The following is a 57671-nucleotide window of genomic DNA, read 5'->3' as shown; positions in this document are numbered from 1 at the left end:
GCCCGGCAGCTGCCAGCCGCTCGCGGCCGCGCGCACGGCCCACTCGGGCTCGGGCTGAGCGGCGAGCACGGGGCCGAGCAGCAGCGTGCAGGAGGCGTCGGCCCCGGCGATCGCGGTCACAGCGGCACCCGAGGCGAGCAGGTCGTCGCCGTCGACCACGGTGACGGGCACGCCGGCCGCTCGGGCGGTCGCCAGTGCGGCGACGTCGGCGTCCTGCGCGCGGGCCAGACCGTGCAGGCCGGTCAGCGCGTCGGCCCGGGGCGGGAGGGCGCCGAAGGGGGCGTCGGAGGCGGTGGACGGCGCGGCGGCGGCGAGGTCGGCGAGCGCCAGGTCGGCCACGGTCACGCCGGACGCCGTGCTGAGGGCGGCAGCGTCGGAGGCGGAGGCGACGACGTCGACGCCGGCGGGCGCAGTGACGTCGCCGATCGCGAGCACCCGGGTCACGCCGAGGCGGGCGAACTCGGCGGCGAGGGCATCGGTGGTCGGAGCGGAGGAGGACGCGGTCGCGGATCCGGACGGGCCCGCCGAGTCGGACGGCGTCGCGGAGTCGGACGGCGTCCCGGAGGCCGTGGATCCCGCGGCCGCGGCGTCCGCGGTCGGGTCGGCCGTCGCTCCGGATCCCGCCGAGCCGACCAGCAGCGGCACGCCCCAGGCGATGCTCACCTGGGCGGCGCGCAGGCGGGACTCGGCGACGTCCTCGACCAGGACGACCAGCGGAGCCGCGGCGAACAGGGCCGCACTCGCGGCGAGCGCGTCCGGGGCGAGCGCCACCGGCCCGCTCGGAGCCGCGGTGCGGGTGCGGGGCGCCTCCTGCTGGGCGTCGTCCGGAGCGGAGGAGTCGGGCGTGCAGGCGCTGAGCAGCGGGAGCACCGCGAGACCGCCGATCACGACGCTGCGGCGCGAGAGCCCGGAGCGGGAGGGGACGGAACGGGGTGTCGAGGGCATGGCAGACCTCTCCTCTCGGAGCCCGATGGGGACTCTCTGGTGCGTGGCTGGTCCTCTCGACTATCGCAGGCCCGGCGGCTGCGAGCGCCGAGGGAGCCGTCCCGGGCGCGCCTCCGACGCCGTCCGGACATGCCGAAGGGGAGCGGCGCCGGAGCACCGCTCCCCTTCGAGAGGCTGGATCAGACCGTGCGGGGGGCCTTGGCGAGGTTGGCCTCGAGCTCCTCGCGGTTCTGCCGCACCACGTAGGCGGGGCGGTCGCGCTCGACGCGCCACGACTCGCTCAGCGGGGTGACCGCGACGGTGTCGAAGCCGATCCGGTCGTAGAGGTCGGTCACGAAGTGGATCGCCTCCGGGTAGTCGCTCGACGTCGCGAGGGCGCGGCGGTCGGGCGTTCCGGCCGGGGTGCCGTCCGTGGTGATGTCGGCCGCCATGATGTGGTTGAACGCCTTGACGACCTTCGACTCCGGGAGGTGCTGCTGCAGCATCTCGCTGGTCGTGGTCTCGCCCTTGTCGAGCGCCTCGATGCGGCCGTCGCGCTCGAAGTAGTAGTTGTTCGTGTCGAGGACGATCTTGCCGGCGAGCGGGGCGACCGGCACCTCCTCGAGGTTCTTCAGCGGCACCGTCACCACGGCGATCTCCGCGGCCTCGGCCGCTTCCTGTGCCGTGGCGGCGCGGGCCTTCGGGCCGAGCTCCGCGATGAGGTCGGCGAGGGTCTCGGGGCCGCGCGAGTTCGCGATGACCACCTCGTCCCCGAGGGCGATGACCGCCCGTGCGACCTGGCTGCCGATGTTGCCTGCTCCGATGATTCCGTACGTCGTCATGCTGAGGAGAACGCGGAGGGCGCCCCGGCATTCCGTCCTGCGGCGTTCTCCCACGCCGCACCCAGGTCGGCCCGTCCCTCCAGTAGCCTCGATCCTCGGGCGCCGCTGCCCGAGAAGGAGTCCGTGATGCCGCAGTTCGACCTCCCGCTCGACCTCCTCGAGCAGTACGCCCCCGAGATCCCCGAGCCCGCCGGGTTCGCCGAGTTCTGGCGCGACACGATCGCCGAGGCGCGCGCGGCCGCGACGGAGCCGCTGTTCGAGCCGGTCGACGCCGGATTCGGGCTGCTCGACACCGTCGACGTCACCTACTCCGGCTTCGGCGGCCACCCGATCCGCGCGTGGCTGATCCTCCCCCGCGGCGTCGAGGGCCCCCTCCCCGGGCTCGTGACCTTCATCGGCTACGGAGGCGGCCGCGGCCAGCTCGCGGAGTGGACCGCGATGTCGGCTGCCGGCTACGCGCACCTGGTCATGGACACCCGCGGTCAGGGGTCCGGGCACCGCTCGGGAGCGACGCCCGACCCGGTCGGCAGCGGGCCGCACGTCTCCGGCTTCATGACGCAGGGCATCGAGTCGCCCGCCGAGCACTTCTACCGCCGCGTCTTCACCGACGCCGTCCGCGCGCTCGACGTGCTGCGCGCGCACCCCGCGGTCGACGCCTCCCGCGTGGCCGTCTCGGGCGGCAGCCAGGGAGGCGGGATCGCCCTGGCCGTCACCGGGATCCTGGGCCTGCTCGGCGAATCGGAGTCTGCGCGCGCCGCGATCGTCGACGTGCCGTTCCTCTCCCACATCCCGCACGCCGTGCGGCTGGTCGACACGATGCCGTACGGCGAGATCGTGCAGTACCTGCACACCCACCGCGGCGCCGAGGCGCGCGTGTTCGACACCCTCTCGTACTTCGACGGCACCTCCTTCGCCCCCTACGCGCAGTCCCCCGCCCTGTTCTCGGTGGCGCTCCGCGACGACATCTGCCCGCCGTCCACCGTCTACGCCTCCTACAACCGCTACGCCGGACCCCGCGAGATCCGCGTCTACCCCTTCAACGGCCACGAGGGAGGCGAGGCGTTCCAGATCGGCGAGCACGTGCGCTTCCTGGGGCGCGAGCTGGCGTAGGAGGAGGAGCCGGCCGGTCGGCGGACGGGGGCGGTGCGAGGGGGCGGAGGAGTCGTTCCACGGGAACCGGCCTGCGTCGACGTCGTTCCGGGCGGCTCCCACTCCGAAGACGTCCGACACCTCCCGATGACCCGGATCGGCGGCGTCGCCGGATCGAGGGCGTACCCGAAACAACGCCGTCGCCGTCCCCTGGCCACGGCCGCGACCCGGATCAGACCGCCGGGCGCCTCCGGCCCGCCGGACGCCTCGACGGGCGTCGCTTTGTGACGCCGTGCGTCGCGCTCGGTACCCGTTCGCGGCTCCGCTGGGCACTATCGACTCCATGACCCGCCAGATCCGCTTCAACGCCTTCGACATGAACTGCGTCGCCCACCAGTCCTCGGGGATGTGGCGCCACCCCCAGGACCAGTCCTGGCGGTACAAGGACCTCTCGTACTGGACCGACCTGGCCAAGCTGCTCGAGCGCGGCACGTTCGACGGGATCTTCATCGCCGACGTGCTCGGCACCTACGACGTCTACGGCGGCTCGAACGAGGCGGCGATCCGCCACGGCGCGCAGGTCCCCGTCAACGACCCGATCCTCCTCGTCTCGGCGATGGCCGCCGCGACCGAGCACCTCGGCTTCGGCATCACCGCGGGCACCGCCTACGAGCACCCCTATCCGTTCGCGCGGCGGATGTCGACGCTCGACCACCTGACGAAGGGCCGCGTCGGCTGGAACGTCGTCACCGGCTACCTCCCCAGCGCCGCCCGCAACATGGGCCACGAGGACCAGCTCGAGCACGACGACCGCTACGACGTCGCCGACGAGTACCTCGAGGTGCTCTACAAGCTGTGGGAGGGGTCGTGGGAGGACGACGCGGTCGTCCGCGACCGCGAGTCCGGCGTCTTCACCGACCCGGCGAAGGTGCACGAGATCGGGCACCGCGGCAAGAACTTCACCGTCCCCGGCATCCACCTCTCGGAGCCGTCGGTGCAGCGGACCCCCGTCATCTACCAGGCGGGAGCGTCGCCGCGCGGCATCCGCTTCGCGGCGGGCAACGCGGAGGCGATCTTCGTCGCGTCCTCGACGAAGGCGGGCCTGAAGGCGACCGTCTCGCGCATCCGCGACGCGCTCGAGGCGGCCGGCCGCGACCGCTACTCCGCGAAGATCTACACCCTGCTGACGATCATCACCGCCGAGACCAGCGAGGCCGCGCACGAGAAGCACCGCGACTACCTCTCCTACGGGAGCGAGGAGGGGGCGCTGGTCTTCATGTCGGGCTGGATGGGCATCGACCTGTCGCAGTACGACCTCGACGAGCCGATCGGCAACGTGAAGAGCAACGCGATCCAGTCGGCCGTCGCCAACTTCCAGGAGGCGAACGAGGACGGCTCGGAGTGGAAGGTCCGCGACATCGCCAGGCTCAGCGTGATCGGCGGGCTCGGCCCCTTCGTCGTCGGCTCGCCCACGGAGGTGGCCGACCACCTGCAGGAGTGGGTCGAGGAGACCGACGTGGACGGCTTCAACCTCGCCTACGCGATCACGCCCGGCACCTTCGAGGACGTGGTGGAGTTCATCGTTCCGGAGCTGCGCCGCCGCGGCGCGTACCCGGAGGAGTACGTCGAGGGGAGCCTCCGCCAGAAGCTGCACGGCCGCGGCGACCGGCTGCCGGAGGAGCACCTCGGCGCCGGCTTCCGCTACGCGCCGGCGGCGGTCTGACGCCGGCGGGGGGCCGGTGGGGGGGCTCGAGACGCCGCTGAGCGGCTGCTCGACCAGCACAGGGGTCTGAGGGCGGCGTCCCGTTCCGGGGCGTCCCTCTCCTGCTGATCGAGGAGCGCGCGTAGCGAGATCCGCCCGCGGTCGCGCCGGACGCACGAGCACCCCGCCGCGATGCGCGACGGGGTGCTCGGGACGTGCGGAGGGGCTCAGCCCTCGAAGGTGGCGTCGAGCGTGATGTCGACTCCGGTGAGCGCCTTGCTGACGGGGCAGGTCTCCTTGGCCTCGTCGGCGGCCTTGAGGAAGGCGGCCTCGTCGATGCCGGAGACCTCGCCGCTCACTGTGAGCTTGATGCCGGTGAGCTTGAATCCGCCGGCCGAGTCCGGGCCGAGCGAGACGTCGGCGCGGACGTCGAGCGCCTCGACGGTGCCGCCGGCCTGGCCGAGGACGGCCGAGAACTGCATCGCGTAGCAGGCGGAGTGGGCGGCCGCGAGGAGCTCCTCGGGGCTGGTCGAGCCGTTGGCGTCGTCGGCGGCGCGCTTGGGGAACGAGACGTCGTAGGTGCCGATCTTCGAGCTCGAGAGCTCGACCTGGCCCTCGCCGGTCTCGAGCGAGCCGTTCCAGGCGGTGCGTGCGGTACGAGTGGGCATGAGTCCTCCTTGGGGGGCGGGGAGAACCGTAGAACGATCGTTCTCCCCTGATGCGCCGAGCCTAGGTGGAACGCGCGGCGTCGTGCAACCACCGGCCTCGGACCCTCGGCGAGATGCCAGTCCGGTACGCCTCCGTCGGCGTGTCGCGTCCTGAAGTGGCATCTCGCGGAGGGGAGGACGGACCGGCGGTCAGTGCACGAGCTTCAGGCCGACCACGCAGCCGACGATCCCGAGGACCAGCAGCGTGCGCACCAACGAGAATCCCTCGCCGCCGAAGAACATGCCGTAGAGCACGGTCAGCGAGGCGCCGATCCCGACCCAGACCGCGTAGGCCGTGCCGGTGGGCAGCTCGCGCATCGCGTAGGCGAGGCCGGCCATGCTCGCGACGACGCCGACTCCGAAGACGACCGACGGGCCGAGCCGGGTGAACCCCTCCGACTTGCCGAGGGCGGTGGCCCACACGGCCTCGAGGACACCGGAGAGGATGAGGACGATCCAGGACATGACAGCTCCTACGAGTCAGTCTTGTCGCGTTCCGGGTACTGCTCCCTCGTCCGGTCGCCGTCATCGGCTCCGGACAGTCTGCCCGCGCGCGCTGGGCAGGCCCTGGGCAGCGGGCGGCAGGGGCGGAGCCGCCGCGACCGCGACTCCGCCCTCGGGCGGGACGGTCCGGCGGAGCGGCGGCCCCGCCGGAACCGTCAGCGGCTCAGGCGGTGCGGCGGGAGGAGCGGCGGGTCGCCAGGTGCACGAGGACCCCGACCACGAGGAGGATGCCGGCGTAGAGCCAGACGATCGGGTCCTGCTGGCTGAGGAGCAGCACGCACGAGGCGATGCCGAGCACGGGGATCACCGTCCACACTCGGAAGTGGTCGTGCTCGACCGTGTCGCGCCGCAGCACGAGCACCGAGACGTTCGTGCTGATGAACACCAGCAGGAGGAGCAGCACCACGGTCTCGGCGAGCGTCGCCAGGTCGCCGACCAGGGTCAGGAGGCACGCCGCCACCGTCGTGACCGCGATGGCCACCCACGGCGTGCGGCGCTTCGGCAGCACGCGGCCGAGCACGTCCGGGAGGAGCCCGTCCTTCGCCATGCCGTAGGTGACGCGGCTCGCCATGATCATCGTCAGCAGCGCGCCGTTCGCGACCGCGACGAGCGCGATCAGGCTGAACAGCCACGCCGGCACTCCGGCTCCGCTCGCCGACACGACGTCGAGCAGCGGGGCGGAGGATCCGGACAGCTCGTCGGCGGGCAGCGCGATCGAGCTCGCGAGGCCGACCAGGACGTACACCGCACCGGCCGTCAGCAGCGAGCCGAACAGCGCGCGCGGGCAGACGCGGCTGGGATCGCGGATCTCCTCGGCGATGTTGGCCGAGGTCTCGAAGCCGACGAAGGAGTAGTACGCGATGATCGCCGCGCCGAGCACCGCCAGCGCCGGCGCCTGCTCGGAGCTGAGCTCGACCGTGCGGGCGAGGTCGCCGCCTCCGCCCGCCACGAGCAGCGCGACGCATCCGATCACGATCAGCAGGCCGCCGACCTCGATCACGGTCATCACCGTGTTGCTGAGCAGCGACTCCGCCACGCCCCGCGCGTTGAGGCACGCGACGAGGACGAGGAAGACGATCGCGGTCGGCACGGTCGGCACGTCGAGGAAGGTGCCGAGGTAGTCACCGGCGAACGCGAGCGACAGACCGGCCGCGCTGGTCACTCCGGCCGCGAGCATGGCGAAGCCGACCAGGAACGAGACGATCGGACGCTTGAAGGCCCGCTGCGCGAACACCGCCGCGCCTCCCGCCTTCGGGTACTTGGTCACCAGCTCGGCGTAGGAGCCGGCCGTCAGCAGCGCGAGGCCGAGCGCGAGCAGGAGCGGCATCCAGACGGCTCCGCCGACCTCCGCCGAGAGCGTGCCCATGAGGGCGTAGATGCCCGCGCCGAGGACGTCGCCGAGGATGAAGAAGTAGAGCAGCGGGCCGGTGACGCGGCGGCGCAGGGAGGTGCCGCCGGCCTCTCCGGTCGCGGGGGCGTCGCTCGTGGTGGCCATGTCGTCCTCTCGTCGCGCGCTCAGGGGCGAGCACGACGGGCCACGCTAGGGAGGAGGGGGCCGGGAGGTCGAGAAGGTTGACCGGGCAGGGTCGGGGACGCTACACGCGAGAGGCGGGGCGAGCGGGCGCGTCTGCGGGCCGGGCGCGTCTGCGGGCCGGGCGCCTTCCGTGAGCCGGGCGCCCTCCGAGAGCCGGGCGCCCTCCGAGAGCCGGGCGCCCTCCGAGAGCCGGGCGCCTTCCGAGGCGGGGCACGGTATGCCGCGCCCCGCTCCAGGACTCAGCCGAGGACGACGTGCCTGCCTCCGCGCTGCTGGGCGATCTCCTCGCCGACCTCCTCCGCCTCCTGGCGGGAGTCGTGGCTGCTCAGCGGGACGCGGGCGTGGGCGATGCGGTTGTGCCAGCCCTGCTCGTCGGAGTAGGTCTCGATGGGGAGGACGGTCGTGGTTCTCATGTCCTCCATGCCACCCCGCGCCCCCCGCCGCCCGGGAGAGGGTTGACGCGGGACCTCGCCCAGTGCTGGGCGCCGCCGAGGCCGCCCTCTGCTGCCCGAGACGCCGCGGTACCGGCGGTGTCTCACGCAGGAGCGGTCCGTCCCGGCAGCGATGCGCGCGTCGGCGGCGCGTCAGGGCGAGACCATGCCCCCGTTCACGTTGAGGGTCTCGCCGGCGACGAAGCTCGACTCGGCGGACGCCAGGAACACGTAGGCCGGGGCCTGCTCGGCGGGCTGGGCGGCGCGGCCCATCGGCGACTCGCTGGAGCCGAAGTCGGGCAGGCTCTCGGGGTCGACGCCGCCGCTGACCTGCAGGGCGGTCCACGTCGGGCCGGGTGCCACGACGTTCACGCGGATGCCCTTCGCGGCGAGCTGCTGCGCGAGGCCCTTCGAGAGGTTGTTGATCGCACCCTTCGTCATCGCGTAGTCCAGGCGGTCGGGGGCGGGCTTGTGCGCCTCCGCCGACGCCGTGTTGATGATCGTGGCGCCCGCGGGCAGGTGCGGGAGGGCCGCGCGGATGATCCGGAACGGAGCGAAGACGTTGATCGCGAAGGTCGCCTCGAACTGCTCGTCGGTGATGTCGAGCAGGTCCTCTTTCCAGATCTGCTTGCCGGCCACGTTGACCACCGCGTCGAGCCCGCCGAGACCCTCGACCGCCTCCGCCACGAGCCGCGTGCAGTACTCGGCACTCGTGAGATCGCCGGGGATCGGCACGGCGGTGCGCCCCTCCGCGCGGATCAGCCCGATCACGTGCTGCGCGTCCTCCTCCTCGCTCGGGAGGTACGCGAGGGCGACGTCGGCCCCCTCACGGGCGAAGGCGATGGCGACGGCGGCGCCGATCCCGGAGTCGGCTCCCGTGATGAGCGCGCGGCGGCCCGCGAGCCGGCCGGTGCCGCGGTAGCTCTCCTCGCCGAGGTCCGGCACCGGGGTCATCCGCGACTGCAGCCCGGGCTCGGGCTGCTGCTGCACCGGCGGGGTGACGTCCGGGTACTGGGTGGCGGGGTTCGTGAACGTGTACTGGTCGGGCATGGCTCCTCCGTCCGCGGCACCCGGATCGGGCCGCTCCCCTCCATCCCAGGCGACCGGCGCCTCCGGGACCACCCCGTACACGGGCAGGCGGCGCTGTGGTAGTCGGCGCGGCGGCTACGCGGAGGACCGGCGCGGCGACCCGGACGTACCGGTGCTCCGCTCCGCGGATGAACACCGGACGACAGGGGGCGCCCGCGCGCGCCGACGCCGCGCGGGCGTGCGAGGCTTGATGGTCGTCCCCCGCCCGCCCGCCCCCCGACCTCAGGACACCGTGAACCCTCAGGACACCGCGAAAGCCCCCGCCTTCCCCTGGATCGGCCTGCTCACGCTCGCCGGCGCCGTCTTCGTCTCGGTGACGAGCGAGTTCCTCCCGACCGGGCTCATCCCCGACATGTCGCGCGACCTCGGCGTGAGCATCTCGCTGACCGGCCAGCTCGTCACGATCTTCGCCGCGACCGTCGTCGTCGCGACGACCCCGCTGACCCTCGTCACCCAGCGCTTCTCGCGCAAGAGCCTCCTCCTCGTGGCGCTGTGCACCATCGCGGTCGCCAACGTCCTCGCCGCGCTCGCCCCCACCTTCGGGCTGCTCATCGGCGCGCGCATCCTCGGCGGCCTCGCCCACGGCCTCTTCTGGGCGATCGTCGCCGCCTACTCCGCGCACCTCGTCGCTCCGGAGCAGCTCGGCCGCGCGACCGCGATCACGGCGGGCGGCGGATCCGCGGCCTTCGTCCTCGGCGTCCCCCTGGGCACGGCGCTCGGGCACGCGTTCGGCTGGCGGCCCACCTTCGCGATCCTCGGCGGCGTGGTCCTCGTGCTCGCGCTGATCGTGGTGAAGTTCCTGCCCGCGGTCGACCACCACATCCCCTTGCGGACCGGCGAGATCCGCCTGCCGGCGCGGAAGGACCGCACCCTCCCCCGCATCATCGGGGTCTGCGTCGTCATCCTCCTCGTGCTGATCGGCCAGAACACCCTCTCGACCTACATCACGCCCTGGCTCGAGAACGCCTCCTTCGCCCCCGACACGGTGCCGCTCGTGCTCTTCGCGTTCGGCGGCGCGGGCGCGGTCGGACTCGTCCTGGCCGGCTTCGCGACCGACCGGTTCCCCCGCTCCGGCTTCGTGGTCGCCGCGATCGCGGTCGTGCTGGCGCTCGCGGGCCTGGCCGTCGCCGCGGGCACCGGCGCCGCCACGGCCGTGGTCGTCGCTGCGGTGGTCTGGAACATCGCCTTCGGCGGGATCCCGGCGATGCTGCAGACCCGGATGCTGCGCACCTCCTCCTTCCAGCTGCGGAGCCTCGCCGCGGCGCTCCAGACGACGGCGTTCAACATCGGCATCGGCGGCGGCGCAGTCGTCGGCGGACTGGCGATCGACGCGAGCGGGCTCGACGTGCTGCCGTGGGTCGCGATCGTCATCGTCGCGGTGGGGCTCGTGGTCAGCCTGGTCGTCGACGCGCGGGCGACGGCGGCGGTGCGCGCGGAGGCGGTCCCCAACCGCTGATCGTGTTCACAACGGAGGAAGAACGTGCTCCGGCGCGCGCCGATCCGCCTGTTCGCGCTCGACCTGGAACGTTCTTCCTCCGTTGTGAACACGGCGGCCTCCAGCGTCGTGGACACAGCGGCGATCGTCCGGTGCGAACACGGGGATGTCGTCCGCACGGACGACGCGGCGCCCCGGGGAGCAGGGGATACGGTCGAGGGATGAGAGACAGAACCCGATGAGCCCGAGCACCCTCGAGCCACCGCTGACCCTCCCCTACTACGGTGCTCCGCCGATGGCGGCGCTCCGCCGCTTCTTCGGCAACTACCTCCGCTTCCGCGGGAGGGCGAGCCGGGCCGAGTACTGGTGGATCATCCTCCTCGGCAGCGTCCTCACGGGGCTGCTGCAGCTGGCCGACGGCGGTCCGTGGCGTCTCGACTTCACGCTGACGCCGTACCCGAGCGGCGCGCCGTTCCAGACCTTCTGGGTGTCGCTCGCCGCGGGCGCGATCGCTCTGGCGACGTTCCTCCCGTCCCTCTCGCTGATCTGGCGGCGACTGCACGACGTGAACCGCAGCGGGCTCTGGATCCTCCTGATCCTCGTGCCGATCGCCGGCTACGTGTTCCTGCTGATCCTGTTCGTGCTGCCGCCGCGGCCGGAGGGCGCGCGATTCGACTGAGCGGCGGGCGCGTCGGCGGTGGAGGGCCGGACGCGGTCGACGAGTCGGCTGCCGGTCGTCAGGACGGCACCTCCGCAGTCAGGTGGACGAGCCGGTCCTCAAGCGTGCAGCTCTGCAGTCAGGCCGATGGATCGGTCGTCGGGCCGAACCTCGGCAGTAGGGCCGACACCGTGACGGCGGGTCGACGCCGTCACGGGCCCGGACGCCGCTCGTGCACGAGCCCGACGCCGCGAGGCGCGACAGCCGTCCCCCTATGCGCACCAGTCGCGTGAGCGCCCGTTGACGCTGCGCGCGGTGTCGCCGGTGCCGAGGTCGACGAGCACGGTCGAGGTCGCGCTGAAGCCCGGCTCGCCCGGGTAGTCGTCCGGCCTGCCCTCGACCGAGACGGTCTCGACGGCGAGGTACTGCCCGTTCGGCGAGAGGCAGACGCCGCGGATGCGCCCCGTCGGCGAGGTGCGGAACACCTCCGACGTGCCGGACCCGTTGACGCGGACGACGGAGTACTGGGTCGCCCCCGTCTCCGGCGCGTACTCGGCCTCGAGCTCGACGTAGCTCCCGGAGTCGAGGAGCAGGACCTGCACGGGCGACGCGGTCGCGCTCACGTCCGCCGGCGGGAGCGCGAGCGTCTCGACCGAGCCGTCGGCCAGGTCGATCAGCGAGCCCGACTCGGGGTCGGCGACCACGAGCCGGTTCGCCCCGGGCACGAACCCGCGCAGCTCCGCGTGCTGCCCGAGCGGGCTGATCGAGCCGGGCGTCAGCAGGTCGAGCAGGAGCACCATGTCGTCGAGCGAGTGGGTGACGACCGAGGTGGTGCCGGGCACGAACATCCAGTCGCGCGCCCGCAGCGGCCCGCCGTCGATCCCGAGCACGGGGACCGCCTCGGCCTTCTGATCGGTGAGGTCGTAGGAGTAGAGGGCGCGGTCGAGCGGGCCCGACGGCGCCTGGCCGGTGAAGGTCCAGCCGAGCACGCCCTTCTCCGGCGAGGAGTGCAGCTCGCGCACGGTCCCGGGGCCGGGGAGCGGGATGACGCCCTCGGAGCCGGTGTCCAGCGTGACCGTGCGGAGGAGGTTCGTGTCGTCCGGCTCGATGGTCACGACGACCAGCACCGGGCCGACGACGGCGTAGTCCTGGATCCGGTCGGCCGTCACGAGGACCCGGGCGTCGCCTCCGGAGAGCGGGCGGACGCGGACGGCGTCGGGCTGCGAAGGATCATCGGCGGTGCGGTCGAGGGTGAAGAGGTCGGGGTCCTTCGTGGTGAAGGAGGCGGAGACGTCGGCGGCCGAGCCGGTCGCGGCGCTGCGGGCGTCGTCGATCCCGATCTCGTAGCGGGTGGCGTAGCGGAGGGTGTCGGTGAAGGTGACGGTGAGGACGCCGCCGTCGAGCTCGGCGGTGTGGGGAGCCTCCGGAGCCACTCTCACCCGGTCCAGCGCGTCGGGCTCGAGAGCCTGGTCGAGGTGCAGCCGGGCGCGGGAGCCGTCGCGCTCGACCACGGCGCCGGTGCCGACCTCGAGGGACGCGACCCTCGGTCCTTTCGCCACGGTCGCTGCGGTCAGCCCGCCGACCGCGAGCACGAGCACGGCGACGACGATCCGGAAGCCGCGGCGGAAGCCGCGGGCCGGTGACGAACCGAGGTCGGGAGCTCGACGCGCGCCCCTTCGGCCCGTTCCTCCACTCTCGACCTCGGTTGCGAACGGATCAGTAGACATACGGCATCGCCGGCTCGTCGATCGGAGTGAGTGCCTCCGGCTCCAGCACGACCGCCTCGGCGCTCGTGACGCTCGGGTTCGCGCCGAAGCCGCCGCTCGCCTCCAGCCACTGCCCCTCGGCGTAGGTGTCGGCCCAGCCGGCCAGGTGGACCGGCACGCCCACCGGCTGCGCGTCCACCGCGCAGCAGGTGACCACGAAGCGGGCGATGTAGAAGACGTTCTCGGGGTCGGAGGCGTCGGGGGTCACGAATCCGCTCACCGTGGCCGTGCGGCCGGCGAGGAACTGCTCGCTCGCGCCCTGGCGCAGCAGGGTCGCCCAGTCGCGCACGCTGAAGGAGGCGGTGTCTCCGGTGGGCGCCGCGGCGGTCACGGAGGCGTCGACGGCGCTGGTGTTGACCTCGCGCTGCGTCGCGGTCGAGGCGGTGAGGGCGGCCGGCGGGAGCACGAGCAGGGCGACGGCGGCGGAGGCGATCACCGCGACTCCGGCCGCGACCGCGACCACACGGCGCCAGGGGCGGGCGGGCGCCGGGGCGTGGAGGTGCTCGACGTCGTCCTCGTGCTCGTGGGCGTCCTCCTCGGCGCCCGGCACCACCGCGAACGCCGCGATCAGCAGCACTCCGGCGATCACCGCGAGCACCACCGAGAACTCGAAGTAGCGGGGGTGGATGTAGAGGCCGAGCCGGCCGGTCGCCGCGAGCCACAGGGTCGAGACGACGCCGATCAGGCTGAGGACGACGCCCTTCCAGCGGGCGAGGAGGCGCTCAGAGCGCATAGTTCACCGCCAGTCCCAGCACGGCCGCGGCGAGGGCGACCAGCACGGTGACGCGCACCAGCGTCGCGGCCGAGAACGTGGTGCGCAGCAGCGCGAGCATCTTGACGTCGATCATCGGGCCGAAGACGAGGAACGCGATGATGCCTCCCGGCAGGAACGTGGAGCCGAACGAGAGGACGAAGAACGCGTCGACGTTCGAGCAGATCGAGATGACGAAGGCGAGCACCATCAGCGCCAGCACCGACCAGAGCGGGTCGCCGCCGAGCGTGGTCAGCACGTCGCGCGAGACGCCGACCTGGATCAGCCCTGCGATGGCGGCGCCGACGAACAGCGCCGGCATCATCGCCCCGGTCTCCTCGGCGAACAGCAGCACGCTGCGCCGGGAGCGGTCGCGGAGGGAGCGGGACGGCCGCTCGCCCGCCTCGCACGCCGCGCGGAAGCGGTCGGTGAGCAGGCTCATCGGCTCGGAGTGGCGGCTGAAGATCCAGCCGACGAGGTTCGCGATCGCGAAGCCGCCGACGATGCGCCAGACGAGGATCCCGTCGGCCCAGCCGAAGGCCTGGTACGTCGTGACGATGGTGATCGGGTTCACGATCGGCGCGGCCAGCAGGAACGTCATCGACTCCGACACCGAGAGGCCCTTGACGATCAGTCCGCGGGCGAGCGGCACGTTGCCGCACTCGCAGACCGGGAGGAGCACGCCGAGCAGCGAGATCACGAGCCGCCGCGGAAGCGCCCGCTTCGGCAGGATCCTTAGCAGCACGGCCTCGGGCACCCACAGCTGCACGGCGATCGAGAGGACGATGCCGAGGAACACGAACGGCAGCGACTCGATGACGACGCTGATCGAGAGGGTGAGGAAGTCGCGCACCGCGTCCGAGAGCGAGTCGCCCGCCGCGTCCGGGGCGAGCAGGCGCGTCGCCACGAGGACGGCGACCAGGGCGAGCCCGAGGAGCGGCCCGCGCCGCGACCGCCGGGCGCCCGGGGACGCGCGGGTCGGGGCGGCGAGCGCGGATTCGGGGGACATCCCGACCCATCGTAGGCGGGGCCCTCGGGGGCCGGCGCGGGACGCGGCCGGTCGGCGCCGGGCCGCGAGTTCGCAGAAGTCGCCGTACTCGAGCGCGAGTACTGCGACTTCTGCGTACTCGCGACGTCGACTGCGCCCGGGCCCCGCGAGTGTCCGGTGCGAGGGAGGGCGCCGAGGTCGCGGGAGGCGGTCGACGCACTCGCGCAGAAGCCCGGCGGGTGCAGGATGAGCGCATGCCCGCCTCCCCCGCGCACCCCCTCCGCGTGCGGATGCAGCCGCGCGCGATCGACGAGGCGCACCGCGTCTCGAGTCCGCTCGAGCTGCTCGTCGATCTGACCTTCGTCGTCGCGATCGCCCAGATCGCCCAGCAGCTCGCCCACGCCACCGAGGAGGGGCACCTCGCCGAGGGGCTCCTCCCCTTCGGCATGGTGTTCTTCGCGATCTGGTGGGCGTGGATGAACTTCACCTGGTTCGCCTCCGGGTACGACACCGACGACGTGCCCTACCGGCTGCTGACCCTCGCCCAGATGGGAGGAGTCCTCGTGCTCGCGGCCGGAGTGCCGGCCGGCTTCGAGGAGGGCGACTACCGGGCGATCACCATCGGCTACGCGATCATGCGGTTCGCGCTGGTGAGCCAGTGGATCCGCGTCGCCGTGTCCACTCCGCAGCACCGCACCTCCGCCGTGCGCAACGCCGTCGGCTTCTCGATCGTGCAGGCCGGCTGGCTGCTGCGGCTGCTCCTGCCCGAGGAGGTGGGGGTGGTGAGCTTCCTCCTCCTGGTCGCCTGCGAGCTGGCCGTGCCCCTCTGGGCGCAGCGGGCGGGGGACGCGAACTGGCATCCGCACCACGTCGCCGAGCGGTACGGGCTGTTCACGATCATCCTGCTCGGCGAGGGCGTCCTCGCGGCGGTGATGGGCGTGCAGCGGGCGGTGACGGAGGCGGGCGTCAGCACCTCGCTCGTGCTGGTCGCGGCGTGCGGGCTGGTGATCGTGTTCGCGCTGTGGTGGCTGTCGTTCTCGCATCCCTCCGGCGAGCTGCTGGAGCGGCGGCGCGGACTCTCCTACCGCTGGGGCTACGCGCACTTCGCGGCGTTCGCGGCCCTCGCGGCGCTGGGATCCGGGCTGGAGGCGGCGGTCGCCGCGACCGCGGGCCACCTCGAGGCGTCCGACACGGTGATCGGCGCGGCCGTCGCGGTGCCGGTCGCGGTCTTCGTGCTGACCCTGTGGGCGGTGCACGCGCCGCTCGGCGAGCACCAGCCGATGCCTGCGCGACTGGCGCTCCCCGGCGTGGTGCTGGCGCTCGCGACTCCGCTGGTCGCTGGAGAGGTCGGAGTGGGCGGGGTGCTCGTCGCGCTGGCCGCGGTGTCGGCGGGGCTGGTCGCCGCGGTGGTGGGGCGCGGGCGCACCGCGGAGTGACGGGGTCGGCGGGCGAGGCGCGTCGCGGTCGCGGGAGGCGCCGGCGCCTCGAGACACCGCCCTCGTCGGCGAGACACCGGGCTGGGGGCGGTGTCTCGGCGGTAGCGGGACGCCTCGGCGACCGCATCGCGCCGACGGCCTCGCGGCAGCGGCTACCGCGGCAGCGGCTCCGGCCGGCGGGGCACCCAGCAGCGGACGCGCGAGCGGTAGCGCTCGAAGTCGGCGCCGAAGCGGGCGGCGAGGTCCGCCTCCTCCAGGGGGCGCACGGCCTGGTTCCAGACGACGGCGCCGAGGAGCGCGTACAGGACGACCAGCCACGACGAGAGCAGCAGCCCGACCGCCGCTCCCTGCGCGATGCCGGCGACCGCCATCGGGTTGCGGACCCAGCGGTAGGGGCCGGCGATCACCAGGCGGTTGGTCATCGCGATAGGCAGCGGCGTGCCGTCGCCGAGGAGCGACATCGTCAGCGCCGACCAGATCCCGAGCGCGCTCGCCGCGACCAGCAGCAGGACGCCGAGGCCGACGACCACCGGCGGTGCCGCTCCGAGGCCCACGCCCCAGCGCTCCTCCAGCGCGGCGATGACCAGCGGGATCACGACCAGCGCGCCTCCCCAGAACACCGCGATCTGAGCGAGGGTCGCCGCGAGGTGCGAGCCGGGGCGGCGGCCGGCGGTCGCGACGCGGAAGGAGAAGGGGCCGGAGGCGATCCAGCGCGTGGGCACCCGGCCGAGCAGGAGCAGGCACGCCGCGACCAGGGAGCCGCCCGCCGCGGCGAGCATCGCGACGACGCCCCAGCCCGCCTCCCCCGTCAGGGTGGCCCAGGCGGTCAGCGCGACCGCGACGAGGAGCGTCCAGGCCGTCGCGGTGACGGCCACCCAGCGCACCCCGGCGGCGGCGAGAGCGGAGGCTCCCACGAACAGCGGGAGGTCGAGTGCCGCGACAGGGAGGGGATCGAGGCTGCCGAGCGTAGCGATCCGCACGGCCGGGACGAGCGCCACCGCGATCCACCACGCCGCTCCGCCGAGGGCCTGCGCGGCGAAGTAGAGGCGTCCCCAGGGCATGGCTGCACGGTACTTCATAGGGGAACCCTAGGAACGACCCAGGGCGTTGACGGGCTGGGCGCCCTAGGCTCGGAACCAGTTCCCGCCGCCTCCACGAGAAGCGGCCCACCACGACGCCAAGGACGACGCCGATGAACCGCACGACCGTGATCACCGCACTCGCCTGCGGGCTCCTCCTCTCCGCCGCCGCAGCGACTCCCGCTGTCGCCGCGACCTCCGACACCGCCGGCGACTCCGCCCGCTCCGTCGACGAGTTCGGCGTGCTCGCCGCGACCGACGGCGACACCCTGCTGATCAACGGGCGCGCCTTCCTCCTCGAGTAGTTCCTCCCCGCCGCGCACGGCCGCGAGGACACCACTCGCGACCCGGGCCTCCTGATCCGCTACCGCGTCGACGTCGACGCCACCCTGGGAGCGCTCCGGTCGGCCGTCACCGAGACCGCCGACGCCGACCACCGACCCCGCCGAGACCCTCCCTGCGGCCGTCACGGAGACCGCCGACGCCGACCACCGACACCCCGGCCCGCATGGCCCGTGGGCGAAGCCTCGCGGCGGGCGACCCCGGATCGTCATCCACCCCCACTAGGGTGACGCTACTCATGCCGGGTCCTCCGGCCGTGGACCGGATCCGACAGGGATCCCGCGAGGGGTGCCGCCCGGCAGTCGTCTCGCCCGTTCGCGGACCGCCCTCCCCGGGAAGGCTCCGCCTCCCCGCGGCTGGAGTCAGCATGGAGTCCCCCTTCCCCCTCGCGCACCGGAGATCCGGCACCACCGTCGGACTGCTGTCGACCTTCCCGCCCACGCGCTGCGGGCTCGCGACCTTCACCGAGGCCCTCGGCGGTGCACTGGCCGACGACCACGGCGCCGGCATCCGCACCGTCCGCGTGATGGACGAGCTCGCCGTGCCCGGATCGACGCCCGGCACGAGCGTCGTCGCCGAGCTCGTCGCGGGCGACCCGGTGAGCACCGCGCGCGCTGCGGCCGAGCTCGACTCCTGCGACGTCGCGATCATCCAGCACGAGTACGGCATCTACGGCGGACCCGACGGCGACGAGGTGATCGCCCTGATGGAGCGGCTCGCCGTGCCCGCGATCGTGGTCCTGCACACGGTGCTGGAGACGCCGACCCCCTCGCAGCGCCTCGTGCTGGAGCGGGTCGCCGCTCTCGCCGACGCGGTCGTGGTGATGACAGCCGTCGCGGCCGAGATCCTCGAGCGCCGCTACGACGTGGACGCCTCGCGCGTCGTCGTCATCGCGCACGGCGTCCCCGTCTGGAACGCGGCAGCCCGGTCCGCCGCCGCCGCGGATCCGCAGATCATCACCTGGGGCCTGATCGGCCCGGGCAAGGGCATCGAGTGGGGGATCCGCGCGATGGCCGACCTGCGCGACGCCGGCGTCTCCGCCCACTACACCGTCTACGGGCAGACGCACCCCAAGGTCGTCGCGCACGCCGGCGAGGCCTACCGGGAGTCGCTGGCGGAGCTGATCGCCGAGCTGCGGCTCGAGGACCGGGTCGTGCTCGACGGCCGCTACCTCGATCCCTCCCAGCTCGCCGCGGCGGTCGCCGATGCCGACGCGGTCCTGCTGCCCTACGACTCCCGCAACCAGGTCACCTCGGGGGTGCTCGTGGAGGCGCTGGCCGCCGGACGACGGGTCGTCACGACGGAGTTCCCCCACGCTCTCGAGCTGCTCGGGAACGGCCGCGGCCGCACGGTCGCGCACGAGGACCCCGCCGCGATGGCCGCAGCACTGCGCGAGGCGCTCGCCGACTCCGCCCCCGCAGCCGCTCCGGCCGCCCTCCCCTGGCCGGCGGCCGCCGGCCTCTACCTCGGTCTCGTCGAGCGCCTCCGCATCGAGCACGCGGCGTGACCGCGGGGCCCGCACTCGCGACGGCACTCCCCTACGAGCACCTCGACGCCCTCACCGACGAGCGCGGACTCCACGAGCACGCGCTGCTCGACGCGCCCCGCCCCGAGCACGGGTACTGCGTCGACGACGTCTCGCGCGCCCTGATCGTGGTGGCGCAGGAGCCGGAGCAGACGTTCCGGACCCGTCGCCTCACCGAGCAGTACCTCCGCTTCCTCGAGGCGGCCGCGGAGCCGGACGGCACCGTGCACAACCGGCTGTCGCCCGGCGGCGAGTGGGCGGACGTCTCCTCGCTCGGCGACTGGTGGGGCCGCAGCGTCTGGGCCGCCGGGGTCGTCGCCGCGCACGCCGAGCTGCCGCTGACCCGCCGCCGCGCGATGCGGCTCTTCCTCCACCTCGCGGAGGAGCGCTCGCCGGACCTGCGTGCGATGACGTTCGCGGTGCTCGGCGCGGTCGAGGTCGTCGCCGTCCGCCCGCACTCGCTGGTCGCGGTCCAGCTGCTGCACGACGCCGCGCCGATGCTCCTCTCCTGCACGGATCAGGCCTGGCCCTGGCCGGAGGCGCGCCTGCGCTACGCCAACGGCTGCGTCCCCGAGGCCCTCCTGGCGGCGGGCGAGGCGCTGCAGGATCCGCCGCTGCTCGCGCGCGGGTTCGCCGCCCTCGCCTTCCTGCTGGGCCTCGAATCGCGCGACGGCCGCCTCTCGGTGACGGGCGTGGCCGGCCGCGGGCCGGACGAGCTCGGAGTGCTCTTCGACCAGCAGCCGATCGAGGTCGCCGCCATCGCCGCCGCGTGCGCCCGCGCCCTGACGCTCGACGAGGATCCGCTCTGGCGCGAGGGCCTCGCCTCCTGCTGGGCCTGGTTCCACGGGGTCAACGACTCCGCGACCGTGATGGTCGATCCGCGCTCCGGCGCCGGGTACGACGGACTGGAGCCGCAGGGCCGCAACGAGAACCGGGGCGCGGAGTCGACGATCGCCGCTCTGCACACCTCGCTCGTGGTGCGGCGGGCCGGCCTGCAGCCGACGCGGCCGAGCGTCCCGGCGACCCCCGCGGTCGTCGCCGCCCGATGACCGCAGGACCCGGGGACCCGGCGGCCGGGCTGCGGATCGCGATGCTCGCGCCGGTCGCGTGGCGCACGCCGCCGCGCCACTACGGGCCGTGGGAGCAGGTCGCGAGCCTCCTGACCGAGGGGCTGGTCCGCCGCGGAGTCGACGTGACGCTCTTCGCGACCGGCGACTCCGTCACGACAGCCGCGCTCGAATCGGTCGCTCCGACGGGCTACGCCGAGTCGGGCCGCGACGGCCGGGTGTGTGAGGCGCTGCACATCGCGGCGGTCCTCGACCGTGCCGGCGAGTTCGACCTGGTGCACAACCACCTCGACTGGCTGCCGCTCGCCCTCGCGGCGCAGTGGCCCGTCCCGCTCGTGACGACGGTGCACGGTTTCTCGGGGCCCGAGATCCTGCCCGCCTACCGCGAGGCGCTGCGGCACCCGCGCACCGCGAACCTGGTGTCGATCTCGGACAGCGACCGCTCCCCCGAGCTCGACTACGCGGCGACGGTGCACCACGGGATCGACGTGGAGGGCTTCCCCGCCGGATCCGGAGGAGAGGACCTCGTGATCCTGGGCCGGATCCACCCCGACAAGGGCACGGCGGAGGCGGTCCGGATCGCCGCCGCGGCCGGGCGCCGGCTCCTGATCTGCGGCATCGTCCAGGACGAGCGCTACTGGCGCGAGGAGGTCGAGCCGCTCGTCGACGGGACGCGCGTCGTCTACCGCGGCTCGGTCGGGCCGGAGGAGCGCGCCCTCGTGCTCGGCGGGGCGCTCGCGCTCCTGCATCCGATCGGCTTCGACGAGCCGTTCGGCCTCTCGGTGGTCGAGGCGATGGCGTGCGGGACGCCGGTGATCGCGTACCGCCGCGGATCGATGGCGGAGATCATCGACGAGGGGGTCACCGGGTACGCGGTGGGCTCCGCGTCGGAGGCGGTCGCCGCGGTCGAGCGGGTCGGGCTCCTCGATCGCGCGGCCGTGCGGGCGACTGCTCGCCGCCGCTTCGCGGTGGAACGGATGGTCGACGAGTACCTCGCTGTGTACGCGGGGGTGCTCGGGCGCTGACGCCCCCTGCTCCCCCTCCGCGAGATGCCACTTGTGATGCTCGTCATCGGCGTGTCGACCTCACAGGTGGCATCTCGCGGAGGGGAGCGGGCGCGTCGGCGGGCTGCTGCGTCGAGTCGCCCGAGAAGGCTCGTTCTCGAGTCGGAGAACGAGCCTTCCCGGGCGACTGAGGAATGCTGTGGCGACCGGGAGGCCTGATAGGAAGAAGTCGTGCCTCGACCTCATCTCCTCGTCACCCGCGGGAACCTTCTGAATTTCGCCAGCGACGCGTGGCTTCTGCCGACGGACCGCTTCCTCTCGTTCACGGACTTCTGGCGCGGGGTCCCGCAGCTGGACGACCGCGCCCGCGCCGCGCTCACTCCGGAGTTCTCGGACGGCCGGCAGGTGGCGCTGGCACTCGCGCCGCGCGACGGAGAGCCGACACCCGTCCTCACCGCCGTACCCGATCGAGCGCTGAGCGACGCCGACGACGAGGACGGCCTCGCCGACATCGCCCGCCGCCTCCAGGCCTTCGTCGAGGTCGCCGCGCGGACGGCCACGACGGATCGACGCACCAGGCGGCCGCTGCCGCTGCTGGCCGTGCCGCTGTTCGCGACGTCGGGAGGCGGATCCGGGCCTCTCCGCGACGCCGTGCTCGCTCAGCAGCTCCGCGTGCTGCGGGAATCCGCCGAGACTTTCCAGGTCGACATCACGATCGTCACCCTCCACGCCGACGTCCACGCCTTCGCCCAGTCCAGACGACGGCTCGACCCCGTGAGCTCCTGGCCCGAGCTGGAGGCTACGGCCCTCGAGGAGGCGCAGAGCCTCGCCGAGCGCGCCCGCCGCCGACGTCTCGTGCCCTTCCTCGGCGCCGGCACCAGCGTCAGCGCGGGCGGCCCCTCCTGGACCGGCTTGCTCGAGAAGCTCGGCCAGGAGATCGGACTCGACCCCGAGACGTCCGAGGTCCTCAGCGGGAAGAACGTGCTCGACCAGGCGTCCTATCTCGCGACGCTCTTCGACGAGGAGCAGCCCGGCCGATTCGCCGACGCCGTCGCCCGCGAGATCGGCTCCCTCGAGCGGTACGGTCTCGCGCCAGCCCTCCTCACTGCCATCGACTCCGAGCAGGCCATCACGCTGAATTACGACCGTCTCTTCGAGACGGCATCCGAAGACGCGGGCGTCCCCCGCGCCGTCATCCCCGGCGATCACGAGGGGGACCACGAGCGCTGGCTGCTGAAGCTGCACGGCACCGTCGACGACGCGTCCTCGATCGTCCTCACCCGCGACGACTACCTCGGCTTCGACTCCTCCCGCCGTGCCCTCTCCTCGATCGTGAAGGCCACGCTCGCGACCCGGCACCTGCTCTTCGTCGGCTTCGGCCTCACCGACGACCACTTCCACGAGATCGTCCACGACGTCCGCCGCGCGTTCCCGTCCTCCGCCTCGGGAACGCTCGCGACGGCACTCACACTCTTCGCCGACCCGCTCGACGAGCGCCTCTGGCAGGGCAGGCTGAGGCTCGTGCCGATGCTGCCGACGCCCCGCGATCCGTCCCGCGTCGGCGAGGCAGCCCGCCTCCTCGAGATCTTCCTCGACGCCCTGGCCGCCTTCGCGACGGACGCGCACTCGTATCTGCTCGCGCGCGGGCACGAGAGTGCGATGACCGCTGCGGAGCTGAGGCTGCGGGCGCGGCTCACCGCGCTGCTGCGGGAGGCGACGGCGGAGGAGCGTGCGACCGGGGCGTGGCAGGAGGTCGCGGGGATGAGTGAGCGGCTGGGTGGGGAAGGGCGCTAGCTCGGACAGCGCTCGTCGCTCGAGGGCCGAACGGCCGAGCCGGCGGTCGTCGGCGAGTCCTGCGCGAATGGACGAAGGACCAGCGGATCGACTGATCTCGGGCGAGAGGTCACCGACCTCCCGCCCGGCACCGCTCAGACGGCGTCGTGGAGCTCGACGTTGTCCTGATACTCGAAGTGCGTCTGGACACGATCCGAGACGTCGATGTTCTGCAGCTTGCTGGACGCTGGGATGAAGCCCACCAGACCAGCTGCCGTCTCACCGGCCTGAGCCGTCCGGTAGACGAACTTGAGGATCGCGTCGTTGCGGGAGTGGTAGCCGTAGACCGCTTCGTCGACCGAGGCGGTCAACGAGTCCCAGTTGCTCTTCGCACCGATCGCGGTGCCGAGGAGATGTGCGGCCTGGATCCGCGGCCCTCCGGGCTTCGTGCCCATGGACTGCGCGGCGACGACCATCGCCCTCGCTCCCAGACTGTGACCGATGAGCACGTACGACTTCGCGTTCGTGCGTGCAAGGAGATCACCGATGATCACGCCGGTCTTGTCGGCGCGGTTCTTCGCGACGTGCCAGGGGTTCCTCGCGAGGTCCGAGGCGATCATCGCCGGCCCGGCGACGCCTCCGAGAAGCTTCGCCCCCGCCTTGTGCCCGAGCGCCGCCGCTCCTCTGAGCAGCCCCATGGCGACGCCCTTGCCTGCTGCGCCCAGGGCGAGATCCGTCAGATCCCGCAACTCCTTCGACCCCCATCGGACGCGGTAGACGGGCGAGTCCGGGTAGCGGGAGTCGACGATCGACTTCCACTTGCCCCATCGGTCTCCCTCACCGTCGGTGAGGAACCCGTTAGCGACGACCACGGGGACGCCGCCCGTTCCCGGACGGAGCAGCTCGATCTGGAACGACTTGTCCTCGCTCAGGTAAGCGTTCGCGACCGATGCCCCGAGGACACCTCCCACCGCCGCTCCGACGGCCGTCACGACCGCCGTGCCGCCGGCCATGCCGAGCCCGCCCGCTGCGAGGGTGCCGCCGCCGAGCAGCGCAAGTCCGTGTGAGCTCGCCGCTGCGCCGGTGAATCCGCCGAAGACGCCGAGCGAGCCGATCGCGCCGCCGATGGCGGGAGCGGCGAGGAGAGCGACCGGCGCCGCCATCGCGAGGACAGCGATGCCGCCCACGATGATCTTCGAGGTCGCGTCGAGGTCGGGCTTCTCGTACTCGAGGAAGGCCTCGTAGTCGTGCAGCTCGCCGAAGCTCCCCTGGGCCTTCTCGAAGCCCGGGATCTCGTGCTTGTGCTCGGCGCAGAACTGGGGGACGCGCAGAGCGCCGCGCTCGCGCACCGCCATGTTGCCGCAGCCGACAGCCACGCACGGGAGCGTCGCGGATCCGCAGCCCTGGCAGACGTACACCGGAAGCTGCCCCACGGGACGGTTGGACTTCCGGTGCTCGGTGTTGAAGAAGCACGACGAGCACCATCCGTGCTGGACGTCCAGCAGCGAGACGTCGTCTGCGACGTCCGCGATCCACTGCGCCGTCTTCGCGTACGTCTCGGCCACTTTCTGTGCGGTCCGCCGCTCCTGCTCCACCTGCTGGAGAGCGGCCTTCTGCTCGGCCGGATCCGAATACGCGAGAGCCTCGGCATTGGACGTCATGCGGGCGCGATACCAGGTCTTGGCGTACGCCCACATGTTGCTGCGCAGTGCAGGATTGCTCTCGAGAACGCCACCGCTCTCCGTCACCGGCTCGAGATCGGTGAATTCCCCCGCAAGGGAGAGAGTCGCCCCCTGATCCGAGACCACATCCACTCGGAGACGGGTTCCTTCGACGACATAGGCGTGCAGTGAGCCGGGCATGGGTTGATCGTGCCATACCGGTCGAGGTCCGGTTCGCCACCGTGAACCTGCGGGACAAGGCGCCGCTCGAGGGGCCATCGACCGAGTCTCCTCGGCGCCTTGCCTTCACCGCGCGATAGAGGAAGACAGAGAAGAGAGTACTTGCGCCATCCTGGGCAACTCGACTTGCGCCCTGCCGAATTCGTCGTCCCGCTCTCTGAAATGCATCAATATATTCCTGAGCCTCGCTATTCGATCAAGAGATTTACTAACCTCTATGCGGTCGACACGAGCGTTGAAATGCTTCCAAGCAACTGGACTGGTCACAATTCTACTGAGTTCACCGAAAGTTAGATCAGCCGACCCCGTGAACCGCTTTGACGCGGACGACGGAAGCGAACCAAGCAACTCCTCCTCAGAAATGAGCTCGGATCCGAGTAATTCGTCAATAATCTCCCTCAATGACATCTCGCATCGCTCGACGAGCAGGAACGGCTTCGCGATATCGGAAAGCGCCTGCCCGAGATCCGCGCTCGTAACGATGCCGGATAGAAATCCCCTCGAGTCGGTCACCAGGACGTAACCGTTGTCGTTGATCAGTGGAATCGCATCGAGCAGATCACTGTCGAGTGACACTTGCTGAGCTTCTTCCATACAATCTTTCAAGGACGCGTCCGGATCGGAAAACAGAGTTTGACCGACTGTATGCCAGCTGATCACGCCGACAGGGCGATTGCCGTTCTTCCCGCGAACGACAGGCAGTTGAGAGAAATCGTTTAGATTCATGAGCGTCGTTGCCCGCTCCAGGGGGTCGGTTTCGGAGACATGGGTCAATGGCTTCACCGTGGCGCTTGGAATGAATCTCATGCTCAATTTTCCACCGAAACGCACCTTCGAAATCCGCATTTTTTCCTCCACCACGTCCCACCCAGCTCCTTTGAATGCAACATTAAAATCAGCCCTTAGGCACATCGACACTCCGACTCGACGCGTGCAAGCCGCCGATCAAATCTCGGCCGAACGCAAATTCTCTGGACCAGGAGTCGCAGCCAGGTGGCGTCAGACGGCACTCAGGGGGAGCTTATTCTGGTTCCGTCGGCAATCCGGTCCTCGTGTCGGCGATGGTGTCGAGGAAAGTGACGATTCGTGTTCCTTCGCGACGGCGTGGCCGTGCTCAGCCCCAGCGACCTCAGCAGCGCCTCGACCTGCGAGTTCGCGTTCCTCCGCCGGCTCGACGAGAAGATCGGGCACCTCAAACCTTTACCTGTTGAGCGGGATGAGATGAACGAGCGGACCTCCGCGCTCGGGGACCAGCACGAGGACCGGACCTTGAGGAAGTACCGAGTCGATTTCGGGGGCGGAGTCGTGGAGGTGCCGAAGCCCGATGTGCGGGATCCGGCAGCTGTCCGCGCAGCGGTCGAGGTGACACGCGGAGCCTTCGCGAACCAGGCGGACGTGGTCTTTCAAGGAACGTTCGCCGATGAGGCCTTCATCGGCTTCGCCGATTTCATCATCCGGCGCCCCGACGGCCGTTACCGGGTTCAGGACACGAAGCTGGCCCGCTCCGCGAAAGTGACGGCGCTCCTCCAGCTGGCCGCTTACGCGGACCAGCTCGAGCGGCTCGGAGTCCCGGTCGACGACGCGGTCGACCTTCTGCTGGGCGACGGAACGACGAGCACTCACCAGCTCGCGGACGTCCTGCCCGTCTACCGGAGGCGTCGAGCGCGGCTCGAGACGATCGTGAGCGAGCACTTGGTCGAGTCGACGCCGGTCCAGTGGAGCGACCCGCGCTACACGATCTGCGGGCAGTGCGCCCACTGCACGAACGAGATAGAGGCGAGCCGCGATGTCCTTCTGGTCGCGGGGCTCCGGGTTCTCCAGCGGGAGCGGTTGCGGAGTGCCGGCATCACCACGATCGAGGAGCTGGCGTCCTCGACCCATGATGTGAACGGGATCGGAACAGACACTCTGGCGAAGCTGCGCAGCCAGGCATTGCTCCAGACCACGGCTGCTGGTGGCGTCCCTCCTGTGGAGGTGCACACCCCCGACGCCTTCGGCGCCCTGCCCGAGCCCTCCCCCGGTGACATCTACTTCGACTTCGAGGGCGACCCCCTGTACTCCGAGGGCGGAGGGGCCCGATGGGGACTGGACTACCTGTTCGGCTACGTCGACCGAGACGAGACCTTCACTGCGCACTGGGCGCACTCCTTCGCCGAGGAGCGTGGAGCACTTCGCGCCTTTCTCGCTGACGTCGCCGAGCGGCAGCGGCGTGATCCCGCTATGCACATCTACCACTACGCGTCCTACGAGCGGACGCACCTGGCGTCACTGGCCGCTCGTCACGGGGTCGGGGTCGAGCAGGTCGACCAGATGCTGCGCGACGGTATCCTCGTCGACCTGTACCCGATCGTCCGCCGCGGCATCCGAATCGGCTCGCCGTCCTACTCCATCAAGAAGCTCGAACCCCTCTACATGGGCGATGAGCTGCGGGACGGAGACGTCACGGACGCGGCCGCATCCATCGCCGAATACGCGGCTGCACGGGATCTCATTCAGAGCGCCGATCCCGACGATCCCGGAGCGACCGCCACTCGCATCGCCCAGGGCGAGGCCAAGCAGGGAGCGATCGCCGACTACAACCGATACGACTGCGTATCGACGCTGCGACTGCACCGGTGGCTGCTCGATCTGGCGAAGGAAGCGGGTGTGGGTCCGCGTGCGAGCGCCGTGGAGGAGGATCCGAAGGGAGAGGAGACAGACGTGGGGCTGCACGCAGAACTGCTCGCTCTGGCAGGGGACCCATTGGATCCCCATCGCACCGACGATCAGACGGCGATCGCGTTCGCTGCGGCGACACTCGACTTCCACGCCCGAGAGGCGAAGAGTTTCTGGTGGGAGCACTTCTGGCGCCTCGGCCAACCGATCGACGAATGGGACGACCAGAAAGGCGTGCTTCGCGCCGAGCGGGTGGACATCATCCGTGATTGGCATCGGGGCGACCGGCAGAGGATAGATCGCCGTCTTCTCCAACTGCATGGAGAGCTTGCGGCCGGGGGCACCCTCGACGTGCACGACACCGTGAAGCCCTTTGCTGTCTACGACTTCGGCGCGGCAATCTCGGGGCCGAAAGATCGTGAAGACCAACGTCACGCTCATCCCGTCGAAGTCGTGACCGCGTACGACGGTGCGTTCGTCGAGATCGAGGAAACGCAGCCTCGGTTCGTCGACAAGTTCGACGATCTCCCTCTCGCTCTAACTCCGGCAAAACCTCCGCCCGCGCTCGACCAGCAGCCGGCGATCGCGGAATGGGCGCAGAGCCTCGCGGATCTTCACCCGAAGTGGCCACGGGACCCCGTCACGGACCTCCTCCGGCGCGTTCCTCCTCGCACTCGTTCCTCCGTCCTCGCCCTCGAGCGTGGCGACATGATCGCTGCCGTAACAGCGACTGTCCTCGATCTCGACGACTCCTACCTGGCTGTTCAAGGCCCTCCCGGAACCGGGAAGACCTACCTCGGATCGCGGGTGATCGCGGCTCTGGTTCTCGAGCACGGCTGGAAGGTCGGTGTCGCCGCTCAATCACACAAGGTGGTGGACAACCTCCTCACCGCCGTCGTCAGTGCTGGAGTACCCGGGCGTCAAGTGGGCAAGAAGGCCTCAGGAGGTGACAGCGAGGTCTATCGGAGCCTGGACAAGAGCGGCTTCCTCCCATTCGCGTCAGAGAACCCTGACGGTTATGTCATCGGCGGGACCGCCTGGGACTTCGCCAACACCCGGAGAATCCCACGCCGCAGTCTTGATCTCCTCGTCGTCGACGAGGCGGGACAGTTCTCCCTGGCCTTCACGGTCGCCGCCGCGGTCGGTGCCCGCAATCTGCTGCTGCTCGGCGACCCTCAGCAGCTGCCGCAGGTGAGCCAGGGCATCCACCCGGAGCCGGTCGATCAGTCGGCGCTCGGCTGGATCAGCGCTCGGCACGATGTCCTTCCGCCCGAGCTCGGCTACTTCCTCTCCGAGAGCCGGCGGATGCATCCTGCTGTCGCGGCTCCCGTGTCCGCTCTCTCCTACGACGGGAAGCTGCGCTCCCATCCCTCCACGGCGGAACGGTCACTGACCGGGATAGAACCGGGGCTGCACGCACGGCCCGTAACTCACACCGGCAATTCGACGTCTTCCTCCGAGGAGGCCGAACTCGTCGTGCAGCTCGTGCTGCAGCATCTCGGTGCTTCCTGGCACGACGAGGCGGCGGGCCGCAGCGACTCCGTCCTCAGTCAGACCGACTTCATCGTCGTCACGCCCTACAACGCACAAGTCGACACCGTGCGAGCGTCACTCGATGCGGCGGGGCTTCCCGAGGTGCGGGTCGGCACCGTGGACAAGTTCCAGGGCCAGGAGGCGGTCGTCTCGATCGTCACCCTCGCAGCCTCATCGGCGACCGATGTGCCACGTGGCATGGAGTTCCTGATCCAGAAGAATCGGCTCAACGTCGCGATCTCGCGCGCTCAGTGGGCCTCTTTCCTGCTCTACTCGCCCGAGCTCTTGGAGGGACTGCCGTCGACGCCGGCGGGAGTGGCGACGCTCAGTCGGTTCATCGCTCTCGTCGGTCGTTGACGAGCCCTGCCGCGGTTACCTGCGGCGAGAATCGCGCGGCAGCCCCTCGCGCGATCGATGCGGCGAGATCCGTGGCGACGTCGCTCTCGGTCCCCCAGGTTTCGCTGCGCCGGAGAAGGACGGCGATCCGGTCGGCGGCGTCGTTCAGCGGGTGACCGCTGTGGCCGCGCACCCACTCCAGTTCGACCTCGCGTTTCGCACCCGCGTTGGCGATGGAGACGAGCCTGCGTTCGACCGCATCCGTCCGCTCCCGGCGCGCGGGCGGCTGCGCCAGGACGAGAGTTACGGCCTCGAGAGCCTGCCTGCAGTCGACCAGGAGCCGGAGTCGGCTGAATTGCGGCTGCTCGCGGATCGCCTCGTCGATGGCGATCAGCTCGGCATGGAAGCTCGATCCGCTCACGGCGCGCTCCGCCCCGAACGAGCCGCCCTCCGAGACCCAGGCGAAGCTCCCGCCCCCGGCCCGTCTGCTGAAGGCGCCGTCGGTCGCGATGGTCGTCACCGGCCCGGAGGGCAGCCTGCTGGCCGTTGCCCACCCACGCACCATCTCGGCGAAGCGCGCCTCCTCGGCTATCAACGGCCGCCGCGTCAACAGGAGCTCGGAGGGCTTCGGGATCGTCTGCATGCCCGCATCCTTTCGGCGACCACCGACATGCTGCAGCTCGTCGACGCCCGCTCGGACGACTACCGAGCCCGCACGAACCGCCTCGCCGGCTTCCCCACCGCACCCGACGCCAGCTCGCCCGTCTCGTGGAGGAACGGCAGCATCGCCCGGCGGAAGCTGTCCCGCATCAGCGACTCGCCGGCGACTTGCTCGTGCAGGTCGTGCAGCTCGCGCATCGTGAACGACTCGGCGATGAGGCGGTACGGATCCGGGCGGTTCCGGTACTCCTCCCTGATGGTGAGCAGCGCGCGCACGACGATCTCGTCGTGGTCGAAGGCGAGAGGCCCCTTCGTGGCGACGGGCACGGCGAGGCCCGACGCCTGTGTCGCCTCCCAGGGCGCGACCGCGAGGTACGCCACCGACATCACCCAGCCGCGGTCGTCCCGCTCCGGAGCGTCGAAGACGTGCAGCTGGCGCAGCTCGACGCCCTCGATGCCCGTCTTCGTCCGCAGTCCGCGCCGCACGGCGTCGTCGAGGCGCTCCCGCTCGTGGACGAAGGTACCGGGAAGGCGACGGCCGTACCTGTCCTCGATGAGGACGATCGAGAGCGGGCCGCCGGGAGGCACGGTGAGCACCGCAGCGTCCACGGCGACGGACGGACGCGGATGATCGGTCAGCTCTGCGGATCCCATCTCGTAATTGAAGCAGAAGTGCGCTAACTTAGCCTCAGAGGAGTTAGCGCAGATTCGCGCTAACCGGAACGGGGGCCGTCATGACCACTTACGGAACGAAGCTGACGTCGATGCAGACGGATCGGGCGGTCGGCGTGATCGTCGCCTCCGCGGCCGCCGACGCGCTCGGCGCGCCGTACGAGTTCCACCCGCCGCTCGCCGACGGCGTCCCCGTCCGCCTCCACGCGGGCGGCATGTGGGAGCTCGGCGAGTGGACCGACGACACCAGCATGGCGATCCCGATCCTCCAGGAGCTCGCGGCCGGCGCCTCCCTCGACGATCCCGCGACGCTGGGGCGCATCGGTATGCAGTGGCGAACCTGGGCCAGTTCCGCGAAGGACGTCGGCATCCAGATCCGCCGCGTGCTGTCCACGGCCCCCGGGGCGAGCGAGGCCGAGCTCCGCGCCACGGCGGAGCAGGTGCACCGGTCCACTGGACGCTCGGCCGGGAACGGCTCGCTCATGCGCACCGGCCCGGTCGCGCTCGGCCTGCTGCACGCGGACGACGCGACCCTCGCGGCCGCCGCCCGTCGGCTGAGCGACCTGACGCACTTCGAGGACGACGCCGGAGACGCGTGCGTGCTGTGGTCGCTCGCGATCCGCCATGCGATCCTCGAGGGCGCCTTCGATGTCCGCAGCGGCATTAGCGCCCTGCCCGAGGAGCGGCGCGCGCTCTGGGAGGAGCGCTTCGACGTCGCCGAGCGGACCGCGCACCCGAAGGACATCCCCGGGAGCAACGGCTGGGTGGTCGCCGCGATCCAGGCCGCCTGGTGCGCGATCACGCACAGCACGACCCTCCAGGGGGCGATCGAGTTGGCCGTCCGCAGCGGGAACGACACGGACACGGTCGCGGCGATCACCGGGTCGCTCGCCGGCGCCCGCTGGGGGCGGTCCGCCGTCCCTGCCGCGTGGCTCCGGCACCTGCACGGCTGGCCCGGGCTGACCGCGGACGACCTCGTCCGCAGCGCCGTGCTCGCCACCCGCGGAGGAGTCGCCGGCGAGAACGGCTGGCCGGTCGCCGCGCGCTGGCCGGCGAGCGGCCTGCCCGCCACGCTCGTCGTCCATCCGCACGACGACGGAGTACTCCTCGGCGACCTCGCCGCCCTCGACACCCTCGCCGAGGACGGCCCCGGCCCGCGCGTCGACGCCCTCGTCTCGCTCTGCCGGGTGGGCCGCGAGCAGGTGCCGGCCTTCATCGGCGAGCGGACCGCGGTCTGGCTGGTCGACCAGGACGGCAGCAACGCCGACCCCGTCGGCGTCCTCGCCGACGCCGCCGACTCCATCGCCGCCTACCGCGCCGAGGGCCTGACCGTGCTCGTGCACTGCTTCGAGGGGCGGAGCCGGACGCCCTCCGTCGGAGCCGCGTACAGCGCGCGGCACCTCGGGATCGAGGCCGATCGGGCACTCCAGGAGGTCAGCGCGGTGCTGACGCGGGCGCGGCCGGCGCGGTTCCTGGTGGAGGCGGTGCGTGCGGTGCGACCTGCGGAGGAATGACCCGGAATCAGCGCCGGACAGCGGGGGTCAGGATTCACCTCCGGGCCGCGCAGCCCCTGCTCGACGGCTCTCGTACTCAGCTCGTACGTCCGAGAGGCCGCGTCCATCGGGGAACCGCCAGAACGACCAGCCGTTCACCGAGCGACCGAGGAGATGCTTCCCCGCACCCGACGGCGTGTCGAAGGTCCGACCATCGAGCAGCAGGTCGCCGTTCTCCTGCACCACCGCCTCGACGACGGTCTCGGTGCTCCGCGCTCGGAGGACCGAACCGCTCGGCAGCAGGCCGGCGACGGTCAGATCGCGAAGGGTCGCCTCCGATCGGGCGCGAGTCGCCCTGTCCAGGATCTCGCCCCTGTGCTCGTCCGGCACCGGCCATGTAGCAAGGATCGCGTCGATCATCTCGGCCGTCCGAGCGCTGATCCGCTGCTCGTCCCAGCCGTCGCGCGAAACGTCCCGCACGCGACGGTTCATGAGGTGCACGTCGTGGTCGGCGAGCTTCGCCCGCTTGCCGGTCTCGCCGAGCCAAGGCCCGTTCGACACCGAGCTGTTGAGGCTCGTCGTGATGAGAGTGAGGTTGCCGAGGCGGTGCACGTGCGCATCGCGAGCCACTTCCTCCTCGATCGTCGCGACGGGCCAGTGCGTCTTCCACGTGCGAGGGAGGAGGTGCTCGACCGGGAGGTTGCGCCGCGACACCCTCGAGCCCGTCCGCGAGGGCCTGCCGCTCGCGAAGCCCCGATGCGCGTCTTCGACGGCCTCGAGGAGGATCCTGAGGCGCGACCGCGTGTAGCGGCGGTACGCCGCCTCATCGGTCAGAACAGCACGGATCTCCTCGTCACCGGGCCAGTACGTGCTCTCTGCATCCAGACGCCGCAGATGTCCTGCGACGCGCTCGACGAGATCCTCGTCCGGAGCGTCGCGGTTCGACCGGATGAGTTCCGCGACGACGCGGCCGTGATCACCGCTGGGGCGTCGGAGGATCATCCGTCGAATCAGCCAGCTCTCGAGAGTGGCGACGACACCGTCGATGGTGCGGCCGCTGAAGGAGGATCCGGGACCTGTCAGCCACAGCAGGACCGGGCGCAGGATGGTCGTGTCGAGCGCATCCGTGCGGTAGATGTCGAGCTCGATCGAGGTGAGCAGCCTGTCGGGGTCGGCCGCGCGCTCGACCCACGCCTGATACTGCTTGGCCTGACCGGCGATCTGCTCGAGGAGCGCGCTCATCGGGAGTCCGGCCTCGTGCTCCACGAAGTGCTTGAACCTCGTGAAGGTGTGCCGCGGGCCGATCTCCTCACCCAAGCGAGAGATGAGCCACTGATTGAGAAAGGCGGAGCTCCGCGTCATGGAGAAACGCCCGACGCTCACCTCCTTCTCCCAGAAGGAGGACTCGAAGGGCCAGACCTCCCGATAGGCCCGCTCGGTGTCCACGCCTTCGGCGTCGAGCCTCTGGAAGACCAGGTTCTTGACGAGATCGGCCGCGGTGAGCGGGGTGCCTCGAGCGTTGAGGGTCTCGAAGATCTCCTGTGAGTCCTCCTCTGCGCGGAGCTGGATGACGACGAGTTGCAGGGCCTGGGTCAGAGCATTCGCGAGTGTCTCCATCCGGAGCGGCACCTGCTCCGCGGCGGACTCCTCGAGCCAGGCAGTGATCCGCCCGGCGAAGTAGGCGTGGCACCGGGCCGGCAGCGAGGCGGGCAGCTCCAGCGCGTCGTAGTCGACGGGGACCTCAGCGAGCATCACCTCGCTGAAGGCCGCCGCGTCTTTGTTGGTGTGCTGCAGCTTGAGGGGCGAGCCCTCGGAGACGTAGGCGGCGGCGTTGTGCGTCAGCGTCTCGAGCCGTGCTGCCAGGTGCGAGGCCCCTCGCGAGGCGAAGATCGACGCCGCTGAGTCGAGGAGGAGCTGCAGGGTGGTGAGTCGCTGCTGGCCGTCGATGATCTGCCACACCTGAAGTGCACCGTAGGCCGTCTCCATCCGCTGCAGGACGATCGCCCCGAGGAAGTGCGCCGCCCGCGAGCCGCCCGCCGACAGGTGCACTTCGGTGATGCGCCGGACGTCGCTCCACAGCGGCTCCCACTGCTCCGTCTCACTCCAGACGTAGGGCCGCTGGAAGAGCGGAACGACGAGGCGTTGCGGGACATTGAACACATCGAGCGGTGTCCGGACGTACGTTTCCAAGCGGGATCTCCTTCGAAGGCATGGACTTCGCCGAGTATGGCGGACACATGCGACAGCGATCCGCCGCGGCTAGCCCTTCGGCAACCGGGCGATGCCCTTCGCGAGGTGGGCGGTGAAGGCGGCCGTCCGCCGGCGGCGGCCGAAGGTCTGCAGGAGCCGGCTCTCGAGGGTCGCGCGGTCCAGCTGCGGGTCCGTCCGGAGGAGGAACTCGGCCGCGTTGGCGATCTCGCGAGGACTGATCTGGAGGAGCGGACGATCCGCGCCGCTCGTGTTCGGCCGGAACTCCGACCACGTCTCCGGATCCAGCTCCGGCGGCCACACGAAGCGCTCGCGGTCGATCACCACCTCCGACGCCTTGATCTGCCGCCGGATCTTCTCGATCCGCGCCGAGTGGACCCGCTGCAGACCGAACGAACGGCCGACGAGCGTCGCGAGCCGCTCGAGCTCGATCGGCCCCTCGAACGCGGTGATCTCGGCGACGACCGCGCGCACCTTCTCCTTGGCAGCCTTCTTCGGCAAATCGTCGAGAACGTGGACATCACCGACGGACACCACGGTCCACGGTTCGAACTCGGTCCGCGACGCACCGATGGTCGGAGTGGCGGCCGCGTCCTCACGCACGAGGACGGCCTGATCGGGGACGACGTCCTCCTCCTTCCCGGCCGGCTTCTCCCCCTCCGCCACCTCGGACGGAGCGGCCGTCGGCACGATGCCGTACTCCTGGACCACGGCGAGCATGGCGGCCTCGCGCAGCTCGCGGGCGGCCGGCAGACCCTCGCCGTCGTCGAACTGCTCGAGGAGGCGGACGACGAAGTCCTGGGTCCGCCAGGCGTCGAGGCCGGTGAAGTCGTCGTTGTGAGCCCAGCGGTTGCGGACGATCCTCAGCTCGCTCCCGAGCGTCGACACGACGCGCGTGGACGGGTCGTCGAACGGGTACTTGAGACCGCCGAGGCGCTCGGTCAGCATGCGGAGCTGAGCCTGCAGATCCGCGGAGTCGTAGGTGCGCTCCGGATAGCCCTTCGCCCGGTCGAGCTCGCGCAGGACGGTGGGCCACTCGAGCGTCCCGAGGACGTGAGCCAACCTGCGCGTGAGGATGTCGTCGAGCCGGTGCGCGAGGTGGTCCAACCCCAGCTGCACCGAGGCGCGGGGATGGAAGTCGCCGGTCGCAGTGGTCATGGTGAAGCCTTTCGATAGAGGAGGAGGGAGTCCGGGGAGGCGCGACCCGAGGAGGTGCGGGATCGTCAGGAGCGGTCCGCGCGGCGGGCGATCTCGGCGAGGACGGCGTTCTCCGCCGCGCTCGCCTCGCCGTCCACGGCCGCCACTCGCTGAGCCGCGTCGAGCACGTCCGAGAGGTCGCCCTCCTCCGACGCCATCCGCTCCCAGACGTCCTCCGGATCCATGTCGACGACGCGGGCGAGCCGCTCGTCGACCACCTCGTGCGTCTCCCGTACCAGAGCGACCAGGTGCCGCATCAGGAGGATCTCGTCGTCAGACACCTTCTTATCGGCCTTGATGACGAGCCAGGCCGTCCAGAGCATGAGCTGCGGATGACGGGTCCGCCGGCTCAGCCCTGTCGCGATTTCGATCACCCGCGCCTCATGGCGGAAGACTGCCTGGGCGTGACGCCCGGCGAGGACGGTCGTCCAGAGGTTGAGGCCGACGGCGAGCGGGACGCCGACCGCAGGAATCGCGATCTTGATGACATTGCGCTGCAGGAGGTGCTTGCCGACGACCGGCAGTCCCTTCGCCGCGGCGAGGGCGGGACCGGGTAGAACCTCTTGACGAACGGGCGGATCAGGGCGGGCGCGGCCTTCAGCACTCCCTCTCTGACGACCTCGCCACCCTTGATGGTGAACGCCACCCGGATGAGCTTCCACAGGTCCTCCGGGTCCGTCGGGTCGAGGCGGATCCCGTAGAGGACGGAGACGTCCCAGGCGAGACGGATCTGCAGCTGGGTGAGGAAGGCGACGTCGACGAGGACGCTGGTCACGGCGGCGGGAACGGTGAGCGGGCTCGCTCCTCCGAGGCTTCCGATCGTCGCGGCGACGGTCGCGGTGTAGGCGCTCGCCGACAGGCCTCCCTCGATGGCGGCGTAGTTCGCCGCCGTCTTGATGCGCCGGTCGACGATTCCGTCGGCCGGGACTCCCCGGTACTTCTTCTGGAAGTACTCCGCGTCGACCTTGTCCGTATAGGTCTTCAGCGACTGGGCGAGGAGCTTCTCGAACCAGTTGCCGGACTTCACGTCGTCCGCGGTCAGGCTCGACACGAAGGCGCGCAGCCTCCCCGTCTCCTCCTCGACGTCGGCTCGAGCGGCCTCGTCCTCCTCGGACGTCGCGTCGGCGGTCGGATTCTTCGGCATGAGGGCTCCCCCGGGAGTGGTCGACAGGTGTTCGTCAGACTGCCACGGACCGGAGACGTCGTCCGCGTCCCAGGGCACGGCGCCGTGCTCGTCACCGTTCATCCGAGGGTCAGCGTCCACGAGCCGTCGGCCGTCACGGAGACCACGGAGGGGCCGGCGCTGAGCGGGACGGTGCCCGAGTAGGTCCCGATCTCGTTCACGAGCAGCCCGAAGCCGAAACCGCCGGTCTCCTCCTGCACGACGAAGTTCGCCGAGCCCTGGTGCGAGGCGGTGAGGCGCGAGGCGTCGCCGGAGTAGAGGAACACGGCGTCCCCCGTACCGCTCTCGGCGAGCACCGGAGCCGCCGAGACGGGGTCGAAGCGGAGCGTCCACGGGCCGCTCGCGGTGATCTGCGCGGAGGCGCCCGTGCCGAAGGAGTTGAAGCCGTAGACGGTGGTTCCCGAGTAGGTGCCGATGGTGTTGACCAGCAGCTCCCCGGTCGAGGCGTTCTGTGCGTCGATGATCTGGACGGCGAAGTTGCCGTCGCCCGAGTACTCGGCGGTCACGACTCCCGCGGTCGCGCCGGCGGGCAGCGTCACGACGCTGTCACCGGTTCCCGATTCGGTGACGGAGGTGAAGGTGCCGAACTCGTCGGTCGCCCACGCGGCGGTCTCCGCGCTCTCGTCGACCACGGAAGCGGGCTGAGGGGTCTCGGCGGGTGCGGGCTCGGCCGATGCCTCGGCCGCTTCTTCGACGGGCGTCGGCTCGGCAGGCTCCGTTTCAGCAGGAGCGGAGGCGGCCGCGACCGGGCGCTCCGGCGCCGGATCCCGCGAACCGGAGACCGCGCCGACGACGACCGACAGCGCGAGGAGGCCCGCGGTCACGGCGACGGCCGGGACCTTCGCGCGGGAGTAGCCCTCGAGCGGCCTGCCCCGTCCGTCCCGGGTGGCGCCGGTCAGCAGGAGGATCAGGTCGATGAGCACCCAGATCCCGAGACCGCCGAAGGTGAGCAGCTTGAGGATCGCGGTGCCGGGCTTGCCGAGGTAGAAGCGGTCGGCGCCGACGCCGCCGAGCAGCAGGGCGAGCAGCCAGGCGGTGAGGAAGGACTTCTGGGAAGTGGTGGACATGAGAGTCTCCGTTCAGGGGGGTACGGGTCAGTCGCGGTGTCGCTCGAGGACGAGGTCGAGTCCGTTGTCGGGGTGATAGCCCCAGGAGGCGTCGAGGTCGTCCCAGGACGCCTCCTGTCGGCCGTCGAGGGCGCGCGTGCTGTCGATCCGGGTCAGGACGCTGTCGGGCACGTCGACCTCGGAGAGGACGCAGGCGACGTCCGCGAGATCCGCTCCGGGGCTCTCCGCGCCCTCCGTCTGCATCGAGAGGCTCGTGCCGTCGTCGCCGAGCGCGAAGTACCCGCCGGGAGAGACGTCGCACGTCTCGAGGGCGCTCTCGATGGCGGTCGGCCCGACCGAGCCGACGGCGGAGCCGATCGCCGGCAGGACCCAGAGTCCGAGGAGGACGCCGATCACGAGGCCGCCGGCCGCCGTGAGCACCGGCAGGAGCCGCGGAAGCGACGGTGCCGCCCGCCGTCGCTGCGGACCGGCGAGCGCGGAAGTGGTGCCGCCCTCCGCGGCGGGGACCTCGGGCGCCGGAGCGTGGGCCTCCGGAGCGGGGACCGTGCTCTCCACCGGGTGATCCGTGTCTCCCGTCGGGAGAGCGCGCCGTCCCCGCTCGGGAGCGAGCTGATCCGGGCGAGGAGCGGGGTACGCCGGCACGGGGCCGGTCTGGTCGTCGACCATGATCAGTACCTCGGCAGCGAGAGCAGGTTGTCGGACTCGACGCCGTTGGAGACCGTCGCGATGTAGCGGCGGCCGGCGGTCGAGCGCCGGGCGATGACCGGGGCCTCCGCGCCGGTGCGGTCGTTGTGGGAGCGGAAGACCGAGCCTCCGTCGATGCGTCCGACGATCGAGCTCACCGGCTCGGAGTGCAGGGGGCCGGTCGGACGAACGGAGTGCTGGACCGCGACGATGTGCTCGTTGCGGGTCCCGGGTGCGGTGACGGAGATGCGGCGGATGTAGGGCACGATGCCTCCTCGGCGACGGTGCGGCGGCGAGTGCCACTGCGGTGATGTGAAGACTGAAGGCGGAGTAGAAGATGCCGTGAACAGAACAGCGATAAGCCCCCTTATCGCATTAACACGTCCGGATTAGCAGGGACGCAGTAGTTTCGACTCACCGGCCCGGATCACGTAGATGGAGGAGGCGCGATGACCGACACCCTGCTGTCCATGTCCGACATCGCCGCTCTCGCCGGCGTCCGGCGCCCGACGGTCTCGGCTTGGCGCTCACGGGCTCGCGGCAGCACCGCGCCGTTCCCCGCGCCCGTGGCAGGAGCGGTCGGCTCGGAGCGCTTCTCCGCCGGCGACGTCTCCGCGTGGCTCGCTGCCACCGCGAAGGGCAACAACCCGGAGGCGACTGCCGACGTCCTCTCCTTCGGTCGAGCCGCGGATCGAGAGCCCGACGCCTTCGACGCCCTCGTCGCTCTGCGCGCGCAGCTCGGCGAGGAGCTGGCCGCCGTCGACGATCTCGTCGCGACGGCTCGCGGAATCGATCCTGGCGACGCCTGGCTCGTCTCCGAGATCGAGGCGCTGGGACCCCGCCTCGTGACAGCCGCCCTCGAGGCCGATGCCGCTGTCGAGGCGGCCTGGACGCCCGGCGCGGCCTTCGACCGGGCACGACCGGCCGCTCCCGAGCGCACCGCACTCGACCCGGAGGCGGAAGCTCTCGTCGCCGACATCGCCCTCGTCCTCGCAGGAGGCGACGCCACCGGGACTGTGGTCGACCCGACCGGCGTCTGCGCAGCGCTGATCCTCTCCGTCGGCATCCGCGCGGGCGACGGCGGCGAGATCGACGCCGTCCTCGGAGCTCCGTCCGACGCGAGCGCCGGACGCCGCGCGCGCCGACGGCTCGCCGCTCACGGTGTCCGCTGGCGCGACCTCGGCCTCGACGAGGAGACGAGCGGGAGCGCCGTGGAGACGCTCGTCGCGCAGTTCCCGCACGAGGGGGCGACGACGACCGCGGCCGGCCCCGTGCTGGAGGCGATCGACGAGCTCCTCCTCGGCATGCCCTCCACCCAGCGCGGGGTGATCATCGGCCCGGCCGCGGCACTCTGCGATCGCCTGCCGGCCGCCGCAGCGAACCTTCGGCGAGACGCGCTGCGCGACGGCCGCATCCGGGCGATCGTCCGACTCCCCGAAGGCCTTCTGCCCGCTCATCCCCGTCAGTCCCTCGCCCTGTGGGTCGTCGGCCCCGCCGACGGCAGGGTCGACGAGGGTCGGCGGTGGACCCTGCTCGCCGACGTCGGTGAGCGGACGCTCGACGCGGCGGTGCGGTCGCTGATCGTCGGCGACGTCTTCGCCACGATGGGCCGGGCGGCCGATCTGAGGGCGCACGCCTTCGCGTTCGGCCGAGTGGAGGCCGCCACCGCGGTCCTCGCCCAGTCCGGCTCCCTCCTGACGCAGCGCAGCCGCGGGCCGCGAGTGGGGCGTGTCCCGTTCGACGCCGCCGCCGCGCGAGCCGTCCGGATCGAGCAGCTCCTCGGGGACGTCGGCGAGACGGTCGCGGACCTGGCCGCCGAACCGGTGGCTGCCGACGCCGAGGTCGCGTCGCTCGCTCCGCAGGCGATCGGCGCCCTGTGCGCCTCGAAGGCGCTGCGCTACCGCGCGGGCACCCGTCTCATCGAGACCGAGATCGGAACCACCGGCCACGTCGTGCTCGGCGAGCCCGAGCTCCTCGGCGAGACCGAGCGGGGCTCGCGCCGCATCGGGATCCTCGAGTTCGAACGGGCGCACGGACGCTCGGCGCGCACGCAGCCCGGCGACGTCGTCTTCTGCACCTCGCCGCCCACCGCGATGGTCGATCACGAGGGCGGCTCCGTCGTCGCCTCCCCCGCCCGCATCCTCTCGATCGTGGATCCGGACTCGGGCCTCGTTCCCGACCTGCTCGCCGCCGACATCGCCGGTCGGCCCCCGGGCTCCCGCCGCTGGCGCGACTGGACGGTCCGCCGGGTCCTGCCCGAGCGCGTCCCGCCCCTGATGTCGGCGCTGTCGCGCATCATCGAGCTGCGGGCCGAGACCGAGCATCGACTCCAGGCCCTCTGCGAGCTCGAGACCCTGATCTCCGATGGCGCCGTGCACGGCAGCATCCGCCACCCCCTTCTTCCCACCCGCACCGAGACCGCCGCCGACGACGTCGACGGCACCGCACAGAAAGGCAGCTGATGGCACCCCGCCTCGCCAAGACCGCCGTCCCCCTCGCTCCGTCGACGATGAAGGAGCTGAAGGACACGCTGTGGAAGGCCGCCGACAAGCTCCGCGGCTCGATGGACGCCTCGCAGTACAAGGACGTGATCCTCGGGCTCGTCTTCCTCAAGTACGTCTCCGACGCCTTCGAGGAGCGCCGCGCCCAGATCCGCGCCGAGCTGACCGCCGACGGCCTCGATGACGACCAGATCGGCGAGCTGATCGACGACGTCGACGAGTACGTGGGCCGCGGCGTCTTCTGGGTGCCGGCGCCCGCGCGCTGGGGCCACCTCGCCGAGAACGCGAAGGGGACCGAGGCCACGGCGGCGGAGCCCGCGCGGTCGATCGGCGAGCTCGTCGATGCGGCGATGGGCCTCCTGATGGAGCACAACAGCGGTCTCGCCGCGACGCTGCCGCAGATCTTCAACCGCGACAGCGTCGACCAGCGTCGTCTCGGCGAGCTCGTCGACATCTTCAACTCCGCGCGCTTCACCGGCGAGGGTTCGACGCGCGCCCGCGACCTGCTCGGCGAGGTCTACGAGTACTTCCTCGAGAAGTTCGCCCGCGCCGAGGGGAAGCGCGGTGGCGAGTTCTACACGCCGTCGAGCGTCGTCCGGGTGCTCGTCGAGGTGCTCGAGCCGCACGAGGGCCGGATCTACGACCCGTGCTGCGGGTCGGGCGGCATGTTCGTGCAGACCGAGAAGTTCCTCGAGGCGCACGACCGCGAGGGCAGCGACCTCTCCGTCTACGGACAGGAGCTCAACGAGCGGACCTGGCGGCTGGCGAAGATGAACCTCGCCATCCACGGGCTGAACGGCAACCTCGGCCCGCGCTGGGAGGACACCTTCCGCCGCGACCAGCACCCGCAGCTGCAGGCCGACTTCGTGCTCGCGAACCCGCCGTTCAACGTGAAGGACTGGGCGCGCAACGAGGAGGACCCGCGCTGGGCCTACGGTGTGCCGCCGGCGAACAACGCCAACTACGCCTGGATCCAGCACATCGTGTCGAAGCTCGCGCCCGGCGGGAGCGCCGGCGTCGTGATGGCGAACGGCTCGATGTCGTCGAACTCCGGCGGCGAGGGCGCCATCCGCGCTCAGCTCGTCGAGGCCGACCTGGTGCAGTGCATGATCGCGCTGCCCACCCAGCTGTTCCGCAGCACCGGCATCCCGGTCTGCGTCTGGTTCCTGGCGAAGGACAAGACTCCGGGCCGTGGAGGCGTGACCGACCGTCGGGGCGAGGTGCTCTTCATCGACGCACGGAACATGGGCTACATGGTCGACCGCGCCGAGCGGGCGCTGAGCGACGAGGACATCGCGACGATCGCGGGGACGGTGCACGCCTGGCGCGGCACCCGCTCGGCGGGAGGGGTCGCCTACGAGGACAAGGCGGGGTTCTGCTACTCGGCGAAGAACGCCGAGATCGCGGCGAACGACTACGCGCTCACCCCGGGTCGCTACGTCGGAGCGGCCGAGCTGGCCGACGACGGGGAGCCGCTCGAGGAGAAGATCGCGCGCCTGCGCGGCGAGCTGCTCGCGGCGATGGACGAGTCCGACCGCCTCGCGACGGTCGTGCGCGAGCAGCTGGAGCGTGTGCTGTGAGCGAGATCCTCCTCAAAGACGGCCTCAGCACGCTCATCGACCACCGCGGAAAGACTCCCGCGAAGCTTGGTGCAGAGTTCGTGGAGGCTGGAGTCCCCGTGCTCTCAGCGATCCTTGTTACTGATGGCAAGATCGAGTGGGAGAAGGCCCGGTTCGTCACACAGGCCGTCTTCGAGCGGTGGATGCCAAAAGAGATCAAGAAGGGCGATGTTTTGCTCACCAGCGAAGCACCGCTTGGACGAGTCGCCCGGGTGGATCGTGACGGACCCGTCGTACTCGGTCAACGACTTTTCGCGTTGAGGAGCGATCCGACGCGACTCGATCAGGCGTTTCTGTACTACGCACTTCTTTCTGAGACGGTACAACAACGAATTCTCAACCATGGCACCGGATCGACAGTTGTCGGTATTCGCCAGCCTGCGCTACTGTCCGTCTCCATCCCGACACCAGCTCTACCGATCCAGCGTGGGATCGCGGAGGTGCTGGGCGCACTCGACGACAAGATCGCCGCCTTGCAGCGAGTCAATAGTGCGTCCGAAAAGTTGATCGCGCGAGAACTCGGGTCGCTACACACCGTCGGATCGATTCAGCCGCAAACAGTTGGAGAAGTAGTCCGATTCCGCAATCATGAACGGCGACCCCTCTCATCCGCCGAGCGCAACGAACGTATGGGCACTGTCCCCTATTACGGAGCCGCAAGCGCGATCGACACCGTAGATGAAGCGATTTTCGATGATCGCCTGGTGCTCGTCGGCGAGGATGGATCGGTGGTAGACGAGCGAACCGGAGCTCCGGTGCTTCAGTACATCTCGGGCCCTGCATGGGTCAACAACCATGCTCACGTGCTCGAGGGGTCGACGATCTCCACCGAGCTTCTCTTCCACGTTCTCGGAGCCGCCGACGTCCGTAGCTTTGTGACGGGTGCAGTGCAACCGAAGCTCAGCATGACCAATCTGAAGAAGGTACCGGTCAACATCCCGAGCGGCGACGACCTCCTCAGAATCGAAGATGAAGTGCAGGGCTTGACCGCAATGCAGAGGGCGAATGCTACCCAGATCAAGCTTCTGCAGAACCTCCGGGACACCCTCCTCCCCGCCCTCATGTCCGGGAAGCTCCGCGTCAAGGACGCCGAGCGCGCGGTCGAGGACGTGCTCTGATGGCCGGGTTCTCGGAGGCGCAGTGGGAGGAGCTCGCTCTCGACCGGCTCGGCGAGGAGCACCTGATGTGGCAGCCGCTCCGGGGAGAGCAGATCGCCCCGGGGACGGGTGAGCGCGACTCCTGGGCCGAGCTGCTCATCCGCCCTCGCCTGATGACGGCGCTGCAGAAGCTGAACCCGACGATCCCGCCGACCTACCTGGCGCAGGCGGCGGCCGAGATCGCGACGCCCTCCTCGCAGGACGCGATCACCGAGAACCACCGGATCCACCGGTTCTTCGTCGAGGGGTACCGCCTGTCCTATCTCGAGGCCGACGGCGTCGAGCGCAACGTGACGGTGCGGCTCCTCGCGGCAGAGGCCGACGACAACGACTGGCTGGCGGTCAACCAGGTCACGATCCAGCAGGGCGACCACAAGCGCCGGTTCGATCTCGTCCTCTACCTCAACGGCATGCCGGTCAGCATCCTCGAGCTCAAACGGGCCGGCAGCGACGCGACGAAGGTCGCCGCCGCGCACGCGCAGCTGCAGACCTATCTGCGCGAGTTCCCGCTCGCGTTCCGGTTCTGCGTCTTCACCGTCGCCTCCGACGGGCTCGAGGCGCAGTACGGGACCCCCTTCACGCCGCTCAACCACTTCGCGCCGTGGAACGTCGACGAGGAGGGCAAGCCTGTCGGACGTGACGAGCGGGAGGACGACGGCAACGTCGTCACTCCGCTCGAGCGCGCCCTCGACGGGCTCTACAACCAGGCGCGGTTCCTGCAGATCCTGCGGAACTACACCGCCTTCGACCAGGGCGCCGAGGGCCTCGAGAAGCGCATCGCCAAGCCGCACCAGTACTTCGCGGTGGCCAAGGCCGTCGGCCGCACGATCACCGCGGTCGACAGCAACGGCAAGGCCGGCGTCGTCTGGCACACGCAGGGCTCGGGCAAGTCGATGGAGATGGAGCTCTACACGAACCTCGTCGCCCGGCACCCGCACCTCAAGAACCCCACGGTCGTCGTCATCACGGACCGCACGGAGCTCGACGGGCAGCTCTTCTCCGGATTCGAGCGCAGCCTCCTCCTGCCCGAGAAGCCGAAGCAGGTCAGCAGCCGAGCGGAGCTGCGGGAGCAGATCGGCAACCGGCTCACCGGCGGCATCTACTTCTCGACGCTGCAGAAGTTCGGGCTCAGCAAGGAGGAGCGCGACGCGAAGGCCGCGCACCCGCTGCTGTCCGACCGGCGCAACGTGATCGTGATCGTCGACGAGGCGCACCGCAGCCACTACGACGACCTCGACGGCTACGCCTGGCACCTCCGCAACGCCCTGCCGAACGCGACCCTCATCGCCTTCACCGGCACCCCGGTCAGCTTCGACGACCGCGACACCCGCGAGGTCTTCGGCGACTACATCGACATCTACGACCTCAGCCGCGCGGTCGAGGACGGCGCCACGGTGCCCGTCTCGTTCGAGCCGCGCCTGATCAAGGTCGAGCTGGCCGAGGGGGTGAGCCAGGAGCAGATCGACGCGGCCGCGGACGAGGCGACCGTCGGTCTCGACGAGACCGAGCGGACCCGCATCGAGCAGAGCGTCGCCGTCATCAACGCCCTCTACGGCGCCCCCGAGCGGATCGACGCCCTCGCCGCCGACATCGTGCGGCACTGGAGCGAGCGCAGCGAGCGGATGAAGGCGGCCATCGCCTCTCCCGGCAAGGCGATGATCGTGGGGGCGACGCGCGAGATCTGCGCCCGCCTCTACTCGGCGATCGTGGCGCTGAAGCCGGAGTGGCATTCCGATGAGATCGCCGGCGGCCGCATCAAGGTCGTCTACTCGGGCACTCCCTCCGACGTCTCGCCTGTCGTCGAGCACGTGCGCCGCGACTCGCAGAACGCGACGATCAAGAAGCGGATGAAAGAAGTCGACGACGAGCTCGAGCTGGTCATCGTGAAGGACATGATGCTCACCGGCTTCGACTCGCCGCCGCTGCACACGCTCTACCTCGATCGTCCACTCAAGGGCGCGCTGCTGATGCAGACGCTGGCACGCGTCAACCGCACCTTCCGCGGCAAGCAGGACGGCCTGCTCGTCGCCTACGCCCCGCTGGTCGACAACCTGACCGCGGCCCTCGCCGAGTACACCGCAGCGGATCAGGCCGAGAAGCCCGTCGGCCGCAACGTCGACGAGGCGGTCGGGATCGCGCTCGAGATGGTCGCCGAGCTGCGCGAGCTGCTCGCCGACCACGACTGGAAGACCGAGGCCTCGTCGACGCACCCGAAGGCCTACCTCAACGCCGCCTCCGGTGCGGTGAACTTCCTCCGCTCGCGGTCGAAGTCGACCGCCGAGGGCCAGGAGGATCCGGCGGCACGGTTCCGCGCGCTCGCGAGCAAGCTCTCGCGGGCCTGGGCCCTCGCCTCGGGCGCGCAGAACCTCGCCGAGCTCCGTCCCGAGATCTCGTTCTACGAGGACGTCCGCATCTGGATGGCGAAGTTCGACGCCGAGGACCGCCACGCGAGAGGCGAGCCGATCCCCGCCGAGATCGAGCGCCTGCTCGGGCGGCTGCTCGCCCAGGCGACGGCCACGGGTGAGGTGCTCGACATCTACGACGCCGCCGGCATGCCCAAGCCGTCCCTGGACCAGCTCACCCCCGAGTTCGTCGAGAAGACGCAGAAGGCGCGCAACCCGCACCTGGCGATCGAGGCGCTGCGCAAGCTCCTCGTCGACGAGTCGAGCGCGGCGACCCGCAACAACGTGGTGCGCAGCCAGGCGTTCTCGGCGCGGATCGCGGAGCTGATGACGAAGTACACGAATCAGCAGCTGACGTCGGCCGAGGTGATCGCGGCGATGGTCGAGCTGGCCCGCGAGATCTCGGACGAGGCCGACCGCGGCAAGCGGTTCGATCCTCCGCTGAGCAGCGACGAGGTCGCCTTCTACGACGCGGTCGCGCAGAACGAGTCGGCAGTGACGCTGCAGGGCGAGGACACGCTCGCGCAGATCGCGCGCGAGCTGGTGCAGACGATGCGCCGCGACGTGCGCACCGACTGGACGGTCCGCGACGACGTCCGCGCGAAGCTCCGCTCCTCGATCAAGCGGCTCCTCGTGCGCTACCGGTACCCGCCGGACCAGCAGGCCGGCGCCATCAAGCTCGTGATGGCGCAGATGGAGTCGATGGCCCCGCGGTACGCGACGGAGCGGGAGGCGGTGCTGTGAACCGTGTGTTCGTGACAGCGGACGACACCTCGAGGTCTGAGACGCTGACCCCGACATCGCCAGAACCGACGTCGGCCTGATTCATCGATCATCGCGCGACGTCACCACCACACCGCTTCGAGCGGACAGCCCGCCGGCTGAACACGAACCATCAGAGGGGAACGACCATGACCGAGGACCAGACCATCGAGACCGTCGACGAGGCGATCGCCGTCGAACCGATCACGCTTCAGACCGAGCTCCCAGCGGAGGAGGCCGTCCACGACATCGCGAAGGCGGTCAGCGCCCGCCACACGATCGCGCGCAAGTACGTCCTGAGGCTGCGGCGCAGGCGCCCCGATGCGACGCCCGCCGAACTGGTGCGGATGCTCGAGCGCCACTACGGCACCTCCATCACCGCTGCGGGCGCCCTGATCTCGGCGGGCGCCATCGCGGCCGACGTGGGCATCGCGATGATCCCCGGAGTGGGAGCCGCTGCCGCCGGAGTGAAGAGCGCCGGCACGCAGGCCGCGAAGAAGGCGACGAAGGAGGCGACGAAGGCCGCTGTGAAAACGGCCGCGAAGAACGTCGCCCTCGGCGCCGCGAAGTCGGGTGCGCAGCGGGCCGCGAGCCTCCTCCCCGCCGGAGACGAGCAGCTGCAGTTCGAGATCACAGCGATCTTCGCGCTGGCGATCGCCGACATACACGGGATGGACCTCGACAAGGATCAAGCGCAGGCGCTGGTCTACGGTCTGACGAACGATCGGGTGGGAGGCGCGCAGATCGCGGCCATGGCATCCGACGTCGCCGCCGTCTCCACCGGCGACACGGTCACCGGCCCGTCGAAGACCGTCGAGCGCTCCCCCTGGGCGAGCACTCTCGCGAGGTCCCTCCCTGCCGGTGGCGCCCAGGAACTCGTCCAGACCATCCAGACCGGCCAGCTCGCCGGCGTCCGCGACACGTTGAGCGGCAAGCAGCAAGCGGCGGTCGACTACGGAGTCGGTGCGCTGTCGGGAGGGATCGTCCGCTTCGTCTTCGGTCGCGAGGTCATCGCCGCGTCCCGCGCCGCCTTCCCGGAGGCGCCCGAGGAGTTCCCCGTGCATCTCGCCCACGTGGAGGTCGTCGACGGGGAGGACGAGGACGCGGAGCCGAACCGCGCCCTCGCGGCGCTCGAGGACGCGGCCAGGTCGACCGGGACCTGGGTCGCTGGTACCGCCGGCGCTGTGGGTGAGGGAGCTGCCAGTGCGGCCGGCGCGCTGTCGAGGCCGTTCCGCAGCGTCGACCTCGACGGCGACGGCATCCCGGACGAGGCTCAGGCGCTCACCGCGGTCAAGGGCGCCGCGTCTGCAGTGGCGGGCGCCGCCGACGCCGTCGGCGGGAAGGTCGCAGGGCTGTTCAAGCGGAATCGCGACTGATCCGTCGGATCCCGGGTGGTCGTCCCCGGCGCCAGTGTCTCTCGAGGGAGCGGTGTCGGGGTACGCCGATCGGCTCTCAGCGATGCCGCCGTCGGCGCAGCCCTCATGACTCGATCGGGATCGTCCCCGATGTCCTGAGGACATCAGTGGCGAATTGGTGATTGTGGTGACGTCGGAGCGGGTTCATGCCCTGCCTCATCAGCATGACGACGAGACGGTAGACCTCGTTCAGAACGTGTTCGTCCTTCAGAACCGCGTCCAACGAATCGAGCCCCACGGCGTCGATCGTCCACACCCGCTCCGATACCGCCCTATAGGGGACTCGTCGAACCGTCGAGTCCGGAGCGTCCACGTGCGCCAAAGCCGATCGCACTCTCCTCCCCGACGCCTCAGGATGCAGATTGAGGAACCAGCGCAGAGCCTTCCGGCCGTTCAGGGTCTCCTCGAAGACTCGCAGGATCTCCAGACGTCCGGCACTGAGTGTGCACAGACGTCGCCACCCGGCGCTCCGGTTCGTGGAGGGCAGAGCCGTCAGCGTCCACAGGAGCTCCTGCGTCTGTGCCGGACTGGGGAACGACTCGAGGAGCAACGTCCTCAAGGAGGAGACGAGGCCGGAATAGTCCTCATGGAGACGCAGTCGTTCCCAGCTCGCATTCGTCTGTCTCCCACTGAGCGGAGCGACCGTCTCCTCGAGAAGTCGACCGCGGCGCTCGCGCTCCCAGGGCAACGCGAGGGATGCGCCCTCCCTGACGGTGACGATCAGGTCGTCGAGCCCACCGGGACGGGATGTGAGGAGAACGTTCCGTAGAGGTCGTGTCTTCTGGACGTGCTGGATCACAGCGAGTTCGAGTTCGTCCAGGCGTTCAGGTCGGCATTCCGCGAATCGTGCGGTGGTCACGTCGCTCCACCGACGCCGATGAGACGCGAGACGAGTACGCGCGTTCACGGACTGACCGACATAGGAGGCGCCGTCTTCGAAGTCCAGCCAGTAGATTCCGCATCGGGAGCGATCCTCGACGAAGAGTGCGAGCGATCCCCCGTCCCTGACGTCGTGCTCGGTGAAATGGAGTTCCTTGAAAGGAGACATCTGCGCACGCTACCGGAGCACCACAGCATGAACCGGAGAAGCTCCAGGCAGGCCATGGCCGCTACCCCGGCTCGAACGCGGATAGCGGACGAGTGTTTCCCTCGACATCGAAAATACCCCCGATCCCCACTAGTCGGACCGGCGGGTGGCGCATGTGCAGTCGGGTCGGAGGTTCGACCGCCGTGGACCGGATACGGCCGGTTCGTCGAGGACGACCGGCGGATCGATGTCGGAGCAGTCCGCTACCGTGACGAGAAACAGGGGGTCAGGCATGGTCATCGGATACAGAGCTGTACTCAGGCTGGACGATTCGGCCGACGCGATCGACGTGGCGGAGAAGGCTCTCCAGGAGTGGCTGCGATCCAAACTCCGGTCGGGGTCGAAGCGCGGCAGACTCGAGAAGGCCGAGTGGGTCGGGGAGGGCGAATTCGATCTGGGTGGGAGCGGTCGACTCATCGCCACCCATCGCGACGATCCGACGAACAGCAGATGGCTCCGCCGCTACCGGTTCTCGGAGACCAACTCGGGTAAGGCGTTCGACGTCTCCGTCCTGGCGATCTCCGCGCCCGGGTCCTCCGGATTCACGCAGTCCCTGGTCGTCGAGGCCGGCGTCACGGGTCAGGGTGGCGCCGATCCGGTCGAAGTCGTCGCACCTCCGAACATCGTCGGCACGTTGCTCCGCGACTCCGTCGTGGTCGAGGGACGGACGCGGCTCACGGCGGCGCCCGTCCTCGTCGAGAACGCCGAGGGAGTGGACGCCGTCCTCGCCGCGATCGCCGATCCGACCCGGACCTGCTCGGTGATCGTCGCGACGTCGGTCGACTCGGAGACCGACCAGCAGTTCACCCGCATCGTCGCGAGCCTCACGAAGAAGAGCCACGGGGTGGCGACGACCTTCGTCGTCAGCGCGTCAGCTGCTGAGCTGTTCGAGCAGCGCCTCCCCGACAGCCACCAGGTGCCTCGTGGACGAGTGCGGACCTTCCTGCCGGACGTCGATCTCACTTCCCGTCAGGACGCCCTCCGGCACCGCGTCCTCGGGCCCGCCACCTTCGCACGGTCGATCTCGAACGGACACGTGTCGGAACGCCTCCAGGTGACGCATGCGGCCGCGATGAAAAGGCGGTTCCTCGCCCTCGGTCTACCCGACGATGTTCGACTCGCCATGGAGGAGCTGGCGCAGGCGGAGAACAAAGTGCACCGACGGGCTCTCGTCGACGCCCGCGTCGCCGCTCCGGTTCCGGCAGTCCCGCCCGCACCCGCGCCGGCTCCGGCGCCGGTCTCTGCTCGATCGTCGGTCGATGCGGGTACGTCGTTGGAGGGCCTTCTGTCCTTCGCCGACGATCTCCCGGAGTCCGACGCCCGTCCTGTCGGCGTCCCCCTCCTGACCCGGGTCCGCGGGCTGGTCAACCGCTGGCTCCACCGGGACGACGCCGACGAGAGGACGATCGATCTTCTCGACCAGTTCATCGAGACCCGAGCGTCCGAGGTGCTCGTCGCCGAGGAGGAGCTCGAGCGCCAGGGTCGCGAGCAGGCCGCCCTGACGAAGGAGAACACCGAGCTCAACCAGCGGATCGACTCGGTGTTCCTCGATCTCGCGGTCGAGAGCGAAGCACTGCGCCGAGCCGAGCGCGAGGCTCGTTATTTCCGCGAGCAGCTCGCCGCACTGCAGGCCTTCGAGAAGCTCGACGTGCCGCTCGATGCGGTGTGGGAGCCGCCGGGCTCGATGTCGGAGGTCATCGCCACTCTGCTGCCCGATGAGACCTCGGACCCCGAGAGAGCCTCCATCGCGAAGCGGGTCGTGTTCTGCGGACGCGCTTCCGACGCCGAGGAGGTCGACAAGCGGGACGGACTCGGACAGTACTCCTCGAAGGTCTGGGAGTTCGTGCACGTCCTGCACGACTATGCGGAGGCGAAGGCGAGCGGCTGGGAACGCGGCACGGTCCACACGTACCTGACCTCCGACAGCGCCCCGGCGGGCTTCAAGTGCCCGGCCTCGCGTCACGCGGCGACTGAGAGCGAGTCGGTCCTCGCGAACGCCGCCTGGGCGCGCGAACGAGTGCTGCCGGTTCCGGACGACGTGCACCCGTCGGGATCCGTCCTGATGCCTGCGCACTTCAAGGTGTCGACGAACGACTCCTTCGCGCCGAGGATGCACTACTTCGACGACACGGATCGCTCCGGGAGGATCTACATCGGATACATCGGACGTCATCTCACGAACACCCGTACGTGATGGCCGGCCCGGTGCCGGAGAGGGATGAGCAGTTCTTCCGTGCCGGATCGCGAGTATGCGTGCGCATCAATAGGATCGACCGACGCCGTGTCGCGCCGCGCCGCGGACCTGAGGGGGATCCCGTCGAATGAATGATCTCGAGTACCGCCGACTCGTCGACCGAGCACTGAATGCGGTCGTCGACGGACTGCTCCCGACGGTGAACAGCGTGCTGGCGTCCCATATCGGGCCGGATGAGGACTGGACCGTCGTCCTCCGACGTCATGACGAGGCCAACCCGAACCCGCAGAACAGGAACCAGCGATACGGCGAGCGCGACTTCAATCAGCTGGTGAGACTGCTCACCTCGGATCTCGATCCCCTGGGTCGGCCGTTCACCCGCGCGATATCGCCTCTGGCGGAGGGATCTCTCAAATACCTCCGGAAGGTGCGCAATCTCTGGGCCCACGGTGAGCAGTTCGACCGCCCGATGACCAATCGTGCCATTCAGGCCGCTCAGACCCTGCTGCAGGAGGTCGCGATGGACCACCTCGCCGAGGAGCTGGGCGAGGTGCGGGGCCGGATCCTGGCGGAGGCCGACGGAACCGAGAACACCGACCTCTCCGAGGTCGCACCGACCGAGGCGGCGTCCGAGAGCGAGGCGGCGACCGAACCGGCATCGATGGTCACAGGCACAGAGGACACGCCCGTCGACGACACCAACGCGCCGAGCGCTCCCACGGCCGAGCCTCCTTTGCGGCGGCCGCGCGGAGCGGCCCGCTACGAGGGGCTGACAGTGGTGGTCGATGATGTTCCGCAGGCTCCTCGCGTCACCGTCCACCTCGAGACCCACGACGAGCTCTCCTACGCGATGGCCAGCGCTCGGATCCAACCGGTCAAGCGCGTTTCGATCCGGAACGGCGGGGACGAACTCCGCGGTGCCTCCCTCGATCTCGAGGTCGTCGACGCGCACGGTTCGCTGGGCGGCCCCCGCACCATTCGTCTCGACCTGGGTGCCGAGCAGGACAAGGACCTGGAGAACGTCGCCCTCACTCTCGACCCCGAACGCATGCTCGGGGTCGAGCAACGGCGGTCGGGGAGCATTCGCGCAACGCTCCGGACCGCCGACGGCGACAAGATCGCCAGCACGAGCGTCGATGTACTGGTTCTCGCTGCCAGTGAGTGGCGGCTCGTTCCGACTCAGCTCGGGCTGGAGCTTCTTCCGTCCTTCGTGCAGCCGAATGCGGTCGTCGTCGAGAAGGTGCTGCGCGAGGCAGCGGACCTCCTCGGCGAGGCGACGGGCAATTCGGCACTCAACAGCTATCAGACTCACGACCCGACACGGGTCGATGCGATCGTCGAGGCCGTTTGGGACGCGATCAGAGCCAGGGAGATCGCTTACACGGCGCCGCCCGCAAGCTGGGGCAGAGTGACTGAGGACGGACGCAGGGAAGGTGGTCAGAAGACCCGGACTCCCTCTGAGGTGCTGGACGGGCGGCTCGGCACCTGTCTCGACACCACCCTGACACTGGCCGCTGTTCTCGAACAGGCGGGCATCAACAGCACTCTCTGGCTCACCAAGGGGCACATCTTTCTGGGCTACTGGCGAGTCGATCGCACTCTCGGTGCCGCAGCTTCGACCGATGTCAGCACGGCGATCAACCTCGCCGACAGCGATCTGATCCGCGTCGTCGAGACGACCATGCTCACCGGAGAGTCGGCGACGATCGCGCAAGCCCACCGTGAGGCCCGCGAAGAGCTCGCTTCGAAGAGCGATGATCTGAAGGGTGTCGCTGACATCAGAGAGGCTCGCAACGGCGGCGTCTATCCTCTTCCGAGTCGTGCGGTGACGTCCGACGGCGTTGTGACCGTGCACGAGTACAAGCCCGGCGATTCGGAGATCGTGTTCGACTTCGCCGGTGCAGGGCGCGGTCGCAGACGTGACGTGGTCACCGGCCCGGCCCGCGTGGCGACCTGGAAGAACGCGCTTCTCGACCTGAGCCTCCGTAACCGACTGATCAACTACACGGACCGCGCGGGCTTCTCTCTGGCCGTGCCGGGAACGGATCTCGCCCGCTTCGAAGACGTGATCAATAGAGCGACTCCGATACAGCTGGTGTCGTCCGACACCGTCTCCGAGATCGCCCGCGAGCGCGGAATGCACAGCGGGCGAGATCTGCCGGCCGAGATCCGGACGGAGATGCTGTTCGACAAGAAGCAGGTCTTCGTCAATGTCACCGCCGCCGCCTACACCGACAAGCTCCGCAAGTTCGCCGCGTCGGCGAAGACGATCGTCGAGGAGACCGGCGCGAACAACCTCTACCTCGCGTTCGGGACTCTGCACTGGACGCTCGACGACCGGGAGCTCAGGTCGCCGATGGTCCTCGTGCCGGTCACGATCAAGGAGACGGCCCGCGGCTCCGTCTTCACGATCACGCTCGACGAGTCCGGCTCGTCGACTCCCAACTTCTGCCTGGTGGAGAAGCTCAAGGTCAGCGTCGGACTCGACCTGCCCGGCCTCGCCGCGCCGGCCGAGGACGAGTCGGGCATCGACCTGCGCGCCGTCTTCGACTCCGTGCGAGCGACCCTGACCGAGCGCGGCCTTCCCTTCCGCGTCGAGGAGACGGTCGACCTCGCGGTGCTGCAGTTCGCCAAGTTCCGGCTGTGGCGTGACCTCGACGAGCAGTGGGAGGTCCTGGCCCGCAATCCCCTCGTCTCCCATCTGATCAACACGCCGCTGGAGGCGTTCGAGGACCCGGCGGGCGAGGAGCTCGACCTCGATCTCGACGAGCTCTCCGCGCAGGTGCCGGTTCCTGCCGACGCCTCTCAGCTCGAAGCCGTCGCGGCCGCCGTGGCCGGGAAGACCTTCGTCCTCGAAGGCCCTCCCGGGACGGGCAAGTCGCAGACCATCACCAATCTGCTCGCGAGGTCGCTCGCCGAGGGCAAGCGAGTCCTCTTCGTCGCCGAGAAGCGGGCGGCACTCGACGTCGTGAAACGGCGCCTGGAGGAGGTCGGGCTCGGCCCCTTCTGCCTCGACCTCCACGACAAGGGCGCGCGTCCGGCCGAAGCCCGAGCGCAGATCCGCGCCGCGCTGGACTTCTCCGTCCAGCCCGACTCGCACGGCTTCGCCGCCCAGCGGCTCACCGTGGAGTCGACCGCGCGTGGACTCCGCCGGTACGCCGACCACGTCCACGAGGAGAACGGCGCGGGGTACTCCCTCTACGAGGCGCATCAGCGCGAGGTGCTCGCGGAGGAGCACATCCGAGAGCTCGAGGTCACGCGCGCGTTCGTCGAGAACGGCACCCTCGAGCAGTTCGACGCTGTCCGACATGCCCTCAGGCTGCTTCCGGACGACTTCCACGCGGCGCGCCCTCGGCGCGGACATCCGTGGTCCTTCATCTCACCCTCGAGGCTCGCGCCCGATCTCCCGGTCAGGGTCGCCGAAGCGGCCGACGAGCTCGACGCGGCGCTGCTCGAGCTCGACCGCTTGGACTTCCCGGCGGCGGCGCTGGCAGCCGCCTCCGACCCTGCCCTGCTCGCGCCCGCGATCAGAGGGACGGAGGCGGACGAACGGCCGCTCGTCACCCTCGATCAGTTCATCGATGCGGGCTGGGACGCGCACCTCGCTCATGCTCAGGACGAACTGCAACGGCTCGCTCCGCTGCGCTTCGACGTGCTCGACGTCATCCACGAGCGGGTGATCGACGCGGATCTCGACGACGTCCGCGCTGCGGCGGTGGAAGCGGATGGAGCTGGCCTGCTCTCGCGCAAGCGGATGCGCCGCTCCGTCCGCGATCGCCTCGCTCCCTACCTCCGCTCCGGCCCCGAGAGCGTTCCCCTCGACGGCCTCGTCGCTCTGGTCGACCGCGTCCTCCTCGCGCGACAGCACGCCTTCTACCTTCGTGAGCTCGTCCGTCAGATCCCCGCCCCGGTCGCCCCCGAGCGCTGGAACGCCTTCGACGGCGAGACCCTCCGGCGGATCTCGGGAGAGATCGGCGTGCTGCGGACCCTGCGTCGGCTCGTCGTGATCGGTGAGGAGGCGAACGAGTCGGTCGACCGCGATCTGATCCGATCGGTCTACGTCCGTCCCGACCGTGCGGTCCTGGGTGTGGCGCTGCAGCGCTTCATCGAGGCCCACCGCGCCCTGCTGGACGTCGCGGGTGCACCGTCGGCGGAGCTGGACGACTGGGCCGGTGGTCGACCCGTTGTGGAGGCGTGGCGACAGTCCACCGCCGAGCGCGGGACAGGGCGCGGCGCCGTCCGGTCACTGGAGACCTGGCTGGCCTTCCTCGCTCGGCTCGAACCGCTCCGCGACGCGGGGATGTCGACGGCTCGCCGGCAGTACCTCGAGGGCGGAGGCGACGTCGACGACGCGCTCCTGGCCTTCGAGAAGGGCCTCGCCGCGTCCTCGGTGAACGAGCGACTCGCCAGCACGGAGCTCGCCGGCTTCCAGGCCGCCGCGCACGAGCGGCTCCTCGGCCGTTACACGACCAGCGCGAGCGCCGTGCGGAACGAGCTTCCGCGCATCATCCCGTCGCAGGTGCTCGCCCGTCGGGACCTGAGCTCGCTTCCCGCATCGATGATGGGCGGGCTCAAGCGCCAGCTCGAGTACAAAGCGCGCGGCTTCAAGGTGCGCCGCCTGATGAACGACTTCGGTCCGCTCATCACCCGGCTCGCGCCCTGCACGCTGATGAGCCCCGAGTCGGTCGCCCGGTTCCTGCCGGTCGACGCCGACCTCTACGACATCGTCGTCTTCGACGAGGCGTCGCAGGTCCGCGTCGCCGACGCCGTGGGTGCGCTAGGGAGGGCGCGCAGCGCAGTGATCGTCGGAGACAGCAAGCAGATGCCGCCGACGAGCTTCGCCGAGACGGGCGCGGTCGAGGACGAGACCCTTCCGGCGGACACCGTCGTGGACGAGGAGTCGATCCTCTCCGAGGCGTCGCAGGCGCGGGTCCCGTCGCGCTGGCTCTCCTGGCACTACCGCAGCCAGGACGAGCGGCTCATCGCCTTCAGCAACAGCCGCTACTACGACAGCCGGCTCTCGTCCTTCCCGACCCCGCACGCCGATGACGCCGGCGACGGGCAGGAGGGCTACGGCATCTCCTTCGTCCGCGTCGCGGGCACCTTCATCCGCACCGGTCGAGGAAAGGCTCTGCGCACGAATGCGGCGGAGGCCGAAGCGATCGTCGCCGAGGTCCACCGCCGCTTCGACGCGTCGCCGGACGTCGTCCCGTCCCTCGGCATCATCACGTTCAACGCGCAGCAGCGCGACCTGATCGACGGCCTGCTCCGGAGCTCGTCCGACCCGCGCATCGCCCGGTCGCTCGACGTCACGGACGGGCTGTTCGTGAAGAACCTCGAGAACGTGCAGGGCGACGAACGAGACACCATCCTGTTCTCGATCGCCTTCAGCGCGAACGACAAGGGCGTGGTCCCTCTGCAGTTCGGTCCGCTCACCCGTGCCGGGGGCGAACGGCGCTGGAACGTCGCCATCACGCGAGCCCGCCGTCAGGTCGTCCTCTTCTGCAGCTTCGACCCGGCCGAGCTGCGGGCGGACGACACTCAGTCCATCGGCGTGAAGCACCTGAAGGCCTATCTGCAGCTCGCGCAGGCGGGCTCGGACAGCGTCCACGACGCCCTCGACCGACTCCCGCATCCCGACGCACACCGGGACGAGCTCGCGGCAGCGCTCATCGACGCGGGCCTCGCCGCCCGCATCGACGTCGGACTGTCGGAGTTCCGCGTCGACATCGCGCTGGCGACGGCGGAGGACCCCGGTCGGCCTCTCGTCGCCGTGCTGCTGGACGGAGCCTCCTGGCGCCGGCGGCGCACAGTCAGTGATCGCGACGGGCTCCCCGGCGCGGTCCTCAAGAACGCGATGGGCTGGCCCGCCGTCGAGCGAGTGTGGCTGCCGGAATGGCTGGCCGATCGCGACGCCGTGATCGAGCGCCTGCGGGAGGCTGTCCGGCGAGCGGACGATCTCGTGCGGGGCGAGCAGGCGGCGACACCGGAGGTCGAGCTGCCGGAGGCCGAGCCCTCGGCTCCGACCCCGTCAGAATCGGAGGTCGTCGATGTCGCGGAAGACGCACCGGAACTCGCACGGAGCTTCCACGTCGTCGCCGGCACCTTCCGGTCACGCTCCGAGCCAGTCTCCGTACCCGCAGCACCGGAGCAGTCAAGGACGAGCGCGTCGGACGAGGTCACGACGTATACCGCCTGGCCGGAACGCGTGGTCGGGTCGAAGGACGTGCTGAACGCCCTACCCGCGGCGCCTTCCCGCCGAGCCATCGCCGAACTGGTGTCCGAAGTGGTCGAGGCGG

The 57671-nt window shown here is 70.5% G+C and carries 42 protein-coding genes and 1 riboswitch (1 of these 43 running past the window's edge); of the genes, 19 read left to right on the top strand and 23 right to left on the bottom strand.

Going from position 1 to position 57671, the window contains the following annotated elements; translation table 11 throughout:
• On the bottom strand, positions 1-945 hold the 5' portion of the coding sequence (locus C5D44_RS13765) for a hypothetical protein (protein ID WP_104281994.1). Its footprint begins 783 nt before the window's first position; 945 of the gene's 1728 nt are visible here — the first part of the coding sequence; the start codon lies at positions 943-945; its stop codon lies beyond the left edge, outside the window.
• Positions 946-1124: 179 nt separating this feature from the next.
• On the bottom strand, positions 1125-1766 hold the full coding sequence (locus tag C5D44_RS13760; RefSeq protein ID WP_104277928.1) for an NADPH-dependent F420 reductase: 642 nt from the start codon (positions 1764-1766) through the stop codon (positions 1125-1127).
• 126 nt (positions 1767-1892) lie between these two features.
• On the opposite strand from C5D44_RS13760, the gene C5D44_RS13755 reads away from it, so the two are divergent.
• Positions 1893-2876 carry an acetylxylan esterase gene (locus tag C5D44_RS13755; protein WP_104277927.1) on the top strand — a complete coding sequence of 328 codons (984 nt, stop codon included), beginning with the start codon at positions 1893-1895 and terminating at the stop codon, positions 2874-2876.
• A 322-nt stretch (positions 2877-3198) separates the two neighbouring features.
• Complete coding sequence (locus tag C5D44_RS13750; RefSeq protein WP_104281993.1) at positions 3199-4578, top strand: LLM class flavin-dependent oxidoreductase; 1380 nt, start codon at positions 3199-3201, stop codon at positions 4576-4578.
• A 206-nt stretch (positions 4579-4784) separates the two neighbouring features.
• Here the strand turns inward: C5D44_RS13750 and C5D44_RS13745 are convergent, their stop codons facing one another.
• The 5 genes from C5D44_RS13745 to C5D44_RS13730 all read right to left on the bottom strand — a co-directional run bounded on the left by C5D44_RS13745 (position 4785) and on the right by C5D44_RS13730 (position 8783).
• A complete protein-coding gene (locus C5D44_RS13745) occupies positions 4785-5225 on the bottom strand; it encodes an OsmC family peroxiredoxin (RefSeq protein WP_104277936.1) in 441 nt (146 codons plus the stop codon).
• 189 nt (positions 5226-5414) lie between these two features.
• The gene (locus tag C5D44_RS13740) at positions 5415-5729 is read right to left on the bottom strand and encodes a multidrug efflux SMR transporter (RefSeq protein WP_104222377.1); all 315 of its coding nucleotides are present in this window, start codon (positions 5727-5729) and stop codon (positions 5415-5417) included.
• Between the two features lie 9 nt (positions 5730-5738).
• Positions 5739-5802, bottom strand: a riboswitch (guanidine-III (ykkC-III) riboswitch).
• A 129-nt stretch (positions 5803-5931) separates the two neighbouring features.
• On the bottom strand, positions 5932-7263 hold the full coding sequence (locus tag C5D44_RS13735; protein ID WP_104281992.1) for an APC family permease: 1332 nt from the start codon (positions 7261-7263) through the stop codon (positions 5932-5934).
• 278 nt (positions 7264-7541) lie between these two features.
• Entirely contained in the window at positions 7542-7715 is a 174-nt protein-coding gene (locus tag C5D44_RS17785; RefSeq protein ID WP_181110336.1) for a DUF2188 domain-containing protein, read from the bottom strand.
• A 171-nt stretch (positions 7716-7886) separates the two neighbouring features.
• The gene (locus tag C5D44_RS13730) at positions 7887-8783 is read right to left on the bottom strand and encodes an SDR family oxidoreductase (RefSeq protein WP_104277938.1); all 897 of its coding nucleotides are present in this window, start codon (positions 8781-8783) and stop codon (positions 7887-7889) included.
• Positions 8784-9054: 271 nt separating this feature from the next.
• Here C5D44_RS13730 and C5D44_RS13725 point away from each other — a divergent pair, with 271 nt between their 5' ends.
• Together C5D44_RS13725 and C5D44_RS13720 are read left to right on the top strand one after the other, a co-directional pair.
• Complete coding sequence (locus C5D44_RS13725) at positions 9055-10278, top strand: MFS transporter (protein ID WP_104275833.1); 1224 nt, start codon at positions 9055-9057, stop codon at positions 10276-10278.
• Positions 10279-10495: 217 nt separating this feature from the next.
• The gene (locus C5D44_RS13720) at positions 10496-10936 is read left to right on the top strand and encodes a DUF805 domain-containing protein (RefSeq protein ID WP_181110084.1); all 441 of its coding nucleotides are present in this window, start codon (positions 10496-10498) and stop codon (positions 10934-10936) included.
• Between the two features lie 251 nt (positions 10937-11187).
• Here the strand turns inward: C5D44_RS13720 and C5D44_RS13715 are convergent, their stop codons facing one another.
• The 3 genes from C5D44_RS13715 to C5D44_RS13705 all read right to left on the bottom strand — a co-directional run bounded on the left by C5D44_RS13715 (position 11188) and on the right by C5D44_RS13705 (position 14441).
• Positions 11188-12513: a hypothetical protein gene (locus tag C5D44_RS13715; protein WP_104275831.1), complete on the bottom strand. Its 1326-nt coding sequence runs from the start codon at positions 12511-12513 to the stop codon at positions 11188-11190.
• 118 nt (positions 12514-12631) lie between these two features.
• Positions 12632-13414: a TIGR03943 family putative permease subunit gene (locus C5D44_RS13710; RefSeq protein WP_104281989.1), complete on the bottom strand. Its 783-nt coding sequence runs from the start codon at positions 13412-13414 to the stop codon at positions 12632-12634.
• Positions 13404-14441 (bottom strand): permease, encoded by a 1038-nt coding sequence (locus C5D44_RS13705; RefSeq protein WP_104275829.1) that lies wholly within the window; start codon positions 14439-14441, stop codon positions 13404-13406. Before C5D44_RS13705 ends, C5D44_RS13710 begins: the two co-directional genes overlap by 11 nt.
• Before the next feature lie 233 nt (positions 14442-14674).
• Between C5D44_RS13705 and C5D44_RS13700 the strand changes: the two genes are divergently transcribed.
• Positions 14675-15856, top strand: a complete 1182-nt coding sequence (locus C5D44_RS13700; RefSeq protein ID WP_219815354.1) for a low temperature requirement protein A — start codon at positions 14675-14677, stop codon at positions 15854-15856.
• Positions 15857-16008: 152 nt separating this feature from the next.
• Here the strand turns inward: C5D44_RS13700 and C5D44_RS13695 are convergent, their stop codons facing one another.
• Positions 16009-16917 carry a methyltransferase gene (locus C5D44_RS13695; protein ID WP_104281988.1) on the bottom strand — a complete coding sequence of 303 codons (909 nt, stop codon included), beginning with the start codon at positions 16915-16917 and terminating at the stop codon, positions 16009-16011.
• Between the two features lie 131 nt (positions 16918-17048).
• Between C5D44_RS13695 and C5D44_RS13690 the strand changes: the two genes are divergently transcribed.
• The 5 genes from C5D44_RS13690 (at position 17049) to C5D44_RS13670 (ending at position 22667) form a co-directional block, all read left to right on the top strand.
• Positions 17049-17240 (top strand): hypothetical protein, encoded by a 192-nt coding sequence (locus C5D44_RS13690; RefSeq protein WP_104275827.1) that lies wholly within the window; start codon positions 17049-17051, stop codon positions 17238-17240.
• Positions 17241-17644: 404 nt separating this feature from the next.
• On the top strand, positions 17645-18784 hold the full coding sequence (locus tag C5D44_RS13685) for a glycosyltransferase (RefSeq protein ID WP_104281987.1): 1140 nt from the start codon (positions 17645-17647) through the stop codon (positions 18782-18784).
• Entirely contained in the window at positions 18781-19851 is a 1071-nt protein-coding gene (locus C5D44_RS13680) for a glycosyltransferase (RefSeq protein WP_181118515.1), read from the top strand. The genes C5D44_RS13685 and C5D44_RS13680 overlap by 4 nt, the downstream gene beginning before the upstream one ends.
• Entirely contained in the window at positions 19848-20894 is a 1047-nt protein-coding gene (locus C5D44_RS13675; RefSeq protein WP_258067989.1) for a glycosyltransferase family 4 protein, read from the top strand. The genes C5D44_RS13680 and C5D44_RS13675 overlap by 4 nt, the downstream gene beginning before the upstream one ends.
• 210 nt (positions 20895-21104) lie before the next feature.
• The gene (locus tag C5D44_RS13670; protein ID WP_104281986.1) at positions 21105-22667 is read left to right on the top strand and encodes an SIR2 family protein; all 1563 of its coding nucleotides are present in this window, start codon (positions 21105-21107) and stop codon (positions 22665-22667) included.
• A gap of 134 nt (positions 22668-22801) precedes the next feature.
• Here C5D44_RS13670 and C5D44_RS13665 read toward each other — a convergent pair whose 3' ends face one another.
• Together C5D44_RS13665 and C5D44_RS13660 are read right to left on the bottom strand one after the other, a co-directional pair.
• Positions 22802-24307 carry a DUF726 domain-containing protein gene (locus tag C5D44_RS13665; protein WP_219815353.1) on the bottom strand — a complete coding sequence of 502 codons (1506 nt, stop codon included), beginning with the start codon at positions 24305-24307 and terminating at the stop codon, positions 22802-22804.
• A gap of 306 nt (positions 24308-24613) precedes the next feature.
• Entirely contained in the window at positions 24614-25408 is a 795-nt protein-coding gene (locus C5D44_RS13660) for an HPP family protein (protein WP_181118514.1), read from the bottom strand.
• 225 nt (positions 25409-25633) lie between these two features.
• Between C5D44_RS13660 and C5D44_RS13655 the strand changes: the two genes are divergently transcribed.
• The gene (locus C5D44_RS13655; RefSeq protein ID WP_104281983.1) at positions 25634-29092 is read left to right on the top strand and encodes a bifunctional RecB family nuclease/DEAD/DEAH box helicase; all 3459 of its coding nucleotides are present in this window, start codon (positions 25634-25636) and stop codon (positions 29090-29092) included.
• Here C5D44_RS13655 and C5D44_RS13650 read toward each other — a convergent pair.
• Together C5D44_RS13650 and C5D44_RS13645 are read right to left on the bottom strand one after the other, a co-directional pair.
• Positions 29070-29714: a ribonuclease HI gene (locus tag C5D44_RS13650; protein ID WP_104281982.1), complete on the bottom strand. Its 645-nt coding sequence runs from the start codon at positions 29712-29714 to the stop codon at positions 29070-29072. The two genes, C5D44_RS13655 and C5D44_RS13650, sit on opposite strands and share 23 nt — an antisense overlap.
• Before the next feature lie 59 nt (positions 29715-29773).
• Complete coding sequence (locus tag C5D44_RS13645) at positions 29774-30385, bottom strand: NUDIX hydrolase (protein WP_104281981.1); 612 nt, start codon at positions 30383-30385, stop codon at positions 29774-29776.
• Between the two features lie 80 nt (positions 30386-30465).
• Between C5D44_RS13645 and C5D44_RS13640 the strand changes: the two genes are divergently transcribed.
• Positions 30466-31917, top strand: a complete 1452-nt coding sequence (locus tag C5D44_RS13640; protein WP_104281980.1) for an ADP-ribosylglycohydrolase family protein — start codon at positions 30466-30468, stop codon at positions 31915-31917.
• Positions 31918-31944: 27 nt separating this feature from the next.
• Here the strand turns inward: C5D44_RS13640 and C5D44_RS13635 are convergent, their stop codons facing one another.
• From C5D44_RS13635 to C5D44_RS13610, 7 genes are all read right to left on the bottom strand, one after another.
• The gene (locus tag C5D44_RS13635; protein WP_219815352.1) at positions 31945-34086 is read right to left on the bottom strand and encodes a DUF262 domain-containing protein; all 2142 of its coding nucleotides are present in this window, start codon (positions 34084-34086) and stop codon (positions 31945-31947) included.
• A 69-nt stretch (positions 34087-34155) separates the two neighbouring features.
• The gene (locus C5D44_RS13630; protein ID WP_104281978.1) at positions 34156-35262 is read right to left on the bottom strand and encodes a DUF3320 domain-containing protein; all 1107 of its coding nucleotides are present in this window, start codon (positions 35260-35262) and stop codon (positions 34156-34158) included.
• A gap of 65 nt (positions 35263-35327) precedes the next feature.
• Positions 35328-35675, bottom strand: coding sequence for a TerB family tellurite resistance protein (locus C5D44_RS18345; protein WP_219815351.1), 348 nt, complete (start codon positions 35673-35675; stop codon positions 35328-35330).
• A complete protein-coding gene (locus C5D44_RS18340; RefSeq protein WP_219815350.1) occupies positions 35672-36547 on the bottom strand; it encodes an EcsC family protein in 876 nt (291 codons plus the stop codon). Before C5D44_RS18340 ends, C5D44_RS18345 begins: the two co-directional genes overlap by 4 nt.
• Positions 36544-37551, bottom strand: coding sequence for a TM2 domain-containing protein (locus C5D44_RS13620; protein WP_104281977.1), 1008 nt, complete (start codon positions 37549-37551; stop codon positions 36544-36546). Before C5D44_RS13620 ends, C5D44_RS18340 begins: the two co-directional genes overlap by 4 nt.
• A 27-nt stretch (positions 37552-37578) precedes the next feature.
• Positions 37579-38106, bottom strand: coding sequence for a hypothetical protein (locus C5D44_RS13615; RefSeq protein ID WP_146088059.1), 528 nt, complete (start codon positions 38104-38106; stop codon positions 37579-37581).
• Between the two features lie 113 nt (positions 38107-38219).
• The gene (locus tag C5D44_RS13610) at positions 38220-38501 is read right to left on the bottom strand and encodes a DUF3892 domain-containing protein (protein WP_181118513.1); all 282 of its coding nucleotides are present in this window, start codon (positions 38499-38501) and stop codon (positions 38220-38222) included.
• Between the two features lie 183 nt (positions 38502-38684).
• Between C5D44_RS13610 and C5D44_RS13605 the strand changes: the two genes are divergently transcribed.
• The 5 genes from C5D44_RS13605 to C5D44_RS13585 all read left to right on the top strand — a co-directional run bounded on the left by C5D44_RS13605 (position 38685) and on the right by C5D44_RS13585 (position 48052).
• Positions 38685-40697, top strand: coding sequence for a hypothetical protein (locus C5D44_RS13605; protein WP_104281974.1), 2013 nt, complete (start codon positions 38685-38687; stop codon positions 40695-40697).
• A complete protein-coding gene (locus C5D44_RS13600) occupies positions 40697-42316 on the top strand; it encodes a class I SAM-dependent DNA methyltransferase (protein ID WP_219815349.1) in 1620 nt (539 codons plus the stop codon). Before C5D44_RS13605 ends, C5D44_RS13600 begins: the two co-directional genes overlap by 1 nt.
• The gene (locus C5D44_RS13595; RefSeq protein WP_104281973.1) at positions 42313-43473 is read left to right on the top strand and encodes a restriction endonuclease subunit S; all 1161 of its coding nucleotides are present in this window, start codon (positions 42313-42315) and stop codon (positions 43471-43473) included. Before C5D44_RS13600 ends, C5D44_RS13595 begins: the two co-directional genes overlap by 4 nt.
• Complete coding sequence (locus C5D44_RS13590) at positions 43473-46658, top strand: type I restriction endonuclease subunit R (RefSeq protein ID WP_104281972.1); 3186 nt, start codon at positions 43473-43475, stop codon at positions 46656-46658. Before C5D44_RS13595 ends, C5D44_RS13590 begins: the two co-directional genes overlap by 1 nt.
• Positions 46659-46825: 167 nt before the next feature.
• Positions 46826-48052 (top strand): hypothetical protein, encoded by a 1227-nt coding sequence (locus tag C5D44_RS13585; RefSeq protein ID WP_104281971.1) that lies wholly within the window; start codon positions 46826-46828, stop codon positions 48050-48052.
• Positions 48053-48155: 103 nt separating this feature from the next.
• Here the strand turns inward: C5D44_RS13585 and C5D44_RS13580 are convergent, their stop codons facing one another.
• Positions 48156-49139, bottom strand: coding sequence for a GIY-YIG nuclease family protein (locus tag C5D44_RS13580; RefSeq protein ID WP_146086992.1), 984 nt, complete (start codon positions 49137-49139; stop codon positions 48156-48158).
• Between the two features lie 271 nt (positions 49140-49410).
• Between C5D44_RS13580 and C5D44_RS13575 the strand changes: the two genes are divergently transcribed.
• Together C5D44_RS13575 and C5D44_RS13570 are read left to right on the top strand one after the other, a co-directional pair.
• The gene (locus tag C5D44_RS13575) at positions 49411-51372 is read left to right on the top strand and encodes a hypothetical protein (protein WP_104281969.1); all 1962 of its coding nucleotides are present in this window, start codon (positions 49411-49413) and stop codon (positions 51370-51372) included.
• 127 nt (positions 51373-51499) lie between these two features.
• On the top strand, positions 51500-57671 hold a 6172-nt coding region (locus C5D44_RS13570), incomplete at its 3' end, for a DUF4011 domain-containing protein (RefSeq protein WP_104281968.1).

This window comes from Rathayibacter sp. AY1B5, assembly GCF_002932795.1.
Taxonomy (GTDB): domain Bacteria; phylum Actinomycetota; class Actinomycetes; order Actinomycetales; family Microbacteriaceae; genus Rathayibacter.
The sequence above is the reverse complement of the archived record's forward strand: the minus strand, read 5'-3'. Positions and strand labels throughout refer to the sequence as shown.

Coding starts and splice junctions, on each gene's coding strand:
- C5D44_RS13760 (WP_104277928.1), bottom strand. CDS start 1,766: ATGACGACGTACGGAATCATCGGAGCAGGCAACATCGGCAGCCAGGTC.
- C5D44_RS13755 (WP_104277927.1), top strand. CDS start 1,893: ATGCCGCAGTTCGACCTCCCGCTCGACCTCCTCGAGCAGTACGCCCCC.
- C5D44_RS13750 (WP_104281993.1), top strand. CDS start 3,199: ATGACCCGCCAGATCCGCTTCAACGCCTTCGACATGAACTGCGTCGCC.
- C5D44_RS13745 (WP_104277936.1), bottom strand. CDS start 5,225: ATGCCCACTCGTACCGCACGCACCGCCTGGAACGGCTCGCTCGAGACC.
- C5D44_RS13740 (WP_104222377.1), bottom strand. CDS start 5,729: ATGTCCTGGATCGTCCTCATCCTCTCCGGTGTCCTCGAGGCCGTGTGG.
- C5D44_RS13735 (WP_104281992.1), bottom strand. CDS start 7,263: ATGGCCACCACGAGCGACGCCCCCGCGACCGGAGAGGCCGGCGGCACC.
- C5D44_RS17785 (WP_181110336.1), bottom strand. CDS start 7,715: ATGAGAACCACGACCGTCCTCCCCATCGAGACCTACTCCGACGAGCAG.
- C5D44_RS13730 (WP_104277938.1), bottom strand. CDS start 8,783: ATGCCCGACCAGTACACGTTCACGAACCCCGCCACCCAGTACCCGGAC.
- C5D44_RS13720 (WP_181110084.1), top strand. CDS start 10,496: ATGAGCCCGAGCACCCTCGAGCCACCGCTGACCCTCCCCTACTACGGT.
- C5D44_RS13710 (WP_104281989.1), bottom strand. CDS start 13,414: ATGCGCTCTGAGCGCCTCCTCGCCCGCTGGAAGGGCGTCGTCCTCAGC.
- C5D44_RS13705 (WP_104275829.1), bottom strand. CDS start 14,441: ATGTCCCCCGAATCCGCGCTCGCCGCCCCGACCCGCGCGTCCCCGGGC.
- C5D44_RS13700 (WP_219815354.1), top strand. CDS start 14,675: ATGCCCGCCTCCCCCGCGCACCCCCTCCGCGTGCGGATGCAGCCGCGC.
- C5D44_RS13695 (WP_104281988.1), bottom strand. CDS start 16,917: ATGCCCTGGGGACGCCTCTACTTCGCCGCGCAGGCCCTCGGCGGAGCG.
- C5D44_RS13690 (WP_104275827.1), top strand. CDS start 17,049: ATGAACCGCACGACCGTGATCACCGCACTCGCCTGCGGGCTCCTCCTC.
- C5D44_RS13685 (WP_104281987.1), top strand. CDS start 17,645: ATGGAGTCCCCCTTCCCCCTCGCGCACCGGAGATCCGGCACCACCGTC.
- C5D44_RS13675 (WP_258067989.1), top strand. CDS start 19,848: ATGACCGCAGGACCCGGGGACCCGGCGGCCGGGCTGCGGATCGCGATG.
- C5D44_RS13665 (WP_219815353.1), bottom strand. CDS start 24,307: ATGACGTCCAATGCCGAGGCTCTCGCGTATTCGGATCCGGCCGAGCAG.
- C5D44_RS13650 (WP_104281982.1), bottom strand. CDS start 29,714: ATGCAGACGATCCCGAAGCCCTCCGAGCTCCTGTTGACGCGGCGGCCG.
- C5D44_RS13645 (WP_104281981.1), bottom strand. CDS start 30,385: ATGGGATCCGCAGAGCTGACCGATCATCCGCGTCCGTCCGTCGCCGTG.
- C5D44_RS13640 (WP_104281980.1), top strand. CDS start 30,466: ATGACCACTTACGGAACGAAGCTGACGTCGATGCAGACGGATCGGGCG.
- C5D44_RS13630 (WP_104281978.1), bottom strand. CDS start 35,262: ATGACCACTGCGACCGGCGACTTCCATCCCCGCGCCTCGGTGCAGCTG.
- C5D44_RS18340 (WP_219815350.1), bottom strand. CDS start 36,547: ATGAACGGTGACGAGCACGGCGCCGTGCCCTGGGACGCGGACGACGTC.
- C5D44_RS13620 (WP_104281977.1), bottom strand. CDS start 37,551: ATGTCCACCACTTCCCAGAAGTCCTTCCTCACCGCCTGGCTGCTCGCC.
- C5D44_RS13605 (WP_104281974.1), top strand. CDS start 38,685: ATGACCGACACCCTGCTGTCCATGTCCGACATCGCCGCTCTCGCCGGC.
- C5D44_RS13600 (WP_219815349.1), top strand. CDS start 40,697: ATGGCACCCCGCCTCGCCAAGACCGCCGTCCCCCTCGCTCCGTCGACG.
- C5D44_RS13590 (WP_104281972.1), top strand. CDS start 43,473: ATGGCCGGGTTCTCGGAGGCGCAGTGGGAGGAGCTCGCTCTCGACCGG.
- C5D44_RS13585 (WP_104281971.1), top strand. CDS start 46,826: ATGACCGAGGACCAGACCATCGAGACCGTCGACGAGGCGATCGCCGTC.
- C5D44_RS13580 (WP_146086992.1), bottom strand. CDS start 49,139: ATGTCTCCTTTCAAGGAACTCCATTTCACCGAGCACGACGTCAGGGAC.
- C5D44_RS13575 (WP_104281969.1), top strand. CDS start 49,411: ATGGTCATCGGATACAGAGCTGTACTCAGGCTGGACGATTCGGCCGAC.